Annotated in this window: 59 protein-coding genes and 2 pseudogenes (1 of these 61 only partly in view); 21 read left to right on the forward strand and 40 right to left on the reverse strand. The window is 62.6% G+C overall.

The genetic code is table 11. From position 1 onward, the window contains the following. Positions 1–311 precede the first annotated feature (311 nt). Positions 312–2,513, forward strand: a complete 2,202-nt coding sequence (locus AC1DV8_RS21095) for a putative bifunctional diguanylate cyclase/phosphodiesterase (RefSeq protein ID WP_477158790.1) — start codon at positions 312–314, stop codon at positions 2,511–2,513. A gap of 363 nt (positions 2,514–2,876) precedes the next feature. Here AC1DV8_RS21095 and AC1DV8_RS21100 read toward each other — a convergent pair whose 3' ends face one another. Beyond that, positions 2,877–4,856: a methyl-accepting chemotaxis protein gene (locus AC1DV8_RS21100; RefSeq protein WP_477158791.1), complete on the reverse strand. Its 1,980-nt coding sequence runs from the start codon at positions 4,854–4,856 to the stop codon at positions 2,877–2,879. A gap of 124 nt (positions 4,857–4,980) precedes the next feature. On the opposite strand from AC1DV8_RS21100, the gene AC1DV8_RS21105 reads away from it, so the two are divergent. From AC1DV8_RS21105 to AC1DV8_RS21125, 5 genes are all read left to right on the forward strand, one after another. Beyond that, the gene (locus AC1DV8_RS21105) at positions 4,981–5,238 is read left to right on the forward strand and encodes a GrpB family protein (protein WP_477158849.1); all 258 of its coding nucleotides are present in this window, start codon (positions 4,981–4,983) and stop codon (positions 5,236–5,238) included. Between the two features lie 276 nt (positions 5,239–5,514). After that, positions 5,515–7,173, forward strand: coding sequence for a Na/Pi cotransporter family protein (locus AC1DV8_RS21110; RefSeq protein WP_477158792.1), 1,659 nt, complete (start codon positions 5,515–5,517; stop codon positions 7,171–7,173). Positions 7,174–7,448: 275 nt separating this feature from the next. Beyond that, positions 7,449–8,231: an SOS response-associated peptidase family protein gene (locus AC1DV8_RS21115; RefSeq protein WP_477158793.1), complete on the forward strand. Its 783-nt coding sequence runs from the start codon at positions 7,449–7,451 to the stop codon at positions 8,229–8,231. A 47-nt stretch (positions 8,232–8,278) separates the two neighbouring features. Then, positions 8,279–8,875 (forward strand): cation efflux transmembrane domain-containing protein, encoded by a 597-nt coding sequence (locus AC1DV8_RS21120; RefSeq protein ID WP_477158794.1) that lies wholly within the window; start codon positions 8,279–8,281, stop codon positions 8,873–8,875. A 128-nt stretch (positions 8,876–9,003) separates the two neighbouring features. Next, positions 9,004–9,348 (forward strand): hypothetical protein, encoded by a 345-nt coding sequence (locus tag AC1DV8_RS21125; protein ID WP_477158795.1) that lies wholly within the window; start codon positions 9,004–9,006, stop codon positions 9,346–9,348. Between the two features lie 420 nt (positions 9,349–9,768). Here the strand turns inward: AC1DV8_RS21125 and AC1DV8_RS21130 are convergent, their stop codons facing one another. From AC1DV8_RS21130 to AC1DV8_RS21140, 3 genes are all read right to left on the reverse strand, one after another. Further along, entirely contained in the window at positions 9,769–10,104 is a 336-nt protein-coding gene (locus tag AC1DV8_RS21130; RefSeq protein WP_477158796.1) for a hypothetical protein, read from the reverse strand. A gap of 276 nt (positions 10,105–10,380) precedes the next feature. Beyond that, entirely contained in the window at positions 10,381–11,079 is a 699-nt protein-coding gene (locus AC1DV8_RS21135) for a hypothetical protein (protein WP_477158797.1), read from the reverse strand. A 258-nt stretch (positions 11,080–11,337) separates the two neighbouring features. Then, complete coding sequence (locus AC1DV8_RS21140) at positions 11,338–11,538, reverse strand: hypothetical protein (protein WP_477152357.1); 201 nt, start codon at positions 11,536–11,538, stop codon at positions 11,338–11,340. Between the two features lie 195 nt (positions 11,539–11,733). Between AC1DV8_RS21140 and AC1DV8_RS21145 the strand changes: the two genes are divergently transcribed. Genes AC1DV8_RS21145 through AC1DV8_RS21155 form a run of 3 tightly spaced genes read left to right on the forward strand, consistent with a single transcriptional unit; the run spans position 11,734 to position 13,656 of the window. Next, positions 11,734–12,810, forward strand: coding sequence for a glycosyltransferase family 4 protein (locus AC1DV8_RS21145; protein WP_477158798.1), 1,077 nt, complete (start codon positions 11,734–11,736; stop codon positions 12,808–12,810). An 11-nt stretch (positions 12,811–12,821) separates the two neighbouring features. Beyond that, positions 12,822–13,157 (forward strand): hypothetical protein, encoded by a 336-nt coding sequence (locus tag AC1DV8_RS21150; RefSeq protein ID WP_477152355.1) that lies wholly within the window; start codon positions 12,822–12,824, stop codon positions 13,155–13,157. Next, positions 13,081–13,656, forward strand: a complete 576-nt coding sequence (locus AC1DV8_RS21155; RefSeq protein ID WP_477158799.1) for an alpha-ketoglutarate-dependent dioxygenase AlkB — start codon at positions 13,081–13,083, stop codon at positions 13,654–13,656. Before AC1DV8_RS21150 ends, AC1DV8_RS21155 begins: the two co-directional genes overlap by 77 nt. A 315-nt stretch (positions 13,657–13,971) precedes the next feature. Here the strand turns inward: AC1DV8_RS21155 and AC1DV8_RS21160 are convergent, their stop codons facing one another. The 5 genes and pseudogenes from AC1DV8_RS21160 to AC1DV8_RS21180 form a co-directional block, all read right to left on the reverse strand. Next, on the reverse strand, positions 13,972–14,181 hold the full coding sequence (locus AC1DV8_RS21160; protein ID WP_477158800.1) for a DUF6766 family protein: 210 nt from the start codon (positions 14,179–14,181) through the stop codon (positions 13,972–13,974). A 282-nt stretch (positions 14,182–14,463) separates the two neighbouring features. Continuing rightward, positions 14,464–15,921 carry a class I adenylate-forming enzyme family protein gene (locus tag AC1DV8_RS21165; RefSeq protein WP_477158801.1) on the reverse strand — a complete coding sequence of 486 codons (1,458 nt, stop codon included), beginning with the start codon at positions 15,919–15,921 and terminating at the stop codon, positions 14,464–14,466. 7 nt (positions 15,922–15,928) lie between these two features. Beyond that, positions 15,929–16,594: an outer membrane protein gene (locus AC1DV8_RS21170; RefSeq protein ID WP_477158802.1), complete on the reverse strand. Its 666-nt coding sequence runs from the start codon at positions 16,592–16,594 to the stop codon at positions 15,929–15,931. A 475-nt stretch (positions 16,595–17,069) separates the two neighbouring features. Further along, positions 17,070–17,666, reverse strand: a complete 597-nt coding sequence (locus AC1DV8_RS21175; protein ID WP_477158803.1) for an ATP dependent DNA ligase — start codon at positions 17,664–17,666, stop codon at positions 17,070–17,072. A 235-nt stretch (positions 17,667–17,901) separates the two neighbouring features. After that, positions 17,902–18,159: pseudogene (locus tag AC1DV8_RS21180) on the reverse strand (DNA ligase-like domain-containing protein); the annotation flags it as partial. Between the two features lie 1,085 nt (positions 18,160–19,244). Here AC1DV8_RS21180 and AC1DV8_RS21185 point away from each other — a divergent pair. Then, positions 19,245–20,021, forward strand: a complete 777-nt coding sequence (locus AC1DV8_RS21185) for an aldo/keto reductase (RefSeq protein ID WP_477158804.1) — start codon at positions 19,245–19,247, stop codon at positions 20,019–20,021. Positions 20,022–20,150: 129 nt separating this feature from the next. Then, the gene (locus tag AC1DV8_RS21190; RefSeq protein ID WP_477158805.1) at positions 20,151–21,971 is read left to right on the forward strand and encodes an alpha-amylase family glycosyl hydrolase; all 1,821 of its coding nucleotides are present in this window, start codon (positions 20,151–20,153) and stop codon (positions 21,969–21,971) included. A gap of 42 nt (positions 21,972–22,013) precedes the next feature. Here AC1DV8_RS21190 and AC1DV8_RS21195 read toward each other — a convergent pair whose 3' ends face one another. Beyond that, on the reverse strand, positions 22,014–22,874 hold the full coding sequence (locus AC1DV8_RS21195; protein WP_477158806.1) for an SDR family oxidoreductase: 861 nt from the start codon (positions 22,872–22,874) through the stop codon (positions 22,014–22,016). A gap of 212 nt (positions 22,875–23,086) precedes the next feature. On the opposite strand from AC1DV8_RS21195, the gene AC1DV8_RS21200 reads away from it, so the two are divergent. Then, a complete protein-coding gene (locus AC1DV8_RS21200; RefSeq protein WP_477158807.1) occupies positions 23,087–24,208 on the forward strand; it encodes an alpha/beta fold hydrolase in 1,122 nt (373 codons plus the stop codon). A 117-nt stretch (positions 24,209–24,325) separates the two neighbouring features. Here AC1DV8_RS21200 and AC1DV8_RS21205 read toward each other — a convergent pair whose 3' ends face one another. The 10 genes from AC1DV8_RS21205 to AC1DV8_RS21250 all read right to left on the reverse strand — a co-directional run bounded on the left by AC1DV8_RS21205 (position 24,326) and on the right by AC1DV8_RS21250 (position 32,070). Next, positions 24,326–24,643, reverse strand: coding sequence for an ATP-dependent DNA ligase (locus AC1DV8_RS21205; protein WP_477158808.1), 318 nt, complete (start codon positions 24,641–24,643; stop codon positions 24,326–24,328). A 754-nt stretch (positions 24,644–25,397) separates the two neighbouring features. Next, a complete protein-coding gene (locus tag AC1DV8_RS21210; RefSeq protein WP_477158809.1) occupies positions 25,398–25,655 on the reverse strand; it encodes a hypothetical protein in 258 nt (85 codons plus the stop codon). Between the two features lie 123 nt (positions 25,656–25,778). Then, on the reverse strand, positions 25,779–26,255 hold the full coding sequence (locus AC1DV8_RS21215; RefSeq protein WP_477158810.1) for an SH3 domain-containing protein: 477 nt from the start codon (positions 26,253–26,255) through the stop codon (positions 25,779–25,781). Between the two features lie 467 nt (positions 26,256–26,722). After that, positions 26,723–27,241, reverse strand: a complete 519-nt coding sequence (locus tag AC1DV8_RS21220) for a recombinase family protein (RefSeq protein WP_477158850.1) — start codon at positions 27,239–27,241, stop codon at positions 26,723–26,725. A gap of 276 nt (positions 27,242–27,517) precedes the next feature. Next, entirely contained in the window at positions 27,518–28,735 is a 1,218-nt protein-coding gene (locus AC1DV8_RS21225; protein WP_477158811.1) for a hypothetical protein, read from the reverse strand. A 322-nt stretch (positions 28,736–29,057) separates the two neighbouring features. Beyond that, positions 29,058–29,471: a hypothetical protein gene (locus AC1DV8_RS21230; protein ID WP_477158812.1), complete on the reverse strand. Its 414-nt coding sequence runs from the start codon at positions 29,469–29,471 to the stop codon at positions 29,058–29,060. Beyond that, complete coding sequence (locus AC1DV8_RS21235) at positions 29,431–29,760, reverse strand: hypothetical protein (protein ID WP_477158813.1); 330 nt, start codon at positions 29,758–29,760, stop codon at positions 29,431–29,433. Before AC1DV8_RS21235 ends, AC1DV8_RS21230 begins: the two co-directional genes overlap by 41 nt. A 10-nt stretch (positions 29,761–29,770) precedes the next feature. After that, entirely contained in the window at positions 29,771–30,103 is a 333-nt protein-coding gene (locus AC1DV8_RS21240; protein ID WP_477158814.1) for a hypothetical protein, read from the reverse strand. Positions 30,104–30,568: 465 nt separating this feature from the next. After that, the gene (locus AC1DV8_RS21245; RefSeq protein ID WP_477158815.1) at positions 30,569–30,943 is read right to left on the reverse strand and encodes a response regulator; all 375 of its coding nucleotides are present in this window, start codon (positions 30,941–30,943) and stop codon (positions 30,569–30,571) included. Positions 30,944–30,990: 47 nt separating this feature from the next. After that, complete coding sequence (locus AC1DV8_RS21250) at positions 30,991–32,070, reverse strand: sensor histidine kinase (RefSeq protein WP_477158816.1); 1,080 nt, start codon at positions 32,068–32,070, stop codon at positions 30,991–30,993. A 460-nt stretch (positions 32,071–32,530) separates the two neighbouring features. Between AC1DV8_RS21250 and AC1DV8_RS21255 the strand changes: the two genes are divergently transcribed. Further along, positions 32,531–33,331 carry a class I SAM-dependent methyltransferase gene (locus tag AC1DV8_RS21255; protein WP_477158817.1) on the forward strand — a complete coding sequence of 267 codons (801 nt, stop codon included), beginning with the start codon at positions 32,531–32,533 and terminating at the stop codon, positions 33,329–33,331. 82 nt (positions 33,332–33,413) lie between these two features. Here AC1DV8_RS21255 and AC1DV8_RS21260 read toward each other — a convergent pair whose 3' ends face one another. From AC1DV8_RS21260 to AC1DV8_RS21285, 6 genes are all read right to left on the reverse strand, one after another. Then, entirely contained in the window at positions 33,414–33,836 is a 423-nt protein-coding gene (locus tag AC1DV8_RS21260; protein WP_477158851.1) for a cupin domain-containing protein, read from the reverse strand. Positions 33,837–34,069: 233 nt separating this feature from the next. After that, entirely contained in the window at positions 34,070–34,699 is a 630-nt protein-coding gene (locus tag AC1DV8_RS21265; RefSeq protein ID WP_477158818.1) for an NAD(P)-dependent oxidoreductase, read from the reverse strand. A 37-nt stretch (positions 34,700–34,736) separates the two neighbouring features. Then, the gene (locus AC1DV8_RS21270; protein WP_477158819.1) at positions 34,737–34,940 is read right to left on the reverse strand and encodes a hypothetical protein; all 204 of its coding nucleotides are present in this window, start codon (positions 34,938–34,940) and stop codon (positions 34,737–34,739) included. After that, positions 34,937–35,503, reverse strand: coding sequence for a DUF2269 family protein (locus AC1DV8_RS21275; protein WP_477158820.1), 567 nt, complete (start codon positions 35,501–35,503; stop codon positions 34,937–34,939). Before AC1DV8_RS21275 ends, AC1DV8_RS21270 begins: the two co-directional genes overlap by 4 nt. 338 nt (positions 35,504–35,841) lie before the next feature. Then, positions 35,842–36,111: an antibiotic biosynthesis monooxygenase family protein gene (locus tag AC1DV8_RS21280; RefSeq protein ID WP_436090016.1), complete on the reverse strand. Its 270-nt coding sequence runs from the start codon at positions 36,109–36,111 to the stop codon at positions 35,842–35,844. A gap of 23 nt (positions 36,112–36,134) precedes the next feature. Further along, positions 36,135–36,653, reverse strand: a complete 519-nt coding sequence (locus AC1DV8_RS21285; RefSeq protein WP_477158852.1) for a DUF924 family protein — start codon at positions 36,651–36,653, stop codon at positions 36,135–36,137. 347 nt (positions 36,654–37,000) lie between these two features. Between AC1DV8_RS21285 and AC1DV8_RS21290 the strand changes: the two genes are divergently transcribed. Further along, positions 37,001–37,951, forward strand: coding sequence for a LysR family transcriptional regulator (locus tag AC1DV8_RS21290; RefSeq protein WP_477158821.1), 951 nt, complete (start codon positions 37,001–37,003; stop codon positions 37,949–37,951). A 227-nt stretch (positions 37,952–38,178) separates the two neighbouring features. On the opposite strand, the gene AC1DV8_RS21295 is transcribed toward AC1DV8_RS21290, so the two are convergent. After that, the gene (locus AC1DV8_RS21295) at positions 38,179–38,490 is read right to left on the reverse strand and encodes a protein usg (RefSeq protein ID WP_477158822.1); all 312 of its coding nucleotides are present in this window, start codon (positions 38,488–38,490) and stop codon (positions 38,179–38,181) included. A 195-nt stretch (positions 38,491–38,685) separates the two neighbouring features. On the opposite strand from AC1DV8_RS21295, the gene groES reads away from it, so the two are divergent. The 4 genes from groES (at position 38,686) to AC1DV8_RS21315 (ending at position 41,397) form a co-directional block, all read left to right on the forward strand. Then, a complete protein-coding gene (groES, locus tag AC1DV8_RS21300) occupies positions 38,686–39,003 on the forward strand; it encodes a co-chaperone GroES (protein ID WP_477158823.1) in 318 nt (105 codons plus the stop codon). 53 nt (positions 39,004–39,056) lie between these two features. Next, entirely contained in the window at positions 39,057–40,682 is a 1,626-nt protein-coding gene (groL, locus tag AC1DV8_RS21305) for a chaperonin GroEL (protein ID WP_477158824.1), read from the forward strand. Between the two features lie 167 nt (positions 40,683–40,849). Then, on the forward strand, positions 40,850–41,104 hold the full coding sequence (locus tag AC1DV8_RS21310) for a hypothetical protein (RefSeq protein WP_477158825.1): 255 nt from the start codon (positions 40,850–40,852) through the stop codon (positions 41,102–41,104). 29 nt (positions 41,105–41,133) lie between these two features. Beyond that, a complete protein-coding gene (locus AC1DV8_RS21315) occupies positions 41,134–41,397 on the forward strand; it encodes a hypothetical protein (RefSeq protein ID WP_477158826.1) in 264 nt (87 codons plus the stop codon). A gap of 148 nt (positions 41,398–41,545) precedes the next feature. Here AC1DV8_RS21315 and AC1DV8_RS21320 read toward each other — a convergent pair. The 3 genes and pseudogenes from AC1DV8_RS21320 to AC1DV8_RS21330 all read right to left on the reverse strand — a co-directional run. Beyond that, positions 41,546–42,190 (reverse strand): annotated as a pseudogene (locus AC1DV8_RS21320) (magnesium chelatase domain-containing protein); the annotation flags it as partial. 212 nt (positions 42,191–42,402) lie between these two features. Further along, positions 42,403–43,137 carry a glycosyltransferase family protein gene (locus tag AC1DV8_RS21325; protein WP_477151701.1) on the reverse strand — a complete coding sequence of 245 codons (735 nt, stop codon included), beginning with the start codon at positions 43,135–43,137 and terminating at the stop codon, positions 42,403–42,405. A gap of 16 nt (positions 43,138–43,153) precedes the next feature. After that, positions 43,154–44,125, reverse strand: coding sequence for a glycosyltransferase (locus AC1DV8_RS21330; protein WP_477158827.1), 972 nt, complete (start codon positions 44,123–44,125; stop codon positions 43,154–43,156). Positions 44,126–44,291: 166 nt separating this feature from the next. On the opposite strand from AC1DV8_RS21330, the gene AC1DV8_RS21335 reads away from it, so the two are divergent. Next, positions 44,292–45,128, forward strand: a complete 837-nt coding sequence (locus tag AC1DV8_RS21335) for a GH25 family lysozyme (protein WP_477151703.1) — start codon at positions 44,292–44,294, stop codon at positions 45,126–45,128. A gap of 284 nt (positions 45,129–45,412) precedes the next feature. On the opposite strand, the gene AC1DV8_RS21340 is transcribed toward AC1DV8_RS21335, so the two are convergent. Next, entirely contained in the window at positions 45,413–45,820 is a 408-nt protein-coding gene (locus AC1DV8_RS21340; protein ID WP_477158828.1) for a nuclear transport factor 2 family protein, read from the reverse strand. Further along, the gene (locus AC1DV8_RS21345) at positions 45,813–46,451 is read right to left on the reverse strand and encodes a MarC family protein (protein WP_477151705.1); all 639 of its coding nucleotides are present in this window, start codon (positions 46,449–46,451) and stop codon (positions 45,813–45,815) included. The genes AC1DV8_RS21340 and AC1DV8_RS21345 overlap by 8 nt, the downstream gene beginning before the upstream one ends. 115 nt (positions 46,452–46,566) lie before the next feature. On the opposite strand from AC1DV8_RS21345, the gene AC1DV8_RS21350 reads away from it, so the two are divergent. Next, a complete protein-coding gene (locus tag AC1DV8_RS21350; protein WP_477158829.1) occupies positions 46,567–47,277 on the forward strand; it encodes a DUF930 domain-containing protein in 711 nt (236 codons plus the stop codon). A 260-nt stretch (positions 47,278–47,537) separates the two neighbouring features. On the opposite strand, the gene gshB is transcribed toward AC1DV8_RS21350, so the two are convergent. Genes gshB through rsmI form a run of 3 tightly spaced genes read right to left on the reverse strand, consistent with a single transcriptional unit; the run spans position 47,538 to position 49,743 of the window. After that, complete coding sequence (gene gshB, locus AC1DV8_RS21355; RefSeq protein WP_477158830.1) at positions 47,538–48,482, reverse strand: glutathione synthase; 945 nt, start codon at positions 48,480–48,482, stop codon at positions 47,538–47,540. 9 nt (positions 48,483–48,491) lie between these two features. Beyond that, the gene (locus AC1DV8_RS21360) at positions 48,492–48,890 is read right to left on the reverse strand and encodes a YraN family protein (protein WP_477158831.1); all 399 of its coding nucleotides are present in this window, start codon (positions 48,888–48,890) and stop codon (positions 48,492–48,494) included. Then, complete coding sequence (gene rsmI / locus AC1DV8_RS21365; RefSeq protein WP_477158832.1) at positions 48,859–49,743, reverse strand: 16S rRNA (cytidine(1402)-2'-O)-methyltransferase; 885 nt, start codon at positions 49,741–49,743, stop codon at positions 48,859–48,861. The genes AC1DV8_RS21360 and rsmI overlap by 32 nt, the downstream gene beginning before the upstream one ends. A gap of 120 nt (positions 49,744–49,863) precedes the next feature. Between rsmI and AC1DV8_RS21370 the strand changes: the two genes are divergently transcribed. Beyond that, positions 49,864–51,069: a penicillin-binding protein activator gene (locus AC1DV8_RS21370; RefSeq protein WP_477151710.1), complete on the forward strand. Its 1,206-nt coding sequence runs from the start codon at positions 49,864–49,866 to the stop codon at positions 51,067–51,069. A gap of 3 nt (positions 51,070–51,072) precedes the next feature. On the opposite strand, the gene AC1DV8_RS21375 is transcribed toward AC1DV8_RS21370, so the two are convergent. From AC1DV8_RS21375 to ygfZ, 5 genes are all read right to left on the reverse strand, one after another. After that, complete coding sequence (locus AC1DV8_RS21375) at positions 51,073–51,324, reverse strand: hypothetical protein (RefSeq protein ID WP_477158833.1); 252 nt, start codon at positions 51,322–51,324, stop codon at positions 51,073–51,075. A gap of 99 nt (positions 51,325–51,423) precedes the next feature. Continuing rightward, a complete protein-coding gene (locus tag AC1DV8_RS21380) occupies positions 51,424–51,945 on the reverse strand; it encodes a hypothetical protein (protein ID WP_477158834.1) in 522 nt (173 codons plus the stop codon). Positions 51,946–52,033: 88 nt separating this feature from the next. Continuing rightward, entirely contained in the window at positions 52,034–52,645 is a 612-nt protein-coding gene (locus tag AC1DV8_RS21385) for a hydrolase (protein ID WP_477151713.1), read from the reverse strand. Between the two features lie 83 nt (positions 52,646–52,728). Continuing rightward, positions 52,729–53,136: a DoxX family protein gene (locus AC1DV8_RS21390; protein ID WP_477151714.1), complete on the reverse strand. Its 408-nt coding sequence runs from the start codon at positions 53,134–53,136 to the stop codon at positions 52,729–52,731. A gap of 139 nt (positions 53,137–53,275) precedes the next feature. Further along, positions 53,276–53,973, reverse strand: the 3' portion of a protein-coding gene (gene ygfZ / locus AC1DV8_RS21395; RefSeq protein ID WP_477158835.1) for a CAF17-like 4Fe-4S cluster assembly/insertion protein YgfZ. 121 nt of this gene lie beyond the right edge of the window; the window shows 698 of its 819 coding nt (coding positions 122–819); its start codon lies beyond the right edge, outside the window; its stop codon occupies positions 53,276–53,278.

Here is a 53,973-nt window from a genome sequence, read left to right on the forward strand (position 1 = left end):
ATCAGGGCAAGAAAAGTGGCAATGAACCCTCGCCAGTCTGCGAGGAAGTCTGCGAGGCGGTAGATCAGTCGGCTGATGCGGCTAGATGTGGTTGTGGGCTTCATGGCGGCATCCACAACGTCCCTGACGCGATTTAGATGCTCCCGCGGAGCGTAATGATCGAACCAGCGTCGCTACACCGGGTGCACGCAGGCAGCAATTGCCCCGGCTCATTGGAGAGTGGCGGCGATGGTGATCGCGTTGCCGACGGAGTGTCAGAGTTTCTTAGCAGATGGTCGATTAAGTTCTGGTCCCGCATGCTGGGTGCTGTGATGCGTAAGACCTCCCATGCTGTTTCTGAGCAGTTGAGCCGGGTTCTCCTATTCGCCGTGGCGGCTGTGTCGTTGGCAGCGGTCAGTTTTGGCTGGTGGGCAGCCGACCAGATCGACAACGCTTCCGTTGCGCAGCAACGACGCTCCGTCACAGTCGGCCTGCAGGAAATCGCCGACCGCATCCCGGTCGAGCAGGATAGCTCGGCGATCTGGGACGATTCCGTGCTTAACCTTCGATCCGGCAATGAACCTTGGCTCGCTGAAAATCTCGCGGAATGGATGAGTGAGTATTTCGGGCACGACAAGGTCTACATACTAGACCGGACGGGACAGGTGGTGCGGGCGGTATGGCATGGCGAGCGCGTAGCCGATGCCAGCTACGACGCGGATCGTACGTTCATTGACCCTCTTGTGCAGCAGTTGCGGCATGACTTGGCCACGGCCGCGGGGCAGCAGGACTACCGGAATGCCGTTACCGGGCTTGGCACTATCGACAAGGTAGTTTTCCCCAGCGGCGACGTCGGCATCGTTAGCGTCCGACCGATCATCCCGTCCACCGATGCCGTGGAACAAGAGCCGGGCACCGAATTCCTGCATGTTTCGGTGCGCCTTGTCGACGAAACCTTGAGCCAAGCGATCGCGGTTAAGTATGCCATCGACAACCTCACGTTTTCGACGGATAGCGCTCTGACTGTGGGCTATGTTTCTGCACCGGTCCTCGACCAATCCGGCCGCATCTTGGGCTTCTTCAACTGGTCGCCTAACCGACCAGCCATGTCGTTGATCTGGCAGGTCGCACCGGCCCTTGTTGGTGCCTTCGGGCTTGGAGTCGTGCTGCTGCTGCTTTTGATGCGGCGGCTCAGCCGCACCTCGGCGCTGCTTGAGGCCAGCGAAGGCAACGCGACGTTTCTCGCCTTTCACGACGCTTTGACCCTGTTGCCCAACCGGGCACTTTTCGCCGACCGGCTTGGTCAGGCTATCGCCAACTGGCGGCATTCCGGCGCGCGCTTCGCCCTTCACGTCATCGACCTCGATCGGTTCAAGCACGTGAACGACACGCTGGGGCATCCGGCCGGAGATGAACTGATGCGACAGGTTGCTGCTCGCCTCAACGGCCTTGTCACCGACGTAGATACTGCGGCTCGCATTGGAGGGGACGAGTTCGCGATCGTGCAGTTGGATGTAAAGGACGTCGGCGCGGCGCTGGCGGTGAGTCAGAGGATCGTTGTGGAGCTTCAGCGCCCTTTCGACCTGATGGGACACGAGGCACTCATCGGCGCGAGTGTGGGCGTGACGCTCTCCGACGAGGGCACTGCAGATGCTGACGATCTACTGCGGCAGGCGGACGTCGCACTTTACGAGGCCAAGACGAGCGGGCGCGGTCGCTACCAGCTATTCGCCGGTGAACTGGACCTGGCTGTCCAGGAGCGTCGCACCATCGAACTCGACTTGCGGGCAGCGATAAACGGCGTGCCGGGCTTGGAACTTGTGTATCAACCGATCTACAGCGCCGACGGTGAGCAGATGCTGGGCGCGGAAGCGCTGGTCCGGTGGAACAGCCCGAGGCATGGTCGCCTGTCGCCGGCGATGTTCATTCCACTTGCCGAAGAGCGCGGCCTCATCGATCAACTCGGTCTATGGGTGCTGCAGGAGGCTTGCACCTTCGCTGCCAATTCATCGTTGCCATGGGTAGCCGTGAACGTCAGCCCCCAGCAGTTTCGCGCCGAGCGCTTCGCTGATCAGGTTCTGAGGGTTTTATCTGAGACCGGGCTCTCCCCGCGGCGCCTGGAGATCGAAATCACCGAGGGGCTGCTTCTCCAAAGCTCGCCTGAGGTCCAAGCTACCCTGAACCACCTCCGCGCGGCTGGAATCCGGGTTGCACTCGACGATTTCGGCACCGGCTACTCGTCTATCAGCTACCTGCGGACGCACGGAGTCGACAAACTGAAGATCGATCAGTCCTTTGTCGCCAAGCTCGGCAAGGACACGGAAATCGACAACATCGTCAAGTGCATCATCGGGCTGGCGAGCGCGATGCACATGAAGGTCACCGGTGAAGGCGTAGAGACGCCGGAGCAGTCACGTTTGCTTCGACAGATGGGCTGCGACCAGTTGCAAGGCTTCCTGCTGTCCCGGCCCGTCGCACCAGAGCGGCTCCTGGAACTCATCCCGCCAGCAGAAAACCCCCGGCGCTCTGCATAGCCCACTGAAGCTCACGGCGACCTAGCATAGACGGCCTGCTCGAAGCCGGGCTGCCCGCTCGCCGCGCCCGATACCTATCTCGTCCAATTCCAGAAGAACCGCGCTCGTGGACGGGATGTCCGCTTTGGGCCAGGAGCGGTCGTTGAACTCCCAGGCCGACGCTGGCACGGTCTGCGGACCTTGACCGATCGGGCGGACGCGAAATGCAAGTTCAGCCGAAGTCGTCTGTGTCGGATCGGTCAGCGCCCCAGACGGCGCGTCTGGCCGATGCTGCGTAACAAAGCCACGCCATGAATGCCACAGAGTTAGCAGCGGTTGAACGGCGCGGAGCTACGAAGCCCAGAGGTAATGCTGTAAGCAGATCTAGGCGGCAGCAGCCGTCCGACGGCTGCGATCTTTGCCCACGTGGCTGGCATCCTCAATCACGAAGATATCGACGATACGGTCGAGCTCGCTGGCCTGCGCTTCGGTCTGCTCGATCGCGGCATTGGTCTGTTCAACTAGCGCGGCATTATGTTGGGTCATTTCGTCCATCTGCCGTACCGCCGTCGTCACCTCCGAGATGGCACTCGCCTGCTCGCGGCCGGCCTTAGCTATCTCGTCAATCAGGGCGGCGTTGTCCCGCACCCCTTCGAGCATGGAGGCAAGCCGGTCCGCCGCTTCGCTCACCAGCCGAGACCCGCCGCTGACTTCGGTGGCCGACTGTTCAATTAGCGCCTTGACCTCCGAGGAAGCGCTGGCCGCCGACTGCGCTAGCCGGCGCACTTCCACTGCGACCACGGCAAATCCCTTGCCCGCATCACCGGCACGCGCCGCTTCGACCGATGCGTTGAGCGCCAGCAGGTTGGTTTGGAACGCGATGTCGTCGATGAGCCCGATGATGTTGGAAATCTTGCCCGACGAAGAGGATATCCGCTCCATCGCCGCATTGGCGTGGCGCATTACATCGCCAGTCTTCTCAGCCGTCTGCGACACCTCTCGAGCTTTGGTGCGCGCCGAGTCTGCCCGCTGCGCGTTATCAGTGACGGTCTGGGCCAGTTGCTCCATGGCTGCGGAGGTCTCTTCGATCGCTGCTGCCTGCTTAGTGGTGCGTTCGGCTAGGTCGTTGGCTCCCGACAGGATCTCGCCAGTCGCCGATTTCACCGCGCCGGAGGTGGTCCGCAGCTGGCCGATGATGTCGGTCAGCTTCTCGCCGACCGCGTTGGTGTCCATCTTGAGGCGGGCGAAGGCGCCCTTGTAGTCACCACGCACCCGGTGCGTGAGGTCGGTCTGGGCCAGCGCCGAAAGCACGCTGCCGGTCTCGGTGATGCCCCGATCGACGGTTGCGACAAGATTGTTGACCCCGGTCATGACGCCTCGAAGGTCGTCGTCGCGCAGGGTCAGCGCGATGCGTCGCGAGAATTCGCCATCGGCGGCAGCATCGACCACGTCAGCAAGTCCGGCGACCAGCGCATTCATCGCCTCGGTCCGTTCACGCGTCTGCCCGACACGGACCTGCTCGGCCAGGTCGAGTTCGCGCACCTTGATACCATTCTGCTTGAACACTTCGACCGCCGCCGCCATGGCACCGATCTCGTCGCCCCGTTCCTTGCCCGGTACATCCGTCTCGAGCCTGCCCTCGGCCAATTCTGCCATCGCCGCAGTCATGGCGACCAACGGCCTCGAAATGGCACGGGCGGTCAACAGAGAGGTGGTCGCGCCAAACACTATGCCCAGCACCAGCATCACCCATTCGGTGATCAGCAGCGTCGTTGTCGCCGACGAAGACGCGGCCGCGTCGGCTCGAAGCATGCCGGTCTGGTTGTCGACCATGCCGCCGGCCCGCGTGCCGTCGGCCTGCACCGGTCCGAGCAGGATGGTGAGCAACTGGTTGGCCCGCGGCGCCGCTTCGGCCACCAGCATGGCGATCGCCGGCTTGGTGTCGGCAGGATCGGTGATGGCTTCGACACCGGCTTGCGCTGCCTTGAACTCGTCGCGGATGGTTTTGAAGTCCCCCCAGGCGTCGATATTTTCCTGGTTCGTCCACCGCGCGGACAGCGCGTCCATCTCGACGCCTGCTCGTTCGATATCGGCCCAGTTCACGGCGCGATCGGTCTTGAAGCTGTCCTTGCCCGTGAGGATGTAGCCGCGCAGCGCCGCGAGCGAACCCTGGAGGCTCGCCGTAAGGCGCTCCGCGGTCAGTGCCGTCGGTGTTCGCAACGTGGCGATGCGCGCGCTGATGGTCTCGATATCGTTGACCTGCCACAGCGCCACGGAAACCGCGCTCACCAACAGCATCACGATGATGGCGAAACCGGCGTACAGCCGGTGTGAAATCTTCAAACTGCGGAAAAGTCGGCGCACCGTTTACCCCCCACGGTAAATGGCGACGGACGTGTTCGTCCCTCGGCCGGTGCTCGCACGCTCAAGTGCATGCTCCAGCCCACCTAGTATTACCGCGTAGGCAATAACCTAAGGTTAAGCATTTATTCGCTGGGCAAAAGGCAGCAGCCGACGGTGGGGGGTTCGGACCCAGGAGGTTCATGTTTGCCTGACTGGACACTGGCAGATTTCCAGAATGCTCAGCTTCCGAGACATGCTGAGACAGGATGACGACCTGCGGCAAAGGTATCAAAACCTCAAGCTGCAATTGGAAGCTGCGAACAAGCACGGCATCAAGGAATACCTCGTTGAAAAGGCACCGTTTATCGACGCAGCTGTTGGTTCCGCGCCGAGGACGCAATGACAGTGCCGAGGTCCGCTTTGCGCCAAAAGCGGTCGGTGAGAAAGCTGTTGGCGGCGGCTCTGCCATGACCAGTCGGATGCCGATGTCGGGAGCAGACGAGGTGCGCAACGCGGCCCGCTTCGCCGTTGGAGGCGATCAAACAAGGGACGGGAACTTCGGCAAACGAAAGAAGCATTAGCTGAGCTATCTGTGACGACGGCAGCAGTGCCCAATGAACGGTTGCGCGAGTGGATCGTTGGTGCATGAGATAGATGGGGCAAATCGACTGGAGCATCCATGGACGCCTTGCTCACAATCCTCAACATCGCCGGCGCTGTTTCCCTCCTCTTGTGGGGCACGCACATGGTCCAGACAGGGATGCAGCGGGCGTTTGGGCCGCGACTGACTGCCGTTCTGTCGAAGACACTGAGCAACCGAGTGCGCGCATTCTTCGCGGGCATCGGCGTCACGACCCTCCTGCAATCGAGTACCGCCACCGGTTTGATGGCGACGAGTTTTGCTGCCGGAGGGTTCGTGGCCCTGGTGCCGGCGATGGCGATCATGCTGGGGGCCAATGTCGGCACAGCGCTGATCGTGACAGTGCTATCGTTCAACGTCGTAGCGTTATCACCGCTACTGGTGCTGATCGGCGTGGTGCTGTTCCGTCGTGATGGCGGGGCGATGCCGCACGACCTGGGCCGAGTATTCATCGGGCTCGGGATAATGATCCTGGCGCTCCACCAGATGCTCATGATGCTTGAGCCACTCGCGCATTCGGTCGAGCTCGTCGGCATGCTCGGAGCGATCGCAGCTATACCGGTGCTGGCGATCGCGCTCGGCGCAGTGTCGGGGTGGCTCGCGCATTCCAGCGTGGCGGTGGTGCTGCTGGTGATGTCGCTCGCCGCTAGCCGGGTCATCGAACTTGAGCCGGCACTTATGCTGGTTGTCGGCGCCAATCTCGGAACGGCGCTCAACCCGCTCCTCGAAGCAACCGCCGGTGGTCCTGAGGCGAGGCGGCTGCCGCTCGCCAATCTCGGTAATCGCTTTCTTGGCGTCGCCTTGTCGTGGCTGCTGATCGGACCGATCCTAAATGGGCTCGTCGCGGCTGGCCTAGAGGGAGCTGCGGCCGTGGCAAGCTTTCACCTCGTCTTCAACCTGGTGTTGGCGCTGCTAACGCTGCCGTTCCTGACACCCCTATCGCGCCTGCTCGAGCGGCTGATCCCGGATCGGGTCGACCCAGCCGATCCCGGACAACCGCTCTATCTCGATCGTGCGGCCCGAGAGACGCCCATCGTGGCGATCGGAGGCGCTGCTCGTGAGGCGCTGCGATTGGCTGACGCCCTTGAAGCAATGCTCTCAGGAGCGCGAGAGGCACTGTCCAGCGGGGACCGCAAGCTGATTGCCGAGACTCGGGCCCGCGACGATGTGCTCGACAGCCTTAACATGGCGATCAAACGCTACCTCAGTGAGTTAGATCCAGAGGCGTTGAGTGAGAATGACCAGAGAAGGCTGCAGGCGATCCTGATGTTCGCGATGAACATGGAACAAGCAGGAGACGTTATCGACCGCAACTTGCTTCCGCATGCCACCAAGCGGCTGAAGCGCGGGCTGCTGCCTGACGCCGACAACGAGGCGGAGCTCATCGACATGATGGACCGCCTCATTGCCAATACCCGGACGGCAGCATCGCTACTTGTGACTGAGGATGCGCGAACTGCCCGCGGACTAGCAGAGGAAAAGCTCGCGTTCCGTCGCTCTGAGGCGCAGGCAACCACGACGCATTTTGCCCTGATGCGCGACGGGATCACCGCGGCATCTCAATCCAGCGCGCTGCATCTGGATCTGATCCGAGACATGAAGCTGGTGAACTCCCACATCGTGGCGGCCGCCGCTTATCCAATACTAGACAGCGTGGGCGAGCTGCTACCAACGCGCCTAGCTTCGCCGGCCGAATAAGCGAGCCGTGCACCGACGTCAGTGCAACCAGAGAACCCTGGTCATCGGTATCCCGGCTGACGCTTGAGTGACGGGCGACCAGGGCGTCACTGGGCCCGGTGTGCGGCGAGCCGACAGCCATTCAACCGGTCGAGAGCGCCATGTAGCCGGTGCCCCTCCAAGCGTAGGCGTCGACTGTCGATCCGGCCAAGAGCGCAGCGGTGGACGGCTAGATGTCGCCTGAGGTGGTTCCTCCGGCTTGATCCGGAGCCAGTGCTGCCGCTAGCGTGGCGGACATGTGCCACGCCTACTCTATCACCACCAATCTCGAAGCCCTGCGGCGGCTGCGATTCACCTTCGAGGTGGCGACAAATATCGGCAACCTGCCGCCGCAGACGGGGATCTATCCCGACATGCTGGCGCCGATCATCCGCAACGTGCCGGGCGGGTTCCGGGAACTGGTGAAAGTGCGCTGGGGAATGCCGAGTTCGTCCAGGGCACTCTTCCTGGCGGCTAGGGAGCGGGCGAGAAAAATCGCCGAGAAGCAGGGCCGCGACCTCAGCCAGGCCGAGCTCGACGAGCTGGTGCGGCTGGAGCCCGATCGCGGCACGCACAACGTGCGCAACACCGACAGCCTGCACTGGAAGCGGTGGCTGGCGCCGGAATTTCGCTGCATCGTACCGTTCACCAGCTTTGCCGAGTTCAGCAGCCAAACCGGCCCTGACGGCAAGAAGCGGGGCAACACATGGTTCGCCTTTGACGCTGATCGGCCGCTGGCCTACTTCGCCGGGATCGTGGCGCCGCAATGGACCAGCGTGCGCAAGACCTCCGAGGGGATGATCACTACGGATCTCTTCGCCTTCCTCACCACCGATCCGAACGATGTCGTGGCGCAGGCGAATCCCGACGCCATGCCAGTGATCCTCACCACGCCCGAAGAGATCGAGATTTGGATGACAGCGCCATGGGAGGAGGCCAAACTACTGCAGCGGCCACTGCCGCCCGGTGTGCTGCAGGTGGTTTCGGTCGGCCCGAAAGAGGACCCGCCGGAGCCGGTCGAAGAGCCGTCATTGTTCTGAGACCCTTTCGGTACGGTGGCTAAGGGTTGTGGTTCGAAAGGTTGTCAATGAGTTCTGATCCAGCGAATGCCGGGCTAAGACGGGCTGTCCTGATCGTGGCCCTGCTTAATCTGGCCTACTTTGGGATCGAGTTCGCAGTCGCCCTTTCGATAGGGTCGGTCTCACTCTTCGCCGACAGTGTCGATTTCCTTGAGGACGCTTCGGTAAACCTGCTGATCTTCTTCGCCCTGGCGTGGACGCCTATCACCCGTGCCCGCGTCGGAATGGTGCTCGCCGGGATCCTGCTGGCGCCGGCCCTGGCGCTCCTCTGGGCGCTGTGGGGGAAATTCACCAACCCGGTTCCACCCGAACCGTTTGCCTTGTCGCTGACAGGCGCGGGTGCGTTGACGGTCAACCTTGCCTGCGCCTTCATCCTTGCTCGGTTTAGGGCCCACAGCGGCAGCCTCACACGGGCAGCATTCTTGTCAGCTCGCAACGATGCCATTGCAAACGTGGCGATCATCCTGGCGGGACTGGTAACGGCCTACATCTGGCAGTCCGTGTGGCCTGACGTGATTGTCGGATTGGCGATTGCCGCGATGAACATCGATGCTGCTCGCGAGGTCTGGGAAGCCGCTCGAGGGGAGCACAAGGAAGCTGCTTAGCAGCAGCCAAGATCTATTCGCGCCGGTCGACCGAAGGGCCAGAACCGGACGCTGCTCTACCCTGCCCGGCGCAGCGGCACTGGCTCCGTAGCTCGCGGCCGCGGAGGTGTACTCCAGTACAGCGACACATGCCGGCTGCCGCAGCGAGGACAGCACATTTTCTGTTGCAGGCGTTCAATTGGGAATTCGTGACCCAGCCCGGCGACCAGGCTTTCGAGGTCGATCGAAAACGCCGTGATGCAGGGCTTCTTTGTCTTCAGCCCTTCGTGCCGCCCCTCGCATCGGAGGCCAAGGGTCCAGCCCGCATGGAGAGCAGCGCCAAGACTGCGGACCTCATTGGCAATGTACTTTCGGGCAAAATGGGCGGTGCAATCGACACCGGGATACTGCATCGCCTTCGGGCACTGGCCGGCCATAGCGACCAACCGGCACACATCGGCCAACGGCGGATTGCCGAACTTTCTGCGAAGTGACCCGACGCTGTATTCGCCGTGACGGCCGCAGGGGGTGCAGACAATCGTCAACTTGGGATGACGATAGTCGGAAAGGTAGCCGCTAAAGGGGTCGTCAGGCGCACTCATTTCCGATTGATACATCCGGGAACGGAATGAGAACAAGGATGGGCGCGCCCGGGACTCAAATTCCGCCTTGCCCGCACTACGTGTAAGCCCCTGCCGTCTGACAGCCCCGCAACATCTGGCATGGTTCAGGAAACGAAGGGCCTGCCTGGGAGCGCAGCCCGGAGGGTTCGTGGCTTTTCCCGATGGCCGCGATCGGCCCGAGCGCACGGCAATTCTCAGGCCGATGACTTCGCACTCCGGGTCCTGGACCCGGACCGTTTGCTGTGGGCTGGCTCACACCACCGGGGTCGCCAGCAACAACCAGGTGGCTCGTCAGCCTTTCGAGTCGAGCAGGGTTTTGGGGGACAGGAAAGGCCCGTGCGGCTTTAGTGGCCGCGTCCCCTTACCCGGCGCCGAACTTTGCGCAGGGTCCGGAGCGACGCATTTTCCGGATCCCGCGTTCGGGCCGTCCCAGCGGCCGCCGGAATTGATGCAGCAGGTCACGGGCTCCCCGTAACCAAATTTGATACAGTTGTCGTACTCTTCGATGTCCCACACCTGCTCGTAGCTGTCGTTGTTGCCCGCGCCCGAGACGATCGGCGGTGGTAGGACAACGGTGGCGGAGACGAGAACAGCTGTGAGGGCGCGGCGGAGGCCAAGTGACGTCATCTTTCTCTCCCATGTCGTGGCGACGCAGGAAACGTCGTCGATGGAGCGGATCTGACGCTATGTCGTGAATGGCCTCTGAGTGTAATACTATCACTTCCTAGGGTGGCGCGCGCGAGGCAATACGCACTGTCGCGTCTTACTTCTTCAGTCCGTGCCGCTGCTGGCGCCTACCGGCCGGTAGTGAAGCTTTCTCGGTGCGCCAGTCCCTGGCGCCATCTCCGGCACGACTTTTGACTGTGAAGCCCCGGAACGTCTTCCGGGGCTTCACAGTGCAGTTTACTTCACGAGACCCGCGGCCTTGCAGGACTCGTAGGTCAGCAGTGCCAGGTCGATGCTCTTGGTCGTCGCGGCATCGATCCCGGCGTCAGTCTCACCGGTGGTTGCATCAGCGCTCGGTGCAGCGTCGGTAGCAGTGTCGGTCGAGGCGGCACCGCCCTGGGCCTGCTTGGCAGCCAGCGTATCGCAGGCTGCCTGCACCTTTGGAAGATCCTCTGCCGAGACGGCGACGCCGCCCACCATAGTGCCACCGACGACGGCGCCCGTGGTCATGGAGCTGTCGTCGACGTAGATGGTGATCGATCCGTCGGCCTGATTATGAACAACGGCAACCACATCGCCGGCCTTCAGACCTTCGGCCTCGAGCTTGGTGACGATGACGGTGTTCGCCGTCACCGCGTCGCGCAAGGTGGTGAGGGCGGCAGCGTTCGTCGTCACGGCGGTCTTGAAGCTGTCCATGTTCCCGGAGGCGCTGGCCTCGAGCGCGGACACCTTGACGATGTTGATTTTCGCGGGATCGCTAACTGTGGCCAGATCCACAGTGCCGGAAGTTGCGAGATGCGCCGACAGCTCGTCGACGGAGTCGAGATCGGTACTGAGGGTGACGCCGGCCGTCGTCGACGTGGTTGCATCCTGGGCAACCGCCACGGCAGGCCATGCGAGCCCGGCGAGCAGCGAAACAAGCACAATCGTTTTCATGATTTTCTCCTCTTCATGCAAGCAGGTTGCGCTGTCGAAGAGTTGCCGCGCTTTACCGCTTGCGGCCCCAATAACTTCGCGTGACGAAGGAGGTTCCCGGCGGACGGGACGATCCTTGAAGGCAGAGGCCCCTCGCTTGTGTCAGATCGCGGCACCGATCTTAATGCGTACTCTGGAACACTAAACGCTCGGGGGAATTTCAGCGTCGGCTCACTGAACATCTCCCCGCCATCGCTTACTCGGTTCCGCCCAAGCGCGTCATGGATTGAGGAGCTGACTTAGCTCCTCATCGGCACGCATCTTGTCCGGGTTGTACGCCATGGTCTCAAGGTTGCCATTGGGCAACTGGACTGTCACGTCGTGCACGCCCAAGCTGTTGGGTTCTTCAGATATCCGCGTCGTCTTGGTTAGCACCCACAACCACTGATCCCGCTCGATAGGCAGCTTCGGTTTGGCCATTCATCGAACTCCGTCGTTACGGCCGCCGCGGCGGATTCAATGACGACGCTGAAAGAGGGTTCCCGCTAGGCGCCAACGGGAATTGGCTCCGCTGGGGCGGAAACCAAATGCGTCGGGAGAGGTTTATCCTTCCGTTGCTTAGAACCAAAGCAGGCGGCGGACGTCAGAGGATGGGAGATCGTCCAGGTTGCCACGATGAGGATCGCGCAAGTCGCTCCGCTGTTCGAAAGCGTGCCGCCCAAACTTTACGGTGGCACTGAACGCGTGGTCTCGTTCATAACCGAGGAACTGGTGCGCCGCGGCCATCAGGTGACGCTTTTCGCCAGTGGAGATTCGGTGACCTCTGCCGAGCTCGTCGCCGGCTCTCCAGCCTCGTTTCGGCTCGATCCTTCCCTTGGAATGGCCACTCCGGATCATCTGACTATGCTGGATCAGGTGATGAAACGAGCGGATGACTTCGACATCCTGCACTTCCACACCGACTTGCTGCATTTCCCTCTGGTTCGCCCCGTTCAGGGCCGGACACTGACCACGCTGCACGGCCAGATCGGCTACCGGGACCTCGAATGGTTCTACAACCATTTCGCGGACGTCCCGCTGGTGTCCATCTCCGACGATCAGAGGCGTCCCATCTCGCATCTCAACTGGGCAGGGACCGTCTACAACGGGCTCCCTCGTGATCTGCTGCAACAAGGCAGCGGCGAGGCGGGCTACCTCGCATTCCTGGGACGGATATCACCCGACAAGGGGCCCGATGCTGCCATCGAGATCGCCACCCGGGCCGGCCTGCCACTACGTATCGCGGCCAAAATCGACGTGATGGATCGGGAATACTGGAACAGCAGGATCGAGCCGCTCATCCGTACCAACCCTCACGTCGAATACATCGGCGAGGTCACGGAGCAGCAAAAGTCGGAGTTTCTGGGCAATGCCCTCGGACTGGTATTTCCCATTACCTGGCGCGAGCCCTTCGGCCTTGTAATGATCGAGGCCATGGCCTGCGGCACGCCGGTCGTCGCATACCGCAAGGGCTCGGTGCCGGAAGTCATCGAGGAAGGGGTCACTGGTTTTGTCGTTGATACCGCGGACGAGGCCGTCGAGGCTGTAAAACGTCTCAGGGCGCTTGACCGCGATGCAGTGCGCGCCGCGTTCGAACGACGCTTCACCGCCGACCGCATGGTGGACGGATACCTTCGCATCTACAACGAGTTGCTTGCCACGGCCATGCCCGCGGCCGCTCCGCACCACCTATCACAGCCTCGGCTACAATGAGGAGATCGCCCATGGAGAACCCACAGGTCGTTCCCGAACGCCGCCTGCCGTCGGTCGAGAACCGGAGACGGGCCGAGGTAGTGGTCGCCCCATTCCTGAAGGCCCTAAAGGGGTGGAACGCCAAAGCCGCGTATCTCGGCGTTCGCGCCTCCTCGGCCTACAGCTCGCCAGAGGAAGGAGCTTTGGCCCGCCTTGAGGCCGGCGCTCTCCTCGCGGAGGTCAAGCACCGTCACGCTGAGTTTCGCGTCGCAACCAAGGGTGAGCCACCACATGGTCGCATTGATGATGTCGACGCGGCTTTTGAGCGTTTGGTGGAGCAACTGCGGACCCTTTCGTGGCCACCCTGAGGAAACTTGCGACACCACAAGGTCGAAAGGGCCTTCGATTCATCCTGTTGCGCGTTGCCATATCGGCCGCCACGGCTTTACGGGCAAGCGCAGGGTGGTGTCCTTTGGATGGAAATATGACTTTTCCACCCAACGCCTCGAGAAGATCGGCCACATTCCCGACCTTCTCCTCCCCTTGCGGGACAAGTCTGCGCGCTTCGCCAGCCTTCCTCCGGAGTCGCTGGAGCAGGTGCTCGTCACTGAGTACCAGCCCGGCGCTGCAATCGGTTGGCACAAGGACAAGGCAGTGTTCGATAAGGTGGTCGGGGTCTCGCTCGGGGCGACCTGCACCATGCGCTTCCGCCGCCCGCGCAATGGGCTTTGGGAGAGAAGAAACGTGACGCTGGAGCCCGGGTCGGCGTACCTCATTTCGGGCGAGGCACGCACGGACTGGGAGCACTCCATCCCGCCTGTTGCCAACCTGCGCTATTCGGTGACCTTCAGGTCAATGAAACGGTAGCGCCCGCGCGTGGCGCTCTATTTGCTGCCGTACATCTGTTGCTGCTGCCGCATGGCAGCCAACAGCAGTTCGAGCTTGGTGGCGGGTAGTTGGGGGACGGGCTTCCCTTCGGCTTTGGGGGCGGTCATTTCGATACTCCGCGTCTGGCACCCATCAACAATTTCGTCAAAGTGAAGTTCCGGGCGCAATGGCTAACCTGCTCCAGATCGCACGGGACAATCTGACGAACCTCGCCAGCCGTCTAGGACCGAGCGCGACAAGTCCGCGTCCTCGACCTATGTCCTGACTCAACTGAGATGCTCAGCTCGTCGCCGCCTATTGGAGAAACTCGCTCTCCCAGTTTTCGAACACCGCTGACAAAAAACTCCCGCTGCCGATGTACGACCACAGATCCACCGTCTGCGATCCGTGCTCGACGAGCGTTTCGTTCTCGACCCGCAGGCCCGCCATCGCCATACCCAGAAGGGAAAGAGCGGTGAGTACGAGCGGTACGATCGTCAGCCCGTTATTGCGGAAGAAGCTCATAGCGACCGCCCAACAAATGTACCGGTCACTCAACCTTGTCCGGGGAATGAAGTTCCGCGAGCCTTCGCCCTACTCTCGCCCCATGCCTTCGGGTTCGAGCATGATCTCGAAGTCCTCAAGCGACTGGGGACTTTCGAGGTGTGCTCGCGGCGCAGAGTCTGCATAAAGTAGCCCGGTTGAGTCCCGTGCGCCGCCGTTCAAGGCAGGCCTGCTCCGACCGAGGTGGTGCCGGCGATGCCGAGACCCAGCCATTGACTAGACCGGTGCATGCGTTGCGTGGCCTCAGCGCAACAGCATCTGGCGCAGCTGTTCCCGCAGCGCGTTGCGCATGACCTTGCCGTTCTCATTGCGGGGTACGGCGTCAATCTGAAAAACCCTATCCGGCACGCGCTCGTTCAGCTTGGGCGCTGCCTCTGCGATTAGACGATCAGGATCGAGGCGTGCCGAAGCAACGACAGCTGCCCAAATCTCGTCGATCCCTGCCGTGTTCGTGCATCCAACTACCGCAACGTCCGTCACACTGGCCGACAGACGCAAAACCTCTTCAATCAGTTCCGGCGCAACCACGACGCCGCCCCGGTTGATGATGTCGCCCGTGCGACCGGTTATGACAACAAGCCCATCCGGTTCAATGCGCCCGAAGTCCCCAGGGTAGAACCATCCGTCCGACGTGGTTTCCAGCGGCTCGCCACGGTCTCCCACGTAGAATGCGATTTCGGAACTCCGCACCCGGAGCACGCCTTCGCTTCCGGCGGGAAGGGCACTGCCCGTGTCATCAACGGCTTCGATGGTTGCCCACGGGAGTATGTAGCCCGCCGCACCCTCGTGCCGCTCGAAGTCGGCCGCCGTTGCAGATGTGAGGCCACCTACTTCGGTTGAGCCATAGCCGCCGATGACGAAGCTGGCGAGGCGTGAGCGGATCTCGCTCAGCATACGGATTGGCAACTTGGATCCGGCAACCGAAACGCATCTCAGACTTGGCGGCGGCGCAGCCGTCCCAAGCGCGTTGAGGATACCCTGCAATTGCACGACAGCACCCCCGATGGCGCTGACATTGAACATCCGGACCAACTGCAAGGCTTCAACGTAGTTCGATGAGAAACACAGCAGCGCGCCGACACTATGGGTCAGGATTGGCGACATGATGCCAGCAATCGTCGAGAACCCCATCATGTTTAAGGCGGCACCACTCAGGATGCGCTGGTTCATGTAGGTTTGGGTGTGAGCCATCCTGAGCTCGAGGGATGCGTTCGTCAGCGCCACGCATTTTGGACGGCCTGTAGTCCCTGACGAGTAGACGTATCTCACCACGTCGTCAGGATTGGGGAAACCAGGCATCCCCATTAGCCTGGCGTAGTCGATGGGGGCGGACTGATCGAAGCTGAACCACCGGGGATCCACCTTTCGAACCGGAAGGTCTGACGGGGGGAGATCGTCGCGGTCGGTCAGGAATAGGTCTGGGCGTGGTCCGCTCTGCTGCGTGACAAAGATCGTGCCCACAGATGCCGACCTGACGCCCAGCAACGCCAAGGCATAGATCATGGCGGTGTGGTGTATCGGGTTCCGGATGTCGAGGATGACGAGTTGCCGCGGCTTCACGCCGAAGGAGGTCAGGGCATCCACCGCGGCCGCCGTCGCCCCCATGAGCGAACCGAAGTTGGCGACACCGCCACCATAAGCAATCGCGGGGTCCTGCTCGGACCGCCGCGCTTGGTGCACAATGGCTTTTACGAGCTGCATGCCCGGATCAGAAGTGGAAGTTCACGCCGGTCCGCACGACAAGGCCCGAAGGCTTGTACTCGGAGTCGAAGCTGCCCTTGCCGGTGTCGCCAGAAGCGGTAAGCGGCGACATCTGGTACATCAGACCTTCGGTCTTAACGCTGAGATTGTCGTTTACCGCGACTTCGACACCGGCGCCGGCGACGACGCCGGTGACAAAGCCCGATGCTATGGCGGGAACGGGCGTACCCTTACCTAGGTCGGAAACGTTCGCAGTATAGCTCGCCTGGCCGCCGGCAAGGCCAAGGGTCGCGTAAGCCAGCACCGGACCGTTGGTCACACCGAATCGACCACGTAGGGTCAGCAAAGATTCCAGCCGCTCATCGCCACCGGCGAACGGAATGAGATTGGTGTTGGTACCGTCGACCGTCGTCAAACTACCGTCGGCTTCGATGCCAACAACGAAGTTCTCGAGCTGGACGTTGTAGCCCGCCGTAAGCCCAGCCAGCCCACCTTTGGTGGCAAAATTCAGTTCGTTGCCGTCGGCTTCCAGGTCGCTGGTGGTGGCCACCACTCCAAGCGAAGCGCCGACATAGGCCCCCGTCCAATCGTAGGCCGATTGCCCAAGAGCGACAGCAGGGATGAGAAAGAGCGTCGAGCCCAGCGCCGTAGTAGCCAACAGTTTGCCACGCATGGCAGCCCCCAAAATAGACTCAATGACGACGCTACTGTGACGATTAGCTCCAAGCTGCTGAAAACGCTATGCCTTTTGTGCCACAATTCGCACAAAATGTGGACGTTCTTGACTGGCCTTTTCCTGCCGGCAGAACGACAAAAGGCCCGGCGTTCCCCAAGAAAACCCGGGCCAGTTGGAGCTTGTGTAGGATCCTTCCACCGCCTCGGCCGGTTGAGAGGCGCGGTGTCGCTGCCGCGCCTCATGTCTCTTTCCAGACCGTTACTGACGATGCCGGCTTCCTTGCAAGACGCGTAGGTCAGCAGGGCCAGATCGATGCTCTTCGTCGTAGTGGCATCGATCCCGGCGTCGGTCTCACCTGAAGTAGCGTCCGACGATCATCCTTCGCGAGCGCTTTGCTGCGCTCGATGGCCGCGCCTATTTCGAGGGAGCACGCTGGGCGCCGATGGCTTCGGTGGGAACTTGTCGGTCATGGCTAGTGCCACCGGCTCGCGTCCCGGGGGTGCCGGCGCTCCATTTCCCGCTCGTAGATCTCGAGCGCGAGTGGCGTCTCGAGGATCGCGAGCACTTCACCGAGCGCCTCCTTTGCCGATACCCCGCTGTCGCGCGGAAGGTACTCATAGAGCACGTCGGAAATCATCACGACGATGTCGTCGGCGTTGACTGGCAGGTGCCCGAGGCGTTCCTCGGGCGCTGAATTGGTCGGGTGGTTCAGGTCAACCATTGGGTCTCTCCTCCAGGTGAACATCGGTGGCGGGTTTGTCTTCGCGCAGGCCCTTGAAAGACGGATGCGGATCAGGCCGTCCAGGGTGATCTCGGTGTATTCGACCTCGGCCAGGAGGCGCGGCTCGACCCAGCGGGCGGCCCGCATCTCTGCCCGCGGCATTCCGACAACCGGGGGCCGTTCGTCGGTGCCGATCAGCTGCAGAACGTCCCACACGTCACGCCGCATCTTGTCGGTGAAACCTGTGCCCGCGCCGCCGCGGTAGGCCAGGCGGCCCGCCTCGTACGTGGCGAGGAAGAGCCCGCGGACATTGTCGACGCCATACTCGGGCGGCCGCCACCCGATCACCCGAACTCCTGCCGCTGCACGCACTTGACGTTGAGCCAGGCGGTGGAACGCTCCCCTGCGTAATAGCGAGCAATCGGGGACTTCGCGATGACGCCTTCGAAGCGGCCTTCACACATCGCTTTGAACACGTCAGCCCCGCCACCCGCGATGTGATCCGAATAGGCGATCGGGCGTCGTCAGGCAGGTTGGCCAAGAGGGCTTCAAGCCGCTGCTTGCGCTCCAGTTGGGACAGCCCGGCGATGTCCTCGCCATCGAGCTCCAGCAGGGCGAAGGCGTAGAAGACCACCGGTGTTTTGCCGTCGAGGCTGTTCTTCAACAGCGTGAAATCGGTGTGGCCCTCTTCGTCGATGGCGCACAGTTCGCCGTCGATCAAGGCGGACCCGGTTGTGAGCTTCGACAGCGCCGGTACGACGTAACCGAACTGGCGCGTCCAGTCATGGCCGACCTGGTCGCCGGCGATCGCCGCCTGCATGTGGTAGCCGTCGAACTTCATCTCGAACAGCCAGCTGTCCCCGGTAGGAACACGGCGCTCGAGCGTCGCCAGCTGGGCGGACGAAAAGCAGGAAGGATGGTGAGTCCCTGCGGCCTTGCCGTCGCGTGCGGGGAGCGGCCTTCACGGCCGGCATGAGGAACTCGTGTACATCGGCGATTCAATGCGGCAGGCACTGTTCGGTTGCGTACCGTAGCATGCCCGCAGACGAGCAGCCGATTACGCCATAACCAAATTTCACTCACTCGGTTTGCAGTGGCGGCATTGATCTAGGTTAGTGCCCTACGCCGTTTCTCGACGCTTAGAGCGGTTAGTAGAGCAGCCTCATCAGCCACTGGCGTGTGCGAAGGCACCATCTCCCCCAGGCCCCCTGGGAAGATCGCGTGCCGGATCCTCTGATAATCCCGACGAGGCGCTCCGGAAAGTGACCGGACAAGATGCGGGAAGCCCGCCTGACTAAGCCCTTGGCTTATGACCGGGCCTGGTGGAGCCGGGTATTCGTCAGCATCGTAAGTTTACTAGCCACGGCAGGGACCTCTCAAGGAGCAGGTGATGAATTCCACTCGGCCCAAACCGGGCGACCCCCCTAGTCGAATTCATCGCGAAGAATCTTGCCTGCTGTACGTTCGCTAGCACCGATCGCGCGACACAGCAGGCCGAGTTCAACTATTGGCGCGTCTGGTTCGGATTTGAGGAGCCAGACCAGCCGCACGAGTTCGGAGAGAACGTCTGGCTTGTTCGCAGGCGACCCTCACCGGCGGCCCGAACGAATTAATCGTGGGGCGGCCAACGGCCATTCAAAATCGCTTCGATGTCCTGAACGCCGCAACGCGGGGCATCAAAGGGGGCGGAAACCGGTGGCCCGTATTCCCGATCCCCACTGAACTAAACCGCTCCAATTCAGTATCTGGATCGAAACTTTGAGGCTGTTGGTGCCAGGTAAGGAGTCTTGGAACTGTCGAGTCTCCAGCTAGTTCGGAGAGGGCAACCCACGGAGACGCCCTCATGGCTCAGAACGATGCCGCCCTCGCCACCCTGCCCGTCATCCAGTTGAGCGAGTTCGTATCAATCCCGCAGTTGGGCTCGGAGTGTGGCAGATCGAGAACCAGAAGGTTGTTCCCACGGTGACCGGCGCCCTGGACGCTGGCTATCGCTTGATCGATACCGCGCAGGGCTATGACAACGAGGCGGGCGTTGGAGAGGCACTAGGAAGCAGCGGCGTGCAGCGCTCGGAAGTCTTCTTGACCACCAAGCTGCGCACCAAGGCCGCGGGGTTCGACGGTGCGCTGGCTGGCGTCCAGGAGTCGCTCTCCGCACTCAACTTGGACTTCATTGACCTGATGCTGATCCACTGGCCGACACCGGCGCACGACAGGTACGTGGACACGTGGAAGGGATTGATCGAAGCGAAGGATCAGGGCCTTGTCCGAAGCATTGGCGTTTCCAATTTCACTCATGACCAGTTGGAACGCATCATCGACGAGACCGGTATCGTCCCTGCCGTGAACCAGGTGGAGACTCACCCATACTTCCAACAGAAGGACCTCCAGCCCTATCTGGCTTCGAGGGGCATTCGCCACGAGTCTTACTCCCCCTTGGGCAGTGGTGAGGTGCTCGACGATCCGATCATCGGGGAAATTGCCGCCAGCGCCGGCAAATCGCCCGCACAGATCATCATTCGCTGGCACCTGCAGCGAGGCTCGATCGTCATCCCGAAATCAGAGACTCCAGAGCGCATCCGCGAGAACTTCGACGTCTTCGGTTTCACCCTATCCGATGGGGAGATGGGACGAATCTCCGGACTAGATGATGTCGAGAACGGCCGAACCGGCAGCGATCCGGACACCTTCAATGATCTCTACTAGTTGACCGGCCAAGTAACGTAGCAGTGTTCCGGAACCCTCCTGCTGCAAGCAAGTTCATAATCCGCTTCCGGGTCACGTGCGCTGGGCCGCGCGCACGCGGAGGACTGAAACTCGCACCGGGGATGCCCTATGACTATCGATCTCGACCGTTCAGCCATCCAGCCTCGTGTGGCCACCGGCGCGCCGCCGCAGGCCGTCCGGTTTGGGCCGCTGGTGGACGGGGGTATGACGGCGTTCCGTCTTTGGGCGCCAAGCGCGCCGTCAGCGGACCTGCTTATCCAAGGCCGGGACGCCGTCCCCATGGTCCGCAGTCCCGAGGGGTTTCTGCTGGCCCCCGTGGAGAATTGTGGGCCCGGGACACGCTATAAGTTCCGGATAGGCGACTTGGAGTTTCCGGACCTCGCCTCCCGGCAACAGGATGATGACGCGTCAGGCTGGAGCGTGGTGCGCAACCCTTTGCGCCCCTCGGACCGTAGAGTCCCCGTGCGTCCGTGGCACGAGACGATCATCTGCGAAGTCCATATCGGTACTGTAAGTCCTGAAGGCACCTTCAACGGACTCAGGAACCGCCTCGAGCACTTTCGCGATGCCGGCTACACCTGCCTCGAGATCCTACCCGTCAATGAGTTCCCCGGCACCCGCAACTGGGGCTACGACGGCACACTGATCTTTGCTCCCGAGCACAGCTACGGAACGCCCGAGGAACTGCGACAGTTGGTCGATCGCGCCCATGAGCTCGGACTCTCGATGATCCTGGACGTGGTCTACAACCACTTCGGGGAAACGGACAATTTCGTCCAGGACTATGCGCCCCAGTGGTTCAGCGACGACGTCACCACCCCGTGGGGACCGGGAATCAATTTCGACGAGCCGATGGTCCGCCAGTTCTACTACGAGAACGCCGTGATGTGGCTGTCTGAGTACGATTTCGACGGGCTGCGCTTCGACAGCGTCCACGAAATCAAGACCGGCAGCCGCGAACTGTTCCTCGGTGAATTGGCAGAAGCAGCAAAGGCCGCCAAGCCGCATGCCTCATTGATCCTTGAGAACGTTAGGAACTCCTTCAACCTACTGGAGCGGAACGATCGTAACGAGCCGATGCGGTACTTAGCGCAGTGGAACGACGACATGCACCATGTGCTCGCCTACCTGGTCACCGGCGAGGGTGCGAAGACCGGGTACGACGATGCGACGAAGGATCCTTACGCCGACTTGGAAAAGGCGCTCGCCGACGGCTTCGTGCACGATCCCTCGGAAGGTGACGGTAGCGACGGACGAACGCGGGGCGGCGATGGCGCGAAGCTTCCGCCCGACAGCTTCATCACCTACGTGCAGAACCACGATCAGCTTGGCAACCGAGCCGACGCCAAGCGTCTATCCGAGCGCATCAGCCCCGAGCAGCTGGACTTCCTCCACTTCGCCAAGTTCCTCGCCCCCCAGGTCCCGCTATGCTTCATGGGGGATGAAGGCAACCTGACGAGCGGCTTTCCCTTCTTTCTCGATCTGCCAGCGGACGTGGCCAAGGCCAAGAGCAATGACCGCTACAAACAGATGCGGGAAATGTTCAAGGAGGAGGTGAAGCCCGGACAATTGCCCGAGCCGAACGCCCCCCAGACGTTCGAGATGGCCAAGCTTCCCTGGCAGGACTACGAGAACCTGCCCGAGCGCCAAGCGGCCCTGGATCGCTTTAGGGCAATGGGACATTGGCGGCAGCAGAAATTGTGGCCCCTGGCGGCGACGCCTTGCCTTGATGCCAAGACTGCTCGGCAGGGTAACTGCATCATCGTCACATGGACATTCGAAGCTGGCACTCTATCGATGGCACTGAACCCGACCAACGCTCCAGCTGACATTGCCTGCGTGGTCAATCGTACGCCCGTTTCCACGGGGCAGTTCTCCCAGGCTGGTGATGTGCTCCGGCTCGGCGCGTGGTCGGCCGTAGCCTGGTAGTGGTGATCAGTGGGGCGCGTGACGCCGCCCCACTGAAGCTCATCACATCACCGGCTTGCCGCCAGTTACCGCAATTGTGGCACCGGAAATGTAGCTGGCTTCGTCGCTTGCCAGCATGACGTATGGTGGGGCGAGTTCGCGGGGTTGCGCGGGCCGGCCGAACGGCACCTGCTTGCCGAATTCGACGACGTTCTGCACGGGCAGGCTTGCCGGCCCCAACGGCGTCCATACAGGCCCTGGCGCAACCGTGTTGGCCCGGATGCCCTTCTTGGCCAGCAACTGAGCCAGTCCAGCGCTGAAGTTCTGGATCGCCCCCTTGGTGACCGCATAGGCCAACAACTCGGGACTCGGTTCATCCGCCTGTTTGGAGGCCGTGTTGATGATCGATGAGCCCGGCTTCATGTGCGGGACGGCAGCCTTGGTGAGGTAGAACATCGCCGAGATGTTGACCGCCAGGGTCTTCTCCCACTCCTCGTCGGGGATCTCCTCGAGGCTCTCGAAATAGCTCTGGTGCGCGGCGTTATTGACCAGCACGTCGATCCGCCCGAAGGCCTCGACGGTCTTCGCAACCAGATTGCGGCAATGTCCGGGGTTTGCAATATCGCCCGGCAGCAACAGGCACTTCCGGCCTGCCGCTTCGATGACCTTCTTCACGTCGGCAGCATCCTCCTCCTCGCTGAGGTAGGAAATTGCCACGTCGGCGCCCTCACGGGCAAAGGCAATTGCGACGGCCCGGCCAATGCCGGAGTCGCCGCCAGTGATCAGGGTTTTCTTTCCCTCCAGACGCTGTGACCCCCGATAGCTGTCCTCGCCATGGTCGGGCACCGGATCCATGCGGCTGGCGAGGCCAGGGTACGGCTGCTGCTGTTCAGGAAAGGGCGGCTTTGGGAAGTTATCGAGCATCGCAGAACCTCTTAGTTGCATAGATGGGTTCAACTTCGGCAAGACGCTTTGGTTCAGGGTGGGCGCGCGTTCCGGCGACCGCGTCGGATTGGTCGCGGTGAGTCTCTCGAGCAGTGGTCTGGACTCCGAGGAATCGTCGAAAGCGATAGGGGGAACCTAGTTGGCCGCAGGAGGTTGCGAGTGGGCGGAGTGTGCTTCGCCCAGGGGATTACATGCCGCTCGTTCTCATCCTTAGATTTATTTTCGGCGTGCTCTCGCTCGCCATCCTGGGCGCCGCTGCCTACTTCCTGTGGCGGTGGTATGATGGGGTCACGGTTGTCGATACCGATGGCGTCGTTCACCGCATCCGTGAAGATTGGCCGCTATGGATCGCTGCCGGCGCGTCGGTATGGTCGTTCCTCGGTGGCCTCATTCTGAAGCCATTGGTCGCAGGTCGAGACAGGCGGGTACTGAACCTCGTCCGAGCTGAAGAGGCTCACGTAATCGACAGCCCCACAGGTTCCATGCTTTACGTGGAGACGCACGGCCCCGCGGGCGCGCCCACTATCATTCTCACCCATGGCTGGGGCTTGGACAGCACTATCTGGGGATATGCGGTCCAGGATCTCGCGACCCACTTCCGCGTCGTCACCTGGGACCTTCCAGGCCTCGGGCGCTCCAGGGGCAAGATCGAACTGGAGACTTTTGCCGCCGACCTCCGCTCCATCATCGATCTGGAAAATGCGGGAAAGGCCGTCCTCGTTGGGCATAGCATCGGGGGAATGACGATCCAGACCTTGGTGCGAGACGATCCGGGCTTCGTGGAACGACGGGTCGCCGGCATCGTGCTGCTGAATACCACCCACACCAATCCACTTCGCACCATGATCCTCAGCCCGCTCTGGCGCGCCCTGCGGTGGCCGCTGATCGAACCACTAATGTGGCTGGCAATACCGCTGCAACCGCTCGTGTGGCTTTCCGCCTGGCAGAGTTACCTGAGTGGGTCAGCGCACCTCGCCAACCGCATCGGCTTTGGCAAGCACGTCAGTCGGAGCCAACTTGATGCCGTTACCCTCTTGGGTACGCGTAACCCACCCGGCGCCCAGGCACGAGGGAACCTTGCCATGTTTCGTTGGAACGCCACGGGCGCACTCGCAAAGATCAATTTGCCCGTGCTGGTTATCGGCGGCGCGGTAGATATCGTCACCAAGCCGGAGGCCAGCCACACCATATCGGAGAGCACTGCCGCTGCGCGTGTCTCGATCATCGAGGAGGTCAACCATATGGGTTTTCTCGAACAGTACGAAACCTACAACAGCGCCATAGGCCAGTTTGCAGCCGAGGTTCAGCCTTGAAGAGCGTCACGCTGAGCTGTGGGATCCTGCCTTGATCTGACGTCATGGACGAGACAAACCTGACCGCTGACGAGCGCCGCGCCAAAAAAGCTGAAAGGCGCGCTAAGCAACGCGAGATCACAAACTTACGGGCGGGCAAGATGCACGAGGCGCGCTTGCTGGCTGAAGAAAGTTGGTCCGGCCGTGCTCGTCGATCGCGCACACCTCGCCGTCGATCAGCACGGTGCCTCTCGTTAACCGTGAAAACGCCGGCACGACGTAACCGAACTGCTGCGTCCAGTCGTGGCCGCCCCGGGAATACATCCGAACCTGGCTGCCCGCGATAGCCGCCTGCGCCCGGTAGCCATCGAACTTCATTTCGAACAGCCAGCTTTTGCCAGTGGGCACCCTGCGCTCGAGTGTCGCCAGTTGCGGCGGGCGGAAACTAGGAAGCACAAGTGGGGTAGAGTCCGAGTCCCGGCGGCTGGCCGCTTGGAGCGTATGTTCTCCAATTCCTCATGTAGCGGTTGATGTACTCAGCCCTGCCGAAGCCCGGCGAGCCCTGGGTCGAGTTCATATACGAGAACCTCGCCCGCTGGACGTTTGCCAGCACCGATCGAGCCACTCAGGACGCTGAGTTCCGCTATTGGCGAGGCTACTTTGGGTTTGAAGAGGACGACGAGCCGGACGAGGTGAGGGGCAACGTGTGGCTTGTTCGCAAAACACTCCAAGAACATGGGAACTAGAATGATTCCAACGCGTTGCAACTATCGGACTGAGCCTAACGGGCCGGGCCACCACACACTCTAAAGTCATACTCTCGGTCGCGCCGGTCCCTAAAGCGGCGCGACCGTTTTCTTTTGCGTCCCGGGCCGCTCCCGTCATGGACGAGTCGACGGCTCACTGGCCGCCTCCTTCACCTCCTGCGGGTCCTCAGTCTCGAGGCGACGTTGGATAGCCGCCTTGGCACCCTGAGCAAACTCCTCGCTCGAGTACGGACCCCACTCGACCTGTTGCCCGTCAACATACGCATAAAAGTACCATTTGCCGTCCCGTCTATCGGGGCCGAAAACCCGCTCTGTCATCATCGCTCCCTTTCGGGGCGACAACGCAGCATGGCTTTAAAAGTTCGCGCCTCAGTCGATCAAGCGGCGGTTCGAACCGCAGCGTCAGGTGCTTCCACTTAGGGGCCGTCACTGTGAGCCAATCGCTAGAAGCGTCGCTGCTTCGCCGAGGTCAACCAGTCGAGACCCGCGATCACCGGTGTCTTCCACTCGATCGTCAGGCCCTGCTCGTCGGTGCGAATTTTCCAATCGACGACGTCCTCGATGTGAGCGGCACTAGTGTCGAGCACCACGTCGTTGGAGAACCGCACTGTAACATCTAGCTGCCGGCCAGTTTGCTCCACCGTGACGTGCTTTTGCACGTCGCTGTCGACCTGGAACTGAAAGTCGAGATGGCTATCCATGAGCTCCTCGCCGTGCCAGATCTATACCTTGCACGCTTCATCAATTTCGAACAGTGCGGCGGGGTCCGAAGGCCACCTTGGACACCCGCCGCGTACCAAGTTCCCAATAGGGGGGGAACTTGGTTATTGGATACTGGCCTGTTTTTCCTCGACCCTACGCAACAACTTGCTGTGAACCCAACCGATCCGATCTCCACCAGCCGTGATCAATACCCACCCCCCGTCCTCCTTAATGACCGTAACTGGTGTGCCGCCCTTCAGCGAGAATAGCTGTCGGGTTGTCTTCTTGGGGCCGGCTCGGACGCGCAGGGACTCGACTGCGACCGTGTGGCTGAAGGTCGATGCCGGCGGCTTGGCCAGTGGACCTGGCTCTTGCGAAAGGGACGCCACCGGCACCGATTTCGCGATGTCGAGATCTTCGGGCTTGGCCTTGGGCAGTACGGCCACGTAGCTCGGTTTCAGATTTGTGGTCTTGACCGGTGTCGCCGCGGCAATCCTGGCAACCGTGTCGGCGGTGAAGCTTAGGCCGGTGACAGTCATGACGCCGGAGAGCAGCATGACGGATGCGAAGAGTGCCAAGGACACGAAGGTGCGGGCCATTTTCAGCTCCGATTGTCGGAGCGATGGTCGGCCAGTGGAGGGTACATGTGTATTCGGGATGATGGCCAGCCATCGCTCACGGAGAGTCAAACCAGAGCGGACTGCCTGAGTTCCGGATAGCGACTTCAGTCGCCATCGGACCGGCCGATGTGACCTTCAGTGCTTGCTAGACAACGCCGACCGCTGCGTGTCTATCGCCAGTTGGCGACCTGACCCACCAGCACGATGCCAAGTGCAATTAGAACGACGATGGCGAGCCATGCTGCCACCATCCATCCGATGCCGTAACGCCCCCTGAGCACGCGACCCTCCAATATGGGCCCATGGCGCTTGAACTACTGCTGGACCCGGAGCATCAGGACGGAACATTAGCTTGGTTCGCGTTTGGTGCAATGGGCGATGCCGAGGGGGCATTACACGTTGCTTCCGAAGAGCTTTCTGCCCCCGTCGCATCGTATCTTACGACCTTACACCTTACGCGCGTTCGATCGCGCAGCGGGAAAGTATCGGTAAAGGGTCGAAACAGAGACGCCGAGAGTCCTCGCAGCCTGATCGGCGGTAACGCAAGGTGATGCAAGTAAGGCCTCGGCAGCGACACGTCTGTCGTCCGATAGCGAAGGCGGTCGACCCCCTCGTCTGCCCGCAGCTCTGGCGGCGGCAAGCCCCGCCGTGGTCCGCTCCCGGATAAGTGACCTCTCGAACTCGGCAAGGGCACCGAAGAGGTGAAATACGAGCCGTCCTCCTGGCGTCGTGGTGTCGATGCTCTCGGTAAGCGAGAGCAGGCCGACACCTCGCTGGTCCAGCAATTCAGACGTCGACAGGAGCTGGCTCAGAGATCGAGCTAGCCGGTCCAGTTTCCAGACCACGAGAACATCGCCACGGCGTGCGAATTCCAGCGCCGCTTTAAGCTCCGGTCTGTCCCGTTGAGCACCGGACGCCTGCTCGCTAAAGGTACGCTCGCAGCCCGCTGCCGCCAGTGCATTCATTTGTAGCTGAGGGTTTTGGTCGACGGTCGATACTCGTGCGTAACCTAGCTTCACGGGACCTCCAAGAAACGTTCCGGTCGCTGTTTCTGACAAGAAGGGGTTTCAAGAAACAGTTCTTGGAAGCGCTTATGCGACCCTTGGCGGGTAAATCGCAACCAGTTCGACAGGCTCTCAAAAACCTACGTTTCTGAGGCCCGCGCTGGTCCGACGCAGACCGTGGCCTTTCCTGATGCGGCTTGGCATAGACGGTTGTTGGCTGCGCTGGCCGAGGCGGTGCTAATTCACATTCCTTGGCATCATCGGGAAGCGTCCACGCTGCCGCGGGACCGAGCGCACGAAAGTGGTGTTGACGTCCTCTTCGTCAAGGTCGGCATCGGCCTTTGGTGGAGGCGCCTCGGCTGCCTCCTTCAACCTCTCGACAATCTCCCGTTCGACTTCCGGCGAAAGCTTCTCGTGAAGGCTCGCTTTGTGCTCGGCCCGTCCAGGATAGGCTCGCTCGAGCATCGCTCCAATATAGCTATCTTTCGCTAGCGGAGTTCTGGAGCTCACACCGATCAGTCCAAGGTCGGCAAGTGCAGGGTCGGCGAGATATGTAGTTGCCAGCTCCGCGAGATGCGCCCGCAAGTCGTGTGCCCACGCGAATTGCTGGTCTTCCCTCAAGAAGAGCGGGACGACGCGGCGGTGAAGCTTGTCGCCGGAAATGAACGCCTGGCAGAATGGCAAGTAGTACAGATACGCCATGTCCGCGAAGTTAGACGACTTGTCCGGATCGATGTGCCCGCTCGCCATGGCGAAGGTCCTGAAGAACTCGACCAGCATCACGTGGCGCGCATAGGGTGCAAACTCCGCAAGCGGAGGGCCTCCGGCCTTCTTCCAGCGGGCGACCACTTTCGGTCGGTCGGCAGAAGAGATGTTGAACATCTCCAGCGCCGCCCGAAGGGTCTTGTGCCGCGCACCGCTGCGATCGATGATGCTCTCGGCAAACCGTTTGACGGTACCGAGATCCTTAAAGCTGAACCGTGCGGGAGAAGCTCCGGTAAATTCCTCGATGCTCTCTGGTGCATGGGCGAGAAACTCGCGCCAACGGCGCGCGGACCGGTATTCGTCCTCTCCGAACTGCCCCTTATGCCAGCGCTCGGCAGCAATGCTCTCCGGCGACTTCTCGTAGACAGTTCCAAGCCCCTCGGATGACTGCACGCGGCGCCCGCCGCGGATTACCGGTACGCCGCGAATGTCTACGGGAAAGCCGAGGAGTTCCCCCATCGCGATCTCGTCATGGGGAATGTTGGAGTAGCACCGCATGCTGGGTGTCTTGCCCGCGAGCGTGCTCACCAGCTTCTGACGCGCCGCCTCGTCGGTTATGTCGGACTTCTCGAGATCAGCGAGAACCTCCACGAAGAAGAGTGGCGTCATATTCGACATGAAATGCATGTCGAAGACCGCAGCCTCGTCGGCGTTGATCGAATGGATAAAAGACTTGTCGAAAATCGACATCAGCATGGGACCACTATAGTCGAGTCTCAGACGTCGGTGCGAGCAGATCTGTTAAGCGGGGCTAGCGCAGCCGACCTAAGGCGGTCCGCGTGTGGCACCTGGATCGGGCCACGTCTTTCGCAGCCGCCACATAGCCATCGTCAACGGCGACGGCGTTCCCCGACCAAGCGCATGACAAACTCTCCTTGGTCCACCGATCAGGGTCACGCCCGTCGGGGCCAGTATCAGCCTCATGCCTCGCTGAATTCAATCTTCGCCACCACTTCTTCCATGGCGTAGTGGACGAACTGCGCACCGAGGTCAGTAAGGACATATGGCTCCGTCATGTCGAAAGCCGACTTGGCGGTTCGTGGCGCTTGACTTGGTGGCGAGCGGCGCACCGGTGCTTTCCGCAGAAAATTGCCCGCGCCGTCAGTCTCAGCACCTGTCTCAGCACACTTCCGGTGCTCAGGTCACGGATAAGCATCTTGAAGAGGTCGGCGTCCGCAGAGTCCTCTCGCACTTGGGGACGGCCAAGGTTGTCCCATATCTCGCCGCGTGTGATGCCTGGACTGCGGTACACCTCTCCCACAACCTCGAAATGAAAGTCGGAGTAGAGGTTCACCCAGTCGATAAAGAGACGCACAACGTCATCGGAGGTCGTGTGGGCTGCAGCCGCGTTGGACAGGATATTGCGCATCCGCTGACGCTTGTATTCAGTATCGACTGACGACCAGTTCCGGAAGGCCTTCTTCAACAGCGGGCGACTCGACACGTTCGCGAACCTGCTCGTCCCGCATGTCGATGCGAGCCATAATCTCGGCAATCGTCTTTCCTTTTTCCCGCAGTTCGTCCTCAAGCATCTGCAGCCACTGCTTCAGGATTCTGGTCACTTGTTCTTGCTCAGTCTCCGACCAGTAGCCGACGCCAGCGGCAACCAGCCCCCCTACGAAGGGTATTGCTGAGCCCAATGCGTTAAGAGCCGCTCGCGCCGCCTTCTTCTTGCTATCCGGATCAAGCGCGCCTTTGTCGACGTCGCGTGACATCGACCGCCTCCTACCGGGTGACAGGTGGCGGCTGCAAAGCCGCCTGCTGATCCCGAGTAAGTGCGTGCCACGCGCTGTCCACCGCGCTGCGGGCCGCATGCCATTTCGCCAGATTCTCCATGATCCGCTGAGCAGTGGGCCATTGGCTGCCATCGGCGCTTACAGAATCACGGCTCATCATGGCTTCCATAGGAAGGCCCTGCCCTGTGTTGGAGAATGAGAACCTAGCTCGCTTCTGAGCTATCGTGTTGCCAATCTCGGCGATGGACTTTCCTAGTTCACTGATTTCCGCGTCGATTCTGACAAACTCGGCGCGGGCAGCGATGTAGTCGTCGATGCTCATGTCGCTTCTCCTCTACAGGTCGCATGGAACGCAACATTGCCATGTGCTCAAACACGGCGCGTGGATCGCGAGCTGGTTTTTAACAGAGTTTCGCTAGTACCACCGCGCCGCCCTGCCAGTGCGAACGAACGAAATCGAATGCACAGCCATTTGAAAAGTGATTGCCTACAGCATCGACAGCTGACCGCTGCCCGCTTGAGTAGCATGTGCCGGCATTTCCGGGCTTCTCGGGGTATCGGACCATTCAACCCGGCACGCACAACCCTGCTCTTCTCGGCTTGCCCGAGGTCCGCATTTGGCCCTATGCAGACCTTCGGGGCCATAGCTCGCTATCGGACTGAGATGCCACGGCGCTGCGTGCCATAGCCGGCCCGGACATAGACTTGCGCAGCCCGGATACGCCGTCTGCGACTGCAACCGTGGTGCCCTTAGTGGCATCGCTGGACTCTCCCTGGTGCAGCAAGTCTAGGGCGTCGTTTCCAGCAGTTCGGCCAGCGCGGACAGGATCGAGCCACCCTCATACGGCTTGCTGAAGAAGCGTGATCCAGTGGGTAGCTGGCTTTCAGACACGATGGTCATTCCCGAGGCAACCACTATCCTGATCGGAGGCCAGCGATCGCGAACGAAATGGGCCAGCTTCATGCCATCCATCGTCCCGGGCATATCTATATCGGTGAAAACCACCCGAATGTCGGTCCGCGCCTCGAGAATGCGAATGGCCTCATCGGCGTTCTTGGCTTCCACAGCCTCGTATCCGGCGCTTTCGACGAGATCCATCGCGGCAAGGCGGATCACTGCCTCGTCTTCTACTACAAGCACCGCGGCCTTAATATTTGACATGTCGCTCCCCTGGTGCCCAACAACCTCGCCTGACTCGGTAGGTTGCATCACTTCGTCAGGGATCCGCGGTCAGGGGACTGCGCCGTCGCATCGCGCACGATCGCCAGGCCGGAATGAACGATCTCGACCTTGGTACCCGGGGCAGCACGTCCGATCTGCACCTCAGCCTCCAGTTGGCTCGCGAGGGCCTCGACGATGCTGGTGCCGAGTCCGGGCTTGGCAACTTCGGGGTCTGCCGACATGCCGACCCCGTCATCAGCGACCGACAGTGTCCAGTTGGGACCGCGCGCCTGGTACTGGACGTTTATCTGGCCATGTCGACCTTCGGGAAAGGCGTGCTTGAGAGCGTTGATTACAAGCTCGGTTACAATCAGCCCCAGACTTATCGACGTATCCGAGCTGACGATGGAGTCGTCGACCGTGATGCGGATGGACAGCCTTGCGGGGTCTTCGATCATCGAGGCCCCGAGGCTGGCGCACAGCTGCGTGAAGTAGGGACGAAGCGCCACGTCCCCTTCGTTCGTTTGTGCGAGCTGCTGCTGCACGGAAGCGATCGACATCACCCGACTGTGGGCATCCTTGAGGTGACCGCGTGTCTCTTCGGACTGAACGCGTCGGGCGCTCTGCAGTAGGACACTGGCGATGATCTGGAGGCTGTTGGCGATACGGTGCTGCACTTCGCGCAGCAGAACGGCCTTGTCGCGGATCAGGTCGTCCTTGAGTTTCTCGCTGGCGCGCGCCTTCGTGACATCTGCGATGGCCAACAGCAGCCGTACGCGCACCTTGTCCTCGTAGTCGAGCCGATGGGCATTCAGCACCAGGTGCCGGACCGCCTGTTCCGGCCGGCGAAGGTCAAGCTCGTAGGCGTGGATCTCGGCGGCCCCCGAAGCGGTCGCCGCCAGCAGCGAGCCCAGTTGCGGCACATTCCATTCCCCGGCGCCCATCTCCAGTACAGGCTTGCCCTGAAGGGTCGCGGGATCGATGTTGAACGCCTCGCAGAAAGACGTGCTCGCAGCGACGACCGTGAGGTCGCCAGCGACAAGAAGAAGCGGTGTGTCTGAAGTCGCAATCACCGCAAGCATCAAGCTGAGGGCTGCGCTTGCAGGGAACTCGTCGTGGGCATCCATCGCTGGGCCCTCCGTGCCGGAGGCTCGCTAGGCGAAAGCCATCCCCGGAGGCAACGGCGTATCAGCCGTGCCGACCTTCCCCTATCACCTATTCGAGTTCGGCCGGCAGGTGTTCGCGTGAGTGCCGGGTTTGTGTTGAGCGGAGCGACCATCGGAGACGGCTTGCAGTTTTTGTCTCCTTCTGGCGCGAAGCGGACCATGATCCCATCGGTTCACCCGCCGATGGGGCTGAAAATAATGGTCTACAACATCAGCACGTCACCGCAGCCCGCATGTAAAGCATGGTGCAAGCATCTCAGGGCTTCTCGCGCGTTCGATCCGGCCTTCCGGCGTACACAACCGTGCTGATTTCGGCGCGCCGGATGTCCGCTAATGGCCCAAGCCGCCATCGCGTCTTGGCGCGCTGGGCCTCGTGTTCTAGGTTGTCCAACTCGTTCCAGGCAACTCCGAGAGTGCTAAGATGGCGTCCACATTCACCGTGCACGAGGCGTCCGGGTATGAGCAGCTCATGGGGCGATGGAGTCGCAAGCTGGCACCCGCATTCATCGAGTTTGCGGGGCTCGCTGCCGGCGAGAAGGTGCTCGACGTCGGGTGTGGTACGGGCAGCCTGACATTTGAACTCGCCACACGAAGCGAGCCCGTCGAGATCCGAGCCATCGACTACGCTCCGGCATTCGTCGAGGCCGCGCGGCAGGCTAATACCGATCCGCGGGTCACGATCGAACAGGCGGACGCTACTGCATTGCCCTTTGGGGATCGGACATTTGATCGTGCGATGGCGATGCTGGTGTTGCACTTTGTCCCGGACACGCCGCTGGCAATCAGAGAAATGCGCCGAGTCGTCAGGCCAGGCGGCGTCGTGGCGGCGGTGGTGTGGGACCATCTGGGTGGCATGTCCGGGATGCGTATGATCGTGGACACCATCGCAATGCTGTCGGAAGGTGGGCGCCAGCTTCGCAACCGCTATGTCTTCCAGCCAATGATGCAGCCTGGCGAAATGAAGCGAGCCTTCGTCGACCAAGGACTGGACAACGTGGCGGAGGAACAGCTGATGGTCCGCATGGACTACCGCGACTTCGATGACCTGTGGGCGCCCATAGCTGCCGGCGAAGGACCGCTTGGCAAGTTTGTTGGCCAACTCGAAGCAGAGGAGCTCAATAGAGCAACCGCCGCAGTTCGAGATGCATATGAAAGCGGGAGACCTGACGGCCCGCGTTCGTTCGCCAGTTTGGCGTGGGCCTGCCGCGGGATTGTTCCGTAACCGGCGGCACTTCGGCGGTCCCACCCTCGATCGCGCGACACGGGTTTCTCCTTTTGGCGCTTGGGGACGGTGGGGCGCCCCGTCAAGGGGAGGTTGCTTGACCCCCCCGAGCATCCAGATGCGGGAGCAGCAGAACGCTTTCCTGCTCGTTGGGATCTGTTCGGGCAACTATGGCGGAAGCCGGTGACGCGGTCAGGTTGGCCGGTAGGTGCGGCACCCCTGCAGGGATGTAGAACAGATCCCCGGCGTCGGCTGCGATGTGGTGTTCCAGCTGTTCCCCGTACCAGGCGTCAATCCGACCCGAAAGCACGTAGATCGCCGTCTCGTGGTGTTCGTGGAGGTGTGGTTTGGCGCGGGCACCCGGCGGCATAGTCAGCACGTGCATGCAGATTGCCTGCGCACCCACTGTTTCCTTGGATATGCCATGCAGGTAGGTCAGGTCCTGCTTCCCCTGGTAGGTCGAACCAGCGCGAATGAGCTGGCAGGTAGGGCTCGCCTCATTCATTCGAATTTCCTTATTGAAGGTTGTGGAAGGAGCGCCGGCGCCTGCGGCGGAAGCTTTTCCGGCGGGTTGCTGCGGTGAATCGTCATGATTAGACTCCTTTTGATCTTTTGTGCCCGACCAGCAATTCAGCGCCGCGCCCCGTTTGGCGGCCTCGATCAGTTCTCTCACGCTAACTGCCGACTCTACGCCGCCGCGACGCTGATCGGTTTCCACGTCAGAGGCGGTCAGAACGCCTAATACGCGAGCGCGGGGAGTTTCCCCTTGAACGGTGAATCGATGAGTTGCTTGAGCATGAAGTCGGCGACGTCTGCGCGTGAAATGCGCGTGCCACCGTTCGGCAGGCCGTCGCGGACGACGCGATAGTTCCTGGTGCGGGGCCCATCTGTGAGCGCCATCGGCCGGACCGCGGTCCAGTCGAGGGTCGATCGCTGTAGGTACCGCAGCGCGAGACGGTGGTCGGCGAGCGTGTGGCGGATGCCGAGGCGTACGGCCCACACGAGTAGCGCGGTCAGGGGATGATGCGAGCTTTCGGACAAGACGCCGAAATTTGAGAGGACGATGAGCCGGCTGACGTCGGCGCTGCTCATGGCCTCTATGAGATTGGTGGTCGCGGTCGAATAGAGTTGCGTCGGCCCACGGCGATGGTCGCTACCCAAGGCACTGATGACAGCGTCGTGGCCCGCGACGGCCTTGCGGACATCGGCATCGTTCGTCGCATCGCCCTGCGCCAAGGTGAGGTGCTCATGGATTGGCAATGACGATGGATTGCGTGCGAATGCCGTCACGTGATGACCTGCATCGAGCGCCTGCTCGACAGCAAGACGTCCAACACCTCGGCTCGCGCCGATGATCAGGATGTTCATGGGAAGGGTCCTTTGGTAGTCTGGTTATTTCGCTCGCTCAGCCGGCGTACCCGCCCTCGTCGCGAAACTCGCGGTCGAAATCGAGGTTCGCGGCGAACCATTCCGTGGGTCCGGCTTGCCACCAATATCGGATAACGGCGATGGCCTCGGCCGGCACTGCTGCCGGATCCGGTGCAGGATCGATGTTCTGTTCCAATGTCGGAATCTCGGTGTGCTGGAGAAGTCGGGCTATTGTGGTCATGGTCTGTGTTCCTCAAGCGCATGAGGTGATGGTGCGGCGAGCGCGCGGGGCACAAGAACCAAGACGGCGACCAGGGCGATTGCGCCCAGGCCGGCAAGGATCGGCCAATCGTCGAGGGTCGGCTTCAGCACCATGTCGATGACGACCAAGACGAGGATCGTGCCGTCGAACGAGGCCGCAAGAAGTACCTGACGGGCGAGCCGAACTGCGTCCGCGGACCGTCCCGCCGCGCGGAGCGCAAGGATGCGCTCGATGCGCGGCCCGAGAACAGTTGCGCCGAGAACTATGACGGCGGCGATGCCACCCAAACCAATCAGCACCCAGAGGTCCAGCCAGAGGTCGCCAAGCCAGGTCATGCCCAGGCCGAAGGCGAGGGTCGCCAAGGAGGCGGGCACGAAGATGCGCTGGGCACACCATTTGAGCTGCGCGATCGTGTCCAACAGTTGCTCGTCGCTCCGGCTTCGAGCGGCCATCATACCGAGCGCGGTGCCAAGGAGGCCGCCGCCCACCCACGCGGTTGCGGACAAGACGTGAAGCGTCTTGAGAACAGAAAAGAGGTCCATATCTACCTCCACCGTGCGGAGGGTGCGATGGGGCGAAGCACGGCCTCGCGGGGGTCGTCGTGGACGACCAACAGCGCGCCCTGGCCGCGTTCTTTGCTACTGGAGAAGTAGTGGCGCGGCGGGGCGGCGCGCGCGTCCCTTGTCCGTTGACGATTGGTCATGAGCTCCTCGTTTGTGGAGTGTGGCGAACGTCCGCTTGTGGCGCGAGGCAGACCTCGTTCGAGAGGCAACGATGCTAGAAGCGCCGGGTCGAGGCCCGCGCCCTCTGTGCTGACTCGGGCGCACGCGTTGGAAAGGTCCCGGGCATTCGCTCGGGGCCCTTTTCGTTCAAGGCTTGGCTAGGGCGTTACCACCGCGTGGAGCGGCTGGAACGTCACCTTGGGATGAATGCCCGCCGGCAGGTTGGGGGCAACGTGGGCTGCAAAGAACTGCGCCGAATTCTCCCTGGCTTCCCACACCTCGATCACGCGCCAACCGGTTTCGGTCTGGTGCGCGCTGTGCATCAGGAAGCCGGGCGCGCTCTTCATCGCCTCCGAGACGGCCTTGAGCGTTGCTTCGTAACCGCCCGGCGTCTGGCCGGCGATTTCGGCGATCATCATGATGGCCATGTTGTTACTCCGTGTCGGTAATTTCAGCCGGCGAAGCCGCCGGCATCGAGAAAGGCCTGCTCCTCGTCAGTGGTAGGTCGGCCGAGGATGGCGTTGCGGTGCGGGAAGCGCCCGAAGCGCTGGATGATCTCGCGGTGGTGCTGCGCTCGGACCGAATGGGGCGGGCCGAGGTGCCAACTGAGTCGCACCGAGCGGTCCTGGTCGACCATGTCCTCCGAGTGCGCGAAGGGCAGATAGAAAAACACGCGCAGCGCTGCTTCCACCGCGAGGTCGTATCCCCAGTCAACTGCCGCGGTCGCCACGTATCGCGCGAGGGGGTCGGTGGTGTACATGCACGGCGTGCCGCGGAAGGCGTTGCGCGGGAATTGGTCGAGCAACAGTACCAGGGCAAGTGCGCCATAGGGGGCATCTGCCCAGTCGGCCAGCTCATCGCGCGCGGCCATCTCGTGCAGGCCGAGGAAGCGGGATCGAAACCGTTCGTCGAAGGCTGTGTCCTTGGCGAACCAAAGTCCGGGCCCGGATTCCTTCCAGAACTCGACCATCGCGGCCGCGTCACCAGGAATATCCGGGTATGGCCGGGTGGCGACGTCCGCGGGGGTTTTTCTCAGCGCGAGCGCTTGGCGGAAGGCCATCATCCTGAGAACCCTCCGTTGCGGAGGAACAATTCCACGTCTGCGAGCGCTTCCAGCTTGGATAGCTTGCGTGCAGGGCGGCGAGGCCGCTTGGGAGCGGCGGCGTCGGGACGGGAGACATAGTCTCGCGTCGCTATGCGATCGCCGATAAGCATCAGGTTCTTGTACATTCGATAGATTCCAGTTGATCGCCCAACCCGCGGTCGTCTGATTGCCAGATTGCCGTATACTGAAGCCAGTGATATGATTTCAGCATTATGCTGCACGAAATTGATCTATCTCGTATCGATCTGAACCTGCTGGTGCTTTTCGAGGTCGTTCTCGATGAACTCAACGTGGGGCGAGCTGCTCTTCGCCTCAATCTGTCGCCCTCGGCGGTCAGTCACGGGCTCGGCCGGCTGCGTTCGCAGCTCAACGATCCGTTGTTCCTGAAGACGCCGAAGGGTGTCGTCGCCACCGAGCGGGCGCTGGCTTTGGCTGAGCCGGTGGCCGATATCCTGGCGCGCGTACGACGCGTCATGGCCACGGCCGAGCCGTTCGATCCCCTGACTTCACGACGCCGTTTCATCATAGGGTCGCCGGACGGCAGCGCCATCGTGCCGCTGCCGATGCTGCTCGCCGACCTCGCGGCCAAGGGGCCGGGCATCGATATTGGCACACGCCAGCTCATGCCCGACCCCGCACAGCTGCGGCCGTGGGATCCGGTGTTCGAGGAACTGGACGCCCGGCGCGTCGATATCGCCGCGGTCACCTTTGGTGAGGTGCCGTCGCGCTTCGTGGCGCGACCGCTCTACACCGACGAATTCGTCGTCGTTGCGCGCAAGGGGCATCCGTTCCTTGCAGAGCCCACGCTCGACGCCTATTGCGCCGCCAACCACGTCGTCGTCTCGGGTCGCGCCGACCCCGCGAGCTACACCGGCGAAGTTCTGGCATCGCTCGGGCGGTCACGCCGTGTGCAACTTACCGTACCGCTTTTCGTCGTGGCGCTGGCTACGATCGCGGAGTCGGATCTCATCGGCTCCATGCCCAAGCGACTGGTCGCGAGTCTCTCCGATCGCCTCGGGCTGGCCAGTGCACCCCTGCCGTTCGACCATGGGCGGCCCAGCCAGGTGAGCCTGGTCGTGCCGCGCGTAGCGCTGATGGATGCCGGACTCGCCTGGCTCGTCGGCCGCATCGAGCAGCTCGTGATGGAAACTGTCGTCGTGTGACCGTTGCTAGGCGATTCCAGCCCTCGCCCTACAGATGTGCAGAGCCGGCGCCCGACAGCTTTCTCAGCGACCGCTTGTGGCGCAAAGCGGACACCCGTACACCGCCAATGGCGCCTGCGGGCCTTAGAACAATACCCACGTCACGGAATGGTCTCGCTCCACGGGCGAAGGTTGTACGCCGACGACGAGCGGAGCCTTCTTGCCGACGCGCAATAACTGGGAGCCGCCTACTCAGTCAGGTTTTGCTGCGCGCCTCCCTTGGGCAGCATTCGCCTCAGTTCAAAGGGCGTTTCAACGCGATGAAATCGACGGGCCGAAAGCAGTCGCGCATGGGCGACGGTGACCGAGTGGATAGGTCCTTCGATCCGCTCCACCCAGAACGCCAGAAACCCGGCGAGCACGGGAAACTCAGGGTAGGTGTCGTAGTGTTGCCAGATGAAATCCTGAAATAGGGACCGATGGTCCGGCATCCGATAGACGATCTGCGCCGTGGTGAGCCCGTAGCCGACATTAGCCTCCGTATCGCGGAACCCGGACATTCAAAGAACCTCCTGGAGCTAGCTTGCGGGCTCCAGACTGATGTCGATCAGCTTTGATTTCAAGCCGGTAGCCGGACCTCAAAAAAACTGATCCGAGCCTCTTGAAGGCAAGAATCTCCGCTCCTAGTTCATTTTTGCCTGGGCGCGGGCGCGTCCGGGCGACACTCACATCGTTGCATCTCAATGGAGGAAGCTTTGACGAAGTTCCGTCCCTTGCATGACCGTGTCGTGGTCAAGCGCATCGACGCGGAGCAGAAGACCGCCGGGGGTATCATCATTCCGGACACCGCCAAGGAAAAGCCGCAGGAGGGCGAGGTCGTCGCCGTCGGGCCTGGTGCCCGCGACGAGCGCGGTCAGCTGATCGCCATCGAACTCAAGCCCGGAGATCGGGTGCTTTTCGGAAAGTGGAGCGGCACCGAGGTCAAGCTCGATGGCGAAGAGCTCCTGATCATGAAGGAAAGCGACATCATGGGCGTCATCGAGCCCGTCGCTGAAGTCAAGAAGGCCGCCTGAGGCCTTCGTCCACCCAGAGTCAAATCTCGTTACGTCTCAAGGAGTGACGACAAATGGCTGCTAAAGAAGTCAAGTTCTCCCTCGATGCCCGCGACCGGATGCTGAAGGGCGTCGATACACTTGCCGACGCGGTGAAGGTCACACTTGGCCCGAAGGGCCGCAATGTCGTGATCGAAAAGAGCTTCGGTGCTCCGCGAATCACCAAGGACGGCGTGACCGTCGCCAAGGAAATCGAACTCTCCGACAAGTTCGAAAACATGGGCGCGCAGATGTTGCGCGAAGTCGCCAGCAAGCAGAATGACCTCGCCGGCGATGGCACGACTACCGCGACCGTACTCGCCCAGGCCATCGTCAAGGAAGGTGCCAAGGCGGTGGCTGCGGGCATGAACCCGATGGACCTCAAGCGCGGCATCGATCTCGCCGTCGGCACTGTCGTCGACGAGCTCAAGAAGAATGCCCGCAAGATCACGTCGAACGACGAGATCGCCCAGGTCGGTACTATTTCGGCCAATGGTGAGACTGCCATCGGCAAGATGATCGCCGAGGCCATGCAGAAGGTGGGCAACGAAGGCGTCATCACCGTCGAAGAAGCCAAGACCGCCGAGACCGAACTCGACGTCGTCGAAGGTATGCAGTTCGACCGTGGCTACCTCTCGCCCTACTTCGTGACCAACCCCGACAAGATGCGGGTCGAACTCGAGGACCCGTACATCCTGCTGCACGAAAAGAAGCTCTCGAACCTGCAGCCGATGCTGCCGGTACTCGAAGCCATCGTGCAGACTGGCAAGCCCCTCCTGATCGTCGCTGAGGACGTGGAAGGCGAAGCACTCGCAACGCTGGTCGTCAACAAGCTGCGGGGCGGGCTGAAGATCGCGGCCGTGAAGGCTCCAGGCTTTGGCGATCGGCGCAAGGCCATGCTCGAAGACATCGCCATTCTCACCGGTGGCAATGTCATCTCCGAGGACCTCGGCATCAAGCTCGAGAACGTCACGCTTGAAATGCTCGGTACCGCCCGGAAGGTGACCATCGAGAAGGAGAACACCACCATCGTCGATGGCGCCGGCTCAAAGGCCGACATCCAGGGCCGGGTCGCGCAGATCAAGGCTCAGATCGAGGACACCAGCTCCGACTACGACCGCGAGAAGCTGCAGGAACGGTTGGCCAAGCTCGCCGGCGGCGTCGCCGTGATCCGCGTTGGCGGTTCCACCGAAGTCGAGGTGAAGGAGAAGAAGGACCGCGTCGACGACGCCATGCACGCAACCCGGGCCGCTGTGGAAGAAGGCGTTCTGCCGGGTGGCGGCGTCGCCCTGTTGCGCGCGGCAAAGGCCCTCGAAGGGCTGAAGCCCGACAATGCCGACCAGCGCACGGGTGTCGATATTGTGCGGCGGGCCATCCAGTGGCCAGCCAAGCAGATCGCGCTCAATGCCGGCGAGGACGGTTCCGTTATCGTGGGCAAGCTGCTGGAAAGCACCGACTACGCCCATGGCTGGAACGCCCAGACCGGTGAGTACGGCGACCTCTATAAGTGGGGTGTCATCGATCCCGCCAAGGTTGTGCGCGTCGCAATCGAGGATGCGGCTTCGGTCGCGGGACTGCTGATCACCACGGAAGCGATGATCGCTGAGAAGCCGAAGAAGGACGCTCCGCTGCCGGCAGCGCCCGGCGGCATGGACTTCTGAGTTGCGAAGGGCCGGTTTCGACCGGCCCTTTCTTTTACTATGCAAAGTCCTGGTGGCCTCAGGCGTCCGCTTCTGGCGCAACGCGGCCTCTGACGATTGACCGCTCTTGAGCCCAAAGCCGACATCGGCGGCGGCTTCCGCCTGCCGGATGGCGGCGCGATGACCTCGTGGATAGCGTCGCCCAAGCTACCAACATTGCCGATAGCTGTAGCCGACAGCTCGGTGATCAGCGTGCTGCGGTGCTGCGGGTGTTCCCCAACCAGGGTGTCGACCATGTAAGCCAGCCGATCGGCGTTGCCGTTGCCGAACATCAGAACGCCATCGAGATGGACCATCTCGCCATCATCGGAGTCGATCACCCGTTTGGTGGCAGCAATCAGCAACGGTCGGCGGTACTCGTAGCCGGGTGCGGCATACTCTGACCGCCGGCAAACGATGTTGTAGAGGCTAGTTGGTCCATCTCGACCCAGCCAGCCGGCGATGCGAGCTTGGGCTGGCACCGCTGATACAGGCGGCCGATATCGGCCGAGTGGAGAGTAGCGGTGAGGCGGTAAGACCGGTCATTCAGCAGCTGTCGGTCGAAGCCTCGGCGCCGGAACTGATTTTCCGCGAGATGAAGCCCGACTTCGCCGAAGTGCGGCTGATCAGGGTTATGGATAGGGTTGAACGTTTCCGTCATGTCTTACCTTTCGGCCGCACCGCGAAATTGCGTTGAGCGGCGATCGTTAGGGAAAACACTGCCGGCTCAAAGCCGGGACTCATGACGAATAACGGTCGGTATAGTGGCCGTCGGAGAGCGGAGTCAACACCCTCGTGGGTTCGTCGAACGGTCCCACCACCGGCACAAAATTAATGGTCTACAACATCAGCAGGTTATGGCCACCGGCCGCCGCCACTTCGAGGGCGCGGCGGGCGACTTCCTGGCCGCGGACTTCGGACAGGTCCGGGAGACCTGTTGCGTCGGTTTGCCGCCGCGGCACCGGCCGGGTGCAAAGCTGGAAGCCGCCGAGGTGGTTGACCAGCGCCAGGAGCGTCTGCGGCGCGACGATTTCCAGGTCGTCGCCTGCCCACGCCGCCTCGGGCCCCGCGCTTTCAGCACAGATGATGCCCATGTCGCGCGACAGCGCGGCGATCGCCGCAGGCAGCACCCCGGCGGTCGGCGCCAGCCGGCCATCTAGGCCGAGTTCACCCAGCGCCAGATAACCCTCCAGCGCGTCGGACGGGATGGCGCCGATGGCCGCCATCAGCCCGAGCGCGATCGGCAGGTCGTAGTGGCTGCCCTCCTTGGGGAGATCGGCCGGCGCGAGATTCACGGTAATGCGTTTGGGCGGCAGGCTGAGGCCGGAAGCATAAAGCGCGGCGCGCACCCGCTCGCCGGATTCCTTCACCGCCTTGTCAGGCAAACCGACGAGAAAGAAGTTCGGAAGCCCCGGCGCGATCTGCACCTGGACGTCAACCGGCACCGCCTCGATACCCTGAAACGCTACGGTCGCGACCCGCGTGACCATCACTACGCCCCCAACTATCCCCACGCCGAACGCTATCAGGAGAATTACGGATGGTGCAAGAACATTACGGGAACAGCACATCGGAACAACAATAACCGCCGGCGCATTCAGCTTGCCGTCGTCCTGCTCAGCACGTAGCGCCGATGCCGGATAAGCTCACCGCGGGAGCGAGACCTGGGCTCGACTGTATCCATGCCACGTTGCCGCTCCGGCTATTGTGTGCGATCGACGCCGTACCAGATCTGCCGGGCCACCCGGTTGAGCGGCGCGGTGATCCGCCATTTGGAGGTTCGGTTGACGCGCTTCGCCAGCCCGGCCATGTCTGGAACACGTCCGTGCAGGATCTTGACGCCGCCGCCGATCGCGCCCGGATAAGGCAGCCGATAATTGTAGGCCATGGGCAGCACTGCGAAGCGGATATCGGTGTGGTAGAGCGCGTGGCGGAACGGCTGCTGATCCTGCTTGAGGCCTGTCTCGGTATGCCGCGCTGACCAGAAATCGAGGAAAGCATCGGTTTCGGCATCCTTGCGCAGCGCCACCAATCCGGAATTCAGCTTGGGGAACGATATCGGGATGCCGTCATCGTCCGACACTCCGCCCCGCTGCTGCAGCTCGACGGTCCAGAAGGGCGTTACGGCCGCCGCCAGCGGGAAGCGATCGAGGATCGTGAACAACTCGGGGACCGGATCGCAGACGAAGGTGTCGGTGTCAATGAACACCGTTCGGGCGAACGGACTGTGTCGCATTGCCCACATCTTGAGCGACTTGACGTGCATGCCTGGGGGCGGCGCGATCTGGATGTCGAACAAGTGCTGCGGCATGGGCTTGTCGGCAACAATCGCCACTGCAGCCTGAGGCATCACCGCCTTGATGCTTGCCGCGGAGCGTTCGGCTTCGATGAGCCAACGGTCGCCCCTGGCGCAGTAGAGAAATCCCTGGTCGGACATGTGCACTTCCGCCGGCCTACATCTGAACGTGATTTCTGATCAGCCCCGGCGCGAAGTAGGCGACGATTTCGGCGCCGTAGATCACCAGCGCGTAGCCAGCTCCAAAAACGAACGAGCCGCTTGCCGTGAGCGGATCGAGACCCAGCGGGCGGGCACGTGACGCGATCGTCTGCCCGTTCCTGCCGATGGTACGCACCAGCCGTACGGCGCCGCCGAGCGGGCTGGCGTGCAGCCAGCCCAGCGGTCGCTTGTGCCGCCGCCAGTAGACATTGTCGTAGCCCTGGCAGACGGCACGGATGAACGCATGCCGCAGTCCTTCGGGCGCAGGGTGGCTGACAGTCGCATCGGCCGCCCGCCAGATCTGTATGCCGTCGGCCTTGAGACGGCCCGCCAGCTCGACGCATTGCCCGCGATAGCTGCCGGCGCGGCGGAAGCCGTAGCGCTCGAGGATCTCGCGCTTGAAGGCGACGTTGTTGGCGTAGAAATGTCCGGTCGGGCTGACGCCGGTGTGCTTGGGGTTGGGTTCGAAGAACCAGAAGCCCGAGAACAGGCGGTCGAGCAGCGTGTCCCTTGCAAGGTAGGTGTGGCCGCCGACCACCTGCACGTCATCCCGATCCACCGCCCCCAGCATGTGGCCGAGCCAGCCGGCATCCGGGATGACGTCGCTATCGAGGAAGACGACCGTATCGGCGGTGGCCGAGGCCGCGCCAAGGTTCTTCTGCTCGAAATAATGCAACCCGGGGGCTGCGATGTAGCGGATATCGCCGGGCCAGTTTGCCGGGTCGAGTTCTTGATCGACGGTTGAGCGCGGCACGGCGACGTCGATCTCGCCCGGATCATAGGCGACGAGCAGCTCGAACCGGGTGTTGTGCGACCGGGCGTAGTCCCTGGCTTGCTCACCGAGCCTCGACAGCATCTGGCGTGCCCGGTCGACATCGGACAGCAGCGCGTTTTCCCACTCGATCACGATTGAAGCAGTTGATGGCAATTTTGGCCCCCCGACCGATTGCCATCAGAAGCTATCAAACTGTCCGGCGCAGCGCGAGTCCCGCGTTAACCATGCTGGAATAACAAAGGGTTAGCGCAAGGTTTCGTTAAGCGCGCCATGTTGATTCAAAGGCTTCCGATCTCTGTCCGAAAGCCAGACGACCAGCATGCTTGCCGCCGCCCGCCCCGCGTTTCCGTTCGCCAAATCCCTGCTGCTGGTCGGGCTAACCCTGCTGCTTGCCGCCTGCGGGCGCTCGCCTACGCATGACTATCGCGGCATCCCCGGCGACAACGATCCGCATGACGGGGTGCGACGGGCCTGGGGCCTGCCGATCCAGGGGCTGGATGTGGCGCGCTACCAGGGCCGCGTCGATTTCAACGCGGCGCGGGGTGGCGGGGTGCACTTCGTCTACATCAAGTCGACCGAGGGCAAGGACTATATCGACCCCAATTTCTACGATAACTGGCGCGGCGCCCAGGCGGCCGGCCTGGCGCGTGGCGCCTATCATTTCATGACCTGGTGCAGCCTCGCCTCGCAGCAGGCCGCGTGGTTCAAGCGCATGGTGCCGAACGATCCGGACGCGCTGCCGCCGGTGCTCGATCTCGAGTGGAACAACCACTCGAGCTGCAAGAACAAGTTCAACCGCGAGGACGTGCTGGAGAAGGTTCGCGTAATGCTCGCCGAGATGGAGCGGCACACCGGCAAGGTGCCGATCATCTATACCGACATGAACTTCTACAGCGACATCCTCGCCGGCGAGCACTTCGATTCCTCGTTCTGGTTGCGCTCGACTGCCGCCGAACCCCACACCAAGTATGGCGACGAGCCGTGGCTGTTCTGGCAGTGGACGCAGACCGGCACGATGTCGGGCGTGCGCACCGAGGTCGACCGCAACGCGTTCTACGGCAGCGAGGGCGACTGGGTGACGTTCCTGCTCACCGGTTGCGACCCGCGTACTGTCGACCGGCTGGGCCCGCAGGGACGCTGCCAAAGCCACAAGTAACGGTGCGTGAGTGCTTGGCGGCCTTGTCAGTATTTCGCCTTGGTTCTAGCCTCACGTAGTGATTTGCCGGCGGAGTCGGCACGAAACAATGGAAGGGGATACGCTATGGCCAAGGGTCAGCTGAAATCCAACAAGGAAGCCAAGAAGCCCAAGAAGGAAAAGCCGAAAGTGCTGGCGACGGCCGGGATGACCCCCGCCACTGCCGCCCCGGCGAAAAAGAAGTAATCGGGCTGATCGATCATTGTTCAAGGGCCGTGGCATCGCTGCGGCCCTTCGCTATTTGATCAAGGCGCCGGGGTGATGTTCCACCACTCATCGAGCACGCCGCAGAGCAGGCCCGCTGGGCCGCCCGGCGCTGCAAAGGTGAGACGGAAGACGCCATCGACCTCGCGATGCACGCCCTTCTTCAGATCGGTGAAAGCGGCGTGCCAGTGGGCATAGGCCATCGGTCCATCCACCGCCCACAGGCTGAACGAGAATTCGATGTCACGCTGCCGCGCGACGACATCGGTGTCCCAGTAGGCGCGGATACCGGCATGGCCGGTGAAGGGTGGCCTGAAGCGGGTCTCGTGATAGAGCCCGTCAGGCACGAACAGCGAGACGATCAGCTCGGTGTCCTGCGTCACCCACGCCTGCTGGTAAAGCGCGAGCCAGGCAACCGCCTGCTCCGGCGTAACGCCGAGATCAGCCACCGAGCACACCGCTCTGCTTTACCCCATCCAGCAGGAACTGCACGGCGAGCGCCGCGAGCAGCACCCCGACGACGCGGCTGACCACGGCGAGGCCGGTAATGCCGAGCAGCCGCTGGATCGGGATAGCAACGAGCATCACCAGGTAGCAGAGCAGCAGGATCGCCAGTAGCGCCACGACCACGATGAACCAGGCAAGATTGAAGCCGCCGCCGGTGCCGGTGGTCAGAAGGATCACCGCGCTGATGGCGCCGGGACCGGCGAGCAGCGGCGTCGCCAGCGGGAACACCGAGATATCGGAGCGGTGCTGCGCTTCGTTTTCTTCCTCCGGCGTCGTGCCGGTGCCGCCCGAGTGGCGGGCGAACACCATGTCGATCGAGATCAGCAGCAAGAGGATGCCACCGGCGATGCGCAGCGCCGGCAACGTGATGCCGAACAAGCGCAGCAGCACCTCGCCGAATACCGCGAAGAACAGGAGGATCACGCCGGCGATGACGGTGCCGCGCAGCGCCATCGAGCGCCGCTCAGCCTGGGTGTTCTTCTGTGTCAGCGCCGCGTAGACGACCAGCAGATCCGCGGGCCCAAGGGTGGCGAAGAACGTGGTCAGGGCGAGGAGAAGCGTATCGACGGGCATGGCGGGACAATGGCCGAGGCCGGGCCGAAAGGCGAGAGGGCGCGAAGGATTTCACCTGGGCGCGCAAGACCTCCGCAAATCAGCCGCAAAGCCGCCCGACTGAACAGCGGCTGCCATGACCATTACCCTCGACGCATCGCCGATCGATGTGCTGCCTCAGCCGCGACCGCTGTGGGGGACGCTGGCGTCGTTCGGCCTGCATGGCGCGCTGCTAGCGCTGTTGCTGATCGGGCCGAACATACAGCGATTGCGACCGGTGATGCCGCGCAGCATTGCCGTCGAGATGATCACGGCAGCGCAGTTCGCGGCACTGACACGGCCGCCCGAACCCCCACCAGTCGCGGTGGAGCCCACTCCCACCGCACCATCCACCGCCGCGGCGCCGGCAGCCGATGCGCCCGCCCCCATCCCGAAGGCCGCATCTGGCGGCACCATCCGCGCCACCGATTTCTATGCCGGAAGCCTGCTGGCCGAGCCGGCGAGTGCGAACCTGCGCGAGACGATGAAGACGCTCGATGGCAGCGAGCGCGTGGTGCAGCTGTGCAGTATCGAAGCAATCGAGCAGATCCGCCGCGCCCGGCCGGAATTCGATCCGGACACCGTCGTCGCTTATGCGATGGCCGACATGGCGGTGCGCGACGGCGCGCTGATCGCCGATGGAGGCGCTTTCCGCAGCCGGCGCGAGTGGTATGAGGTGCGGTTCAGTTGTACGGCCGCTGCCGACCACTCAGCAGTCGAGCAGTTTGAGTTTTCGGTGGGTGAGTTTATCCCGCACGAGCTGTGGGACGCGCATTATCTCACGGCGGCAGAGGACGACGACGACTGATCGGGCCGGATGGGGCACGGCTCGCGCGAGCACCTAACTGTCGTTCAGGATGGTTTCGACAAGCTGGTTCGGGGCCTCGAATGGGGCGCCGGCCGTCACGGCAACAATGGCGATGTTCAGGTCCGGAGACCGAACGGCCTTGGCCGGCCATTCGGCCAGGTGCCGGCCGCGAAGTCGTCGATGGCTCGGGAGCCATGGGAGCGAGCGACGGCGATGAAAGCTCGCAGCGCCGACAAGCGATGCGAGCGGTTGCACCGCGCCTAGCTCCGCCGCTTCTCGATCGCGTCCCAAATCATCACGGCGATATCCGGCCCGCCGAAACGCTTGATTTCGCGGATGCCGGTGGGCGACGTGACGTTGATCTCGGTGAGGTAGTCGCCGATCACATCGATACCGACGAAGATCATGTCGCGCTCCTTCAATGCCGGCCCGATGGTGGCGCAGATTTCGCGCTCCCGCTCGGTCAGCGGGGACAGTTCCGGGCGGCCGCCAACATGCATGTTGGAGCGCGCCTCGCCATCGGCGGGGATGCGGTTGAGGCCGGCCACCGGCTCGCCATCGATGATGATGATGCGCTTGTCGCCCTTGCGCACATCCGGCAGGTACTTCTGCACCATGAAGGGCTCGCGGAAGCTCTGCTCGAACAGCTCGATCAGCGAGTTGAGGTTCTGGTCGCCCTCCTGCAGCAGGAACACACCGGCGCCGCCATTGCCGTAGAGGGGCTTGAGGATGATGTTGCCGTGTTCCTTGCGGAACTCGCGGATCAGGCCGCGATCGCGCGTCACCAGCGTCGGCGGCATCAGCTCGGGGAACTCGGTGACGAGGATCTTCTCCGGCGCGTTGCGCACCGCAGCGGGCGGATTGACCACATAGGTCTTGGGGTGGATGCGCTCGAGCAGGTGGGTGAGCGTGGTGTAGTTCATGTCGAACGGCGGATCCTGCCGCATCAGCACCACGTCGTAGGCTTGGAGATCGGCCCGTGCGAACTCGCCCAGCGCGTAGTGCTCGCCCTTGGGCTTGTCGAACACGGTGATCGGGGCCAGCTCGGCCGACACGTGGTTGTCGCGCAGCGCCAGGGTCTGCGGCACATAATAGTCCACCTTGTGCTTGCGCGCCTGCGCCTCGAGCATCATGGCGAAGGTCGAATCCCCCGCCGGATTGATCGAAGCGATGGGGTCCATCTGCACGGCGATTTTGAGGGACATGAAGCGGTCCTAGCTGGCGTCGAAAGCGCCTTTGACATGGCGCGGCCACGTGCGCGGCGCAAGGAAAATCACATCGAACCGGAGGGGCGTTTCGGCGAGGGCCGGGTGGCGCGCAACATAGTACTGCGCGGCGCGGGAGATGCGGCTGGCATTGACCGCAGCGAGGGCCATGGCCTCCTCCGAGCGGGCCTGCCGGGCCTTCACTTCGATAAAGGCGGTGAGCCCGAAGCGGCGGGCGACAAGGTCGATCTCGCCGACCGGTGTCTTCACGCGCGCCGCGACGATGCGATAGCCCTTGAGCCGCAGGTACCACGCAGCCAGCGCTTCGCCGCGGCGGCCGAGGAGTTCGGCGCCGAGCCGGGCACTGCGGGTCTGGTTATTCCTCGGCCTTGAGGGCGAGGGCCGCATCGTAGACCTCCTTGCGCTTGAGGGCGTAGCGCGCGGTGATCTCGTCGACGGCGGCGCGCAGCGGCTGCGCAACCAGCGCCTCCTCGAGCGCTGCCTTCCAGTCGGCCTCCTCGACCACCACGCCCTCGGCGCCGCCGACGAGGATCACCGCCTCGCCCTTGGTGTCGCCGGCCCCAAAATGGCGTGCGAGTTCGCTGAGCGTGCCGCGCTCGACCCGCTCGAACCGCTTGGTGAGCTCGAGCGCTACTGCGGCAGGCCGGTGGCCCAGTGCTTCAGCCATGGCGGCAAGCGTATCGCCGAGACGGCGGGGCGACTCGTAGAACACCAGCGTGTCGGCGCGCCCCTTGAGCGCTGCGAGCGCGTTGGCGCGGGCTCCGGCCTTGGAGGGCAGGAAGCCGATGAAGCCGAAGGCGTCGGTGGGGAGGCCGGCGCTTGCCAGAGCCGCGAGCAGCGCCGACGCCCCAGGAATGGCGAACACCGGCAGTCCGGCTTCGCGCATGGCGCGGACCAGCGGGAAGCCCGGATCGGACAAAAGCGGCGTGCCGGCGTCGGAGATCTGCGCCACCGCGCGGCCCGCCTGAAGGCTCGCGATCACCTCGCCGATACGGGCGCGTTCGTTGTGCTCGTGCAGCGACTTACGCGCGGTGCGGATGCCGTAGTGATCGAGCAGCGTTGCCGAGTGACGCGTATCCTCGCAGAGGATCAGGTCGGCCGCGGCCAGCGTCTCGAGCGCCCGCAGCGTGATGTCCTTGAGGTTGCCGATCGGTGTGGCGACGACGTAGAGCCCGGCCGCCAGAGGGGCCGCGGGAAACTCGGTTCCGGCGATGAAGAAGCTCTTCGGCCGATCGTCCACGCCGCCTCCGATTAACACGAAGTTAAGCTCGGTCTTTATGAGCCGGGCCCGATTCTGTATAGACGCCTTTCAAGGTGCGCCACGCGCGGCAGAGTGCGGGACTTGATAAAGGTAGGGCAAGTGAGAATTGCAACGGGCGCGAACGCGCTGACAGGGCTCAGGTATCTCGGGCTCGGCCTTGCTGCTGCGGCGCTGCTCTCCGCCTGTTCGCCGGGCAATTTCAACTTCGGGCCGGGCGGCGGCACGACCGCCGGGGCGAACCAGCCGCTCGCCACCGGCAAGACCTTCGGCAAGGGTCCGGTGCGGGTGGCGCTGCTGCTGCCGCTTTCGGGCGATCCCAATCTGGCGGCAGTCGGCACCTCGATGGCCAATGCGTCGGAGCTGGCCATCGGCTTTGTCGAGACCAACCCCAATATCGGCGAGAACATCACCGTAGTGTTGAAGGACACCGGCAGCACGGCCAGTGGCGCGGCACAGGCCGCGACCCAGGCGCTGAGCGAAGGCGTCAGCCTGATCCTCGGGCCGCTGCGCGCCGATCAGGTCACCGCCGCGGGCCAGGTGGCGAAGGCGGCTGGTATTTCGGTGATCGGCTTCTCCAACAATTCGGGCGCCGCCTCGCCGGGCGTGTTCCTGCTCAACATCCTGCCCGAGAGCGAAGTGAAGCGCTCGATGGGCTATGCCAAGAAGCTCGGCAAGAAGGCCTTCGCGGGTGTGTTCCCGACCACCGATTTCGGCCGCATCCAGGAAGGCGCGTTCCGCCAGGCCACCGCCGATCTCGGACTGAATGCCCGCGCCGTCTACAACTTCTCGTCGGAAGCCGAAGCCCGCACCGTCGTGACGCAGCTGGTGCCGATGCTGCAGGCCGGGCAGATCGATGCGCTGTTCATCCCCGACCGGGCGACGGCGCCGAGCTTTGCGAACCTTCTCAACGAAGCCGGTATCGCGCCGGGCAAGGTGCAACTGATCGGCTCGGCCGACTGGGATGGCGATCCTTCGATCCTCAACACCACGACGCTGGCCGGGGCGATCTTCCCCGCTATCGACGACGCCGGCTACAACGCGCTGCTGCCCGAGTACCAGGCGAAGTTCGGCTCGGCGCCGCACAAGTTCGCCACTATCGCCTACACCGCGACGATCCTCGCCAATGCCGGCACACTCGCCAACGGCACGCCGAAATACGACCGTGCCCAGCTGACGCTGCCGGCCGGCTTCAACGGCCGCGACGGAGTGTTCCGCTTCCTGCCCGATGGGCGGAGCGAATACGCGCTGGTGATCAAGCAGGTGTCGATCGGCGGCGCGAGCGTCGCCGAAGGGGCGAAACTCTAGCGCCTAGCTGTGATACCAGCCGTTGAGGTGGGCCTTCTCGTGGCGCAACACCTTGCCGCGGGTGTCGGCGCTCAGTCCCTTGACGATCCAGATGACGTCGCCGCCGATGCGGGAGCACCCTACGACACGGGCGTCGGGATCGCTGCGGCGCGCTGCAGCGAAGTGATCGGCGCACATGCGGTTGATGGTTGCCTGGTCCGAAGTGAGTACGCGGTAGTCCTGGATCGGCTCGTGGTCGAAGAGTACAGGAGGCATACGGACGTCCCTCGCCACCGCCGGTCCCGCCACGAGGACCAGGACGGCAGCCATTGCCATCGCTTTCATGGTTTAGTCGCTCAGAGAGTCTGCTGCCGCTCAGCAGTAGATGCCGTTGGCCTCCACGACGCAGTTCCCATCCTCGGTGGTCACGAGGCTCCCGCCTTCAAACGGGATGATCGATACGAACGAGCCGGCCGAAAGCGGGGCGCTCGCCACCCAGTGCCGGTCGTTCCAGTACCAGACGCCGGCCTTCGCTGACGGCTTGGGCTCCTTGATGATGCCTGGATACTGAATGTGTGGACTCGCCAGTCCGTCGGTCGAGTAGACGCCGCTGTCGGTCTGCATGACTCTGACGAAGGTGGTGTGCCCGTAGGCGATCTTGCGAACCACCGTCTCGGCAACCGGCTCGATCGAGACGCCGGGCTGCACGTAATAGCTCCAGCGCATCAGCTTGTCGGGATCGAAGACCGGCGGCCACACCTCGTCGGGTGTGCTGAGCAAGGTGTGCATCGGCTCCTCCTCAGCGACCGCGCGCGGCAGGATGTTGGGCAGCGACAGCAAAGCGGCAGCGCCGAGTCCGATTGCTCCCCCAAACATGATGGCGCGAGTCGCATCCATTCGCCGTTCTCCGGTCGGTGTTAACCAACCATCAACCATACCGGCGAAACGCGTGTCAAAATGGAACAGCGATTAAGGTAAATTTAACCTAGGGAAGCGCGGCCGCGAGCTCTTCGACCACCTCGACGAAGCGGTCATAGGCCTCGCGGGTGGGCCAGGGCCGGATCAGCTTCTCGAACGGCTCGAACTCGAACACCGGGAAGCTCGGCTCGCCGAAATAGCGTCGTGCTTCCTCGGGCTCGAACCCGGCGAGATGGGTGGCTTCGAGGAAGGCAGCCTCGCGATCGGCGCGCTTGATCTGCTTCTGCAGCGCCGCCGGGGGCGTCGCGGGAAGGGAAAAGCGGAGGTAGACGGCGCCGAGCAGCCGGTTCTCCACCTCCTTGTAGTTGCCGCCCATCGCCGCCTTGAACGGCGAGATGATGTCGCCCATCACGTATTCGGGCGCATCGTGCAGCACGGCGTAGAGCATGGCACGCGGATCGGCATCGCGGTTCAGCGCGCGATAGAGTTCGAGCACCAGCACCGAATGCTGCGCCACCGAAAACGGGTAGTCGCCGATGGTCTGGCCGTTCCAACGGGCGACGCGAGCGAGGCCGTGCGCGATGTCGGATAGCTCGACATCGAGCGGTGACGGATCGAGGATATCGAGCCGTCTGCCCGACAGCATACGCTGCCACGCCCGCTCCTTGCCTCGCGCCATGGAATCCCCCGGTGTTTGAAGCCGAGGAAGCTAGTCTTCGGGGGTTGATTCGCCAAACCCGGTCTTCGTCGGCAAGGCGGCCATCACGCGGCGGCGGTGGCCCTGGCTCGCATCGTGTCGACGCTCCAGGTCCCCGGCCCGGCGAGGACCAGATAGAGGAAGATGAAGCAGTAGAGGATCGCCGACACGCCGAAATTGTTGTTCGGGAACGGGCTCATCGGGAAATGGAAACCCCAGTAGGCGACTGCCATGAAGCCGCAGAGCACGAAGGCCACCGGCCGGGTCAGCCAGCCGACGAGAATGAACAGGCCACCCACGAGCTCCAGCCATCCGGCCACAGTCATCAAGGTCTGTATCTCGGGCGGCGAGGGCTGCACCGGCGGTGGGAAGTTGAAGACGACGGTGAGTCCGGCGTGGACGAACAGCAGGCCGGTGACAATGCGCAGGATTGCCAGCCCATGCGGCGCGTAGGCGGAAAATCGATCAAGCATTTTGGGTCTCCCTTCAATGTCGGGCGCTCAGGACGGTATCGCGATCGGATATCCATAACCAGAACGTTCTATAACTATAACGTTATAGACGAGGCCTCGATACTGTCAAGAGTTGCGATCACGGTCGCGAGATCAGCCTTCACTCCTCGGGCGAAACGTCCCCGAACTGGTACGTCGCCCAAGGTGGAAGGCTAACCGTCACCGGCTTGCCATCGACCGTCACCGCGGCCGGATCGGTGACGCGGTCGAGGCGGAGGATGGCGACGGCGCGGCCATCGACGACTTCGCCGATCGAACCGGCGTCGCGGCCGCCGGCAATGACGGACGTGCCGGCTGGCGCATCGATGCCGGAGACGATCACCGGGCGGCGGCGGGCGGTGCCGCGGTGCTTCATGCGGCTGACCACTTCCTGGCCGATGTAGCAGCCTTTGACGAAGTCGATGCCATCGAGCAGGTCGAGCCCGATATCGTGGGCGAAGTTCTGGTCGATGCCAAAATCCGGACCTTCTTCGGGGATGCCCGCGCTGATGCGATGCGTGGCAAAAGTGTCGTCCGGCGGCAACCAGCCGGTGGTGGCGGACTTCTCGGCGATCACGCGTTCACCAAGTCCGCGCGGATCGGCGTGGACCACGCCCTCGGTCCAGCCATCAAAGCTCCAGCCGACGGCGTGCGTGTCGCGCAGGTCGTCGATCTGCACCTGGGCGCGGAGGCGATAGAGCTTCATCTTCTTGAGGAAGGCATCGGCGACGGAGGTGTCCACATCGAGCCAGAAGGCATCCTCGGCCCAGCCGCTCAAGCCCTCGGCCTGCACCTTGCCCTGCGGCGAGAGCAGCGCCC

The organism is Devosia sp. P3_B2, from assembly GCF_056402875.1.

Excerpts from the sequence above, each read along its gene's own strand:
- AC1DV8_RS21095 (WP_477158790.1), top strand. The coding sequence starts at position 312 with ATGCGTAAGACCTCCCATGCTGTTTCTGAGCAGTTGAGCCGGGTTCTC.
- AC1DV8_RS21110 (WP_477158792.1), top strand. The coding sequence starts at position 5,515 with ATGGACGCCTTGCTCACAATCCTCAACATCGCCGGCGCTGTTTCCCTC.
- AC1DV8_RS21115 (WP_477158793.1), top strand. The coding sequence starts at position 7,449 with ATGTGCCACGCCTACTCTATCACCACCAATCTCGAAGCCCTGCGGCGG.
- AC1DV8_RS21120 (WP_477158794.1), top strand. The coding sequence starts at position 8,279 with ATGAGTTCTGATCCAGCGAATGCCGGGCTAAGACGGGCTGTCCTGATC.
- AC1DV8_RS21125 (WP_477158795.1), top strand. The coding sequence starts at position 9,004 with ATGCCGGCTGCCGCAGCGAGGACAGCACATTTTCTGTTGCAGGCGTTC.
- AC1DV8_RS21130 (WP_477158796.1), bottom strand. The coding sequence starts at position 10,104 with ATGACGTCACTTGGCCTCCGCCGCGCCCTCACAGCTGTTCTCGTCTCC.
- AC1DV8_RS21135 (WP_477158797.1), bottom strand. The coding sequence starts at position 11,079 with ATGAAAACGATTGTGCTTGTTTCGCTGCTCGCCGGGCTCGCATGGCCT.
- AC1DV8_RS21140 (WP_477152357.1), bottom strand. The coding sequence starts at position 11,538 with ATGGCCAAACCGAAGCTGCCTATCGAGCGGGATCAGTGGTTGTGGGTG.
- AC1DV8_RS21145 (WP_477158798.1), top strand. The coding sequence starts at position 11,734 with ATGAGGATCGCGCAAGTCGCTCCGCTGTTCGAAAGCGTGCCGCCCAAA.
- AC1DV8_RS21150 (WP_477152355.1), top strand. The coding sequence starts at position 12,822 with ATGGAGAACCCACAGGTCGTTCCCGAACGCCGCCTGCCGTCGGTCGAG.
- AC1DV8_RS21155 (WP_477158799.1), top strand. The coding sequence starts at position 13,081 with ATGGTCGCATTGATGATGTCGACGCGGCTTTTGAGCGTTTGGTGGAGC.
- AC1DV8_RS21160 (WP_477158800.1), bottom strand. The coding sequence starts at position 14,181 with ATGAGCTTCTTCCGCAATAACGGGCTGACGATCGTACCGCTCGTACTC.
- AC1DV8_RS21165 (WP_477158801.1), bottom strand. The coding sequence starts at position 15,921 with ATGCAGCTCGTAAAAGCCATTGTGCACCAAGCGCGGCGGTCCGAGCAG.
- AC1DV8_RS21170 (WP_477158802.1), bottom strand. The coding sequence starts at position 16,594 with ATGCGTGGCAAACTGTTGGCTACTACGGCGCTGGGCTCGACGCTCTTT.
- AC1DV8_RS21190 (WP_477158805.1), top strand. The coding sequence starts at position 20,151 with ATGACTATCGATCTCGACCGTTCAGCCATCCAGCCTCGTGTGGCCACC.
- AC1DV8_RS21195 (WP_477158806.1), bottom strand. The coding sequence starts at position 22,874 with ATGCTCGATAACTTCCCAAAGCCGCCCTTTCCTGAACAGCAGCAGCCG.
- AC1DV8_RS21200 (WP_477158807.1), top strand. The coding sequence starts at position 23,087 with ATGCCGCTCGTTCTCATCCTTAGATTTATTTTCGGCGTGCTCTCGCTC.
- AC1DV8_RS21210 (WP_477158809.1), bottom strand. The coding sequence starts at position 25,655 with ATGGATAGCCATCTCGACTTTCAGTTCCAGGTCGACAGCGACGTGCAA.
- AC1DV8_RS21215 (WP_477158810.1), bottom strand. The coding sequence starts at position 26,255 with ATGGCCCGCACCTTCGTGTCCTTGGCACTCTTCGCATCCGTCATGCTG.
- AC1DV8_RS21220 (WP_477158850.1), bottom strand. The coding sequence starts at position 27,241 with ATGAATGCACTGGCGGCAGCGGGCTGCGAGCGTACCTTTAGCGAGCAG.
- AC1DV8_RS21225 (WP_477158811.1), bottom strand. The coding sequence starts at position 28,735 with ATGTCGATTTTCGACAAGTCTTTTATCCATTCGATCAACGCCGACGAG.
- AC1DV8_RS21235 (WP_477158813.1), bottom strand. The coding sequence starts at position 29,760 with ATGTCACGCGACGTCGACAAAGGCGCGCTTGATCCGGATAGCAAGAAG.
- AC1DV8_RS21240 (WP_477158814.1), bottom strand. The coding sequence starts at position 30,103 with ATGAGCATCGACGACTACATCGCTGCCCGCGCCGAGTTTGTCAGAATC.
- AC1DV8_RS21245 (WP_477158815.1), bottom strand. The coding sequence starts at position 30,943 with ATGTCAAATATTAAGGCCGCGGTGCTTGTAGTAGAAGACGAGGCAGTG.
- AC1DV8_RS21250 (WP_477158816.1), bottom strand. The coding sequence starts at position 32,070 with ATGGATGCCCACGACGAGTTCCCTGCAAGCGCAGCCCTCAGCTTGATG.
- AC1DV8_RS21255 (WP_477158817.1), top strand. The coding sequence starts at position 32,531 with ATGGCGTCCACATTCACCGTGCACGAGGCGTCCGGGTATGAGCAGCTC.
- AC1DV8_RS21260 (WP_477158851.1), bottom strand. The coding sequence starts at position 33,836 with ATGAATGAGGCGAGCCCTACCTGCCAGCTCATTCGCGCTGGTTCGACC.
- AC1DV8_RS21265 (WP_477158818.1), bottom strand. The coding sequence starts at position 34,699 with ATGAACATCCTGATCATCGGCGCGAGCCGAGGTGTTGGACGTCTTGCT.
- AC1DV8_RS21270 (WP_477158819.1), bottom strand. The coding sequence starts at position 34,940 with ATGACCACAATAGCCCGACTTCTCCAGCACACCGAGATTCCGACATTG.
- AC1DV8_RS21275 (WP_477158820.1), bottom strand. The coding sequence starts at position 35,503 with ATGGACCTCTTTTCTGTTCTCAAGACGCTTCACGTCTTGTCCGCAACC.
- AC1DV8_RS21280 (WP_436090016.1), bottom strand. The coding sequence starts at position 36,111 with ATGGCCATCATGATGATCGCCGAAATCGCCGGCCAGACGCCGGGCGGT.
- AC1DV8_RS21285 (WP_477158852.1), bottom strand. The coding sequence starts at position 36,653 with ATGGTCGAGTTCTGGAAGGAATCCGGGCCCGGACTTTGGTTCGCCAAG.
- AC1DV8_RS21290 (WP_477158821.1), top strand. The coding sequence starts at position 37,001 with ATGCTGCACGAAATTGATCTATCTCGTATCGATCTGAACCTGCTGGTG.
- AC1DV8_RS21295 (WP_477158822.1), bottom strand. The coding sequence starts at position 38,490 with ATGTCCGGGTTCCGCGATACGGAGGCTAATGTCGGCTACGGGCTCACC.
- groL (WP_477158824.1), top strand. The coding sequence starts at position 39,057 with ATGGCTGCTAAAGAAGTCAAGTTCTCCCTCGATGCCCGCGACCGGATG.
- AC1DV8_RS21325 (WP_477151701.1), bottom strand. The coding sequence starts at position 43,137 with ATGTCCGACCAGGGATTTCTCTACTGCGCCAGGGGCGACCGTTGGCTC.
- AC1DV8_RS21335 (WP_477151703.1), top strand. The coding sequence starts at position 44,292 with ATGCTTGCCGCCGCCCGCCCCGCGTTTCCGTTCGCCAAATCCCTGCTG.
- AC1DV8_RS21345 (WP_477151705.1), bottom strand. The coding sequence starts at position 46,451 with ATGCCCGTCGATACGCTTCTCCTCGCCCTGACCACGTTCTTCGCCACC.
- AC1DV8_RS21350 (WP_477158829.1), top strand. The coding sequence starts at position 46,567 with ATGACCATTACCCTCGACGCATCGCCGATCGATGTGCTGCCTCAGCCG.
- gshB (WP_477158830.1), bottom strand. The coding sequence starts at position 48,482 with ATGTCCCTCAAAATCGCCGTGCAGATGGACCCCATCGCTTCGATCAAT.
- AC1DV8_RS21360 (WP_477158831.1), bottom strand. The coding sequence starts at position 48,890 with ATGCGGCCCTCGCCCTCAAGGCCGAGGAATAACCAGACCCGCAGTGCC.
- AC1DV8_RS21375 (WP_477158833.1), bottom strand. The coding sequence starts at position 51,324 with ATGCCTCCTGTACTCTTCGACCACGAGCCGATCCAGGACTACCGCGTA.
- AC1DV8_RS21380 (WP_477158834.1), bottom strand. The coding sequence starts at position 51,945 with ATGGATGCGACTCGCGCCATCATGTTTGGGGGAGCAATCGGACTCGGC.
- AC1DV8_RS21385 (WP_477151713.1), bottom strand. The coding sequence starts at position 52,645 with ATGGCGCGAGGCAAGGAGCGGGCGTGGCAGCGTATGCTGTCGGGCAGA.
- AC1DV8_RS21390 (WP_477151714.1), bottom strand. The coding sequence starts at position 53,136 with ATGCTTGATCGATTTTCCGCCTACGCGCCGCATGGGCTGGCAATCCTG.